Source organism: Pseudomonas sp. 22515, from assembly GCF_052044625.1.
GTDB classification, from domain to species: domain Bacteria; phylum Pseudomonadota; class Gammaproteobacteria; order Pseudomonadales; family Pseudomonadaceae; genus Aquipseudomonas; species Aquipseudomonas alloputida.
Window position 1 is genome coordinate 314,435 of record NZ_JBQENN010000001.1, and the last position, 56,439, is coordinate 370,873.

The following is a 56,439-nucleotide window of genomic DNA, read 5'->3' on the forward strand; positions in this document are numbered from 1 at the left end:
AGGAGAAGACTCGAACTTCCACGACCTTGCGGTCACTGATACCTGAAACCAGCGCGTCTACCAATTCCGCCACCTGGGCACACATTCGAGGTTACTTGATGCTTTACAGCGTCGTTCATCTCTACTACAACTTCGGGGTTGTCCGTCGTTGTGGTGCGCACTATACGGACGCTCCCCAAGGCTGTAAAGCCCCCAATCGAAAAAAAATTCAAAAAATTCAACTTGTTGATTCCACAAGCCTATTTCTGCTGTTTATGCACTGCAGCGGGGGCTGTCCAAGGCAGACATTTCCGGTTTCAATACGCCTATGCCAGAATTCATATCTATATACCCCAAGGTGAACCCCTTCTGATGGCCGATTGGCAATCCCTCGATCCCGAGGCCGCTCGCGAAGCGGAAAAATACGACAACCCCATTCCCAGCCGTGAGCTGATCCTGCAGCGTCTCGCCGACCGAGGCGAACCTGCTGCCCGCGAGGAGCTGGCAAAAGAGTTCGGTCTGTATGAAGAAGACCAGATCGAAGCCCTGCGCCGCCGCCTGCGTGCCATGGAGCGCGATGGCCAGCTTATCTATACCCGGCGCGGCACTTATGCCCCGGTAGACAAGCTGGACCTGATCTGCGGTCGCGTCTCCGGCCACCGCGACGGCTTCGGCTTCCTTATTCCCGATGACGGCAGCGAAGACCTGTTCCTCAGCCCGTCGCAGATGCGACTGGTGTTCGACGGCGACCGTGGCCTGGCCCGCGTCTCCGGTGTCGACCGCCGTGGCCGCCGTGAAGGCGTGCTGGTCGAAGTCATCTCCCGTGCCCACGAAAGCGTGGTCGGCCGCTATTTCGAAGAAGGCGGCATCGGTTACGTAACCCCGGACAACCCGAAGATCCAGCAGGAAGTGCTGGTGACTGCCGGGCGTAACGGCGGTGCCAAGATCGGCCAGTTCGTCGAGATCAAGATCACCCACTGGCCAACGCCGCGCTTCCAGCCGCAAGGCGATGTGGTCGAAGTCATCGGCAACTACATGGCACCAGGCATGGAAATCGACGTTGCCCTGCGCAGCTACGACATTCCGCACGTCTGGCCCAACGATGTGGTCAAGGAGGCACGCAAGTTCCGCTCCGAAGTCGAGGAGAAGGACAAAGAGAAGCGTGTCGACCTGCGCCATCTGCCGTTCGTCACCATCGACGGTGAAGACGCCCGCGACTTCGACGATGCCGTTTATTGCGAACCGCTGGGCAAGCTGCGTCTGTTCTCCGGTGGCTGGCGCCTGTACGTGGCCATCGCTGACGTGTCCAGCTACGTGCGTCTGGGCTCTGCCCTGGATGTCGAAGCCCAGCAGCGCGGCAACTCGGTTTACTTCCCCGAGCGCGTGGTGCCGATGCTCCCCGAAGAGCTGTCCAACGGCCTGTGCTCGCTGAACCCGCATGTCGACCGGTTGGCCATGGTCTGTGAAATGACCATGAACAAAGCCGGCCAGATGGTCGACTACCAGTTCTACGAAGGCGTAATCCACTCCCATGCCCGCCTGACCTACAACAAGGTCAGCAGCATGCTCGAGCACTCGCGTACCCGTGAGGGCAAGGCGCTGCGCGAGGAATACAAGGAAGTCGTGCCCGACCTGAAGAACCTGTACAACCTGTACAAGGTGCTGGTGGAGGCGCGTCACACACGTGGCGCCATCGACTTCGAAACCCAGGAAACCCGCATCATCTTCGGCGACGAGCGCAAGATCGCCGAAATTCGCCCGACCGTGCGCAACGATGCTCACAAGCTGATCGAGGAATGCATGCTGGCGGCCAACGTGGCCACGGCCGAGTTCCTGCAGAAGCACGGCGTACCGGCCCTGTACCGCGTGCACGATGGCCCGCCGCCGGAGCGCCTGGAAAAACTGCGCGCCTTCCTCGGCGAGCTGGGCCTGAGCCTGCACAAGGGCAAGGACCCGTCACCGAAAGATTACCAGGCCCTGCTGGCGAGCATCGCCGGTCGCCCGGACTTCCATCTGATCCAGACGGTGATGCTGCGCTCGCTGAGCCAGGCCGTGTACAGCACCGAGAACAACGGCCACTTCGGCCTGAACTACGAGGCGTACACCCACTTCACCTCGCCGATCCGTCGTTACCCGGACCTGCTGGTGCATCGCGCCATCCGCAGCATCATCCGCTCCAAGGTCGATACCCCGCACGTCAAGCGTGCCGGCGCCATGAGCATCCCCAAGGCGCGTATCTACCCGTACGACGAAAACACCCTGGAGCAACTTGGCGAGCAGTGCTCGATGACCGAGCGCCGGGCCGACGAGGCCACCCGTGACGTGGTCAACTGGCTCAAGTGCGAGTTCATGAAAGATCGCGTGGGCGAGACCTTCCCGGGTGTGATCACGGCGGTGACCGGTTTCGGCCTGTTCGTCGAGCTGACCGATATCTATGTAGAGGGCCTGGTGCACGTCAGTGCGTTGCCAGGTGACTACTACCACTTCGACCCGGTACACCATCGCCTGGCTGGCGAGCGCACCGGTCGCAGCTTCCGCTTGGGCGACACCATCGAAGTCAAGGTCATGCGTGTTGATCTGGATGAGCGCAAGATCGACTTCGAAGTGTCGGAAAAGACCCTCGCCGCACCGATCGGCCGCAAGCAGCGTGGCGCCGCGCCGGTTGCCGAAAAAGCCGAGCAGCAGCCGGCAACCGAAGCGAAAGCCACGCCCAAACCGCGCAGCCGCAAAAGCGAAGCGTCCGAAGCGTACTTCCCCAAGGATGCTGTGCAGCGAAACGCTGAAGTGCGTAAAAGCCGCGAGATGAAAAAAGCGCTGATGACCGACGCGCGCAGCAGTGCTGGCAGCAAATCGGAGAAAGGTGGCAAGCCGTCCGGCAAACCGACCAAGCACCGTAAAGGCCCGCCGAAGTCCGGCGCACCACGCAAAAACAAGAGCAATTCATGAGTCAGCTGGAAAAAATCTACGGCGTACACGCCGTGCAGGCATTGCTGCAGCACCATCCAAAGCGGGTCAAGCAGATCTGGCTGTCGGAAGGGCGCAGTGAGCCACGCCTCGAAACCTTGCTGGCGCTGGCCGCGGAAAACCGCGTGCCGGTCGGCCAGGCCGAGCGCCGTGAGATGGATGCCTGGGTCGAAGGTGTGCACCAAGGCGTTGTAGCCGAGGTCAGTCCGAGCCAGGTGTGGGGCGAGCTGATGCTCGAAGAGCTGCTTGAGCGCACAGAAACGCCGCCGCTGATCCTGGTGCTGGACGGCGTGACCGACCCGCACAACCTCGGCGCTTGTCTGCGTACCGCGGATGCGGCCGGTGCCACGGCAGTGATCGTGCCCAAGGACAAATCCGCAACGTTGACGCCGGTTGTGCGAAAGGTGGCTTGTGGTGCAGCAGAAGTCATTCCGCTGGTGGCTGTGACCAACCTGGCGCGTACGCTTGAGAAGTTGCAGCAGCGTGGCCTGTGGGTAGTGGGTACCGCTGGCGAGGCCGAGCAGGAGATCTACCAGCAAGACCTGACCGGGCCACTGGTGATGATCATGGGGGCGGAAGGCAAGGGCATGCGCCGGCTCACCCGTGAGCATTGCGACTTCCTGGTGAAGTTGCCGATGGCAGGTAGCGTCAGCAGCCTTAACGTGTCGGTGGCGACCGGGGTTTGCCTGTTCGAGGCCGTGCGTCAGCGTCGGGCCAAGCGCTGATTCTCGGCCTGTTCCGGCCTCTTCGCGGGTGNGAAAGGGCCCGCAGCCTGTAAATATGTTTCAGGCTGTTCAAATATTCACCAATCACCTTGCTTGTGCGCCCCGGCTTCTCTACAATTGCGCCCCTTGCCGAGCTGGCAGGCGCTCATGTGCCTCCCCTCCGTGCAAGACATACAGTGTCATTCACTCCTTGTCTGACCAGATTCACTGGCAGACTACTAACCCGTAAGGAGCATTCATGCGTCATTACGAAATCATCTTCCTGGTTCACCCGGACCAGAGCGAACAAGTCGGCGGCATGGTTGAGCGTTACACCAAGCTGATCGAAGAAGATGGTGGCAAAATCCACCGCCTGGAAGACTGGGGCCGTCGTCAACTGGCCTACGCAATCAACAATGTTCACAAGGCTCACTACGTGATGCTGAACGTTGAGTGCACCGGCAAGGCCCTGGCCGAGCTGGAAGACAACTTCCGCTACAACGATGCCGTTATCCGTAACCTGGTCATCCGTCGCGACGAAGCCGTTACCGGCCAGTCCGAGATGCTGAAGGCTGAAGAGAACCGCAGCGAGCGCCGTGAGCGTCGCGAGCGTCCTGAGCATGCTGACTCCGCCGAAGGCGACGACAGCAATGACAGCGACTCCAGCGATAACGCTGACGAGTAATCCACGGACCTTTAGAGGAGCCTATTAAATGGCACGTTTCTTCCGTCGTCGTAAATTCTGCCGCTTCACTGCTGAAGACGTGAAAGAGATCGACTTCAAAGATCTCAACACCCTGAAAGCTTACGTATCCGAAACCGGCAAGATCGTTCCAAGCCGTATCACCGGTACCAAAGCTCGTTATCAGCGTCAGCTGGCTACCGCTATCAAGCGCGCCCGCTTCCTGGCCCTGCTGCCCTACACCGACAGCCACGGCCGCTGAGACCGGGTCGTCGACAAGCAGTAAGGGATTAGCATGCGAGCGTTAGCAAGTTTCATCATGCGCGGTCGTGTGCAGGCCACCCTGGTGGTGGTCATCAGCGCGGTACTGCCGCTGCTGTTCTGGTTGAGTGCCGCTGCCGGCAGCCTTGTGCTGCTGCGGCGTGGGTTCAAGGATGCTACATCGGTCATCGCCGGCGGCTTGCTGGCCGGGCTGGCCGTGTGGGTCATGGGCGATCCCATCACCTTTCTGGTGATTGCGGGTGCCTTAGCCCTGGCCGCCATGTTGCGTGCTGAGCATCCCTGGAGCCGGGTGTTGCTCGCCAGTGCCGTGTTCGCCGTGGCTTTCAGCCTCGTGCTTGATCTGGCGCTGGCGCAAACCTTCGATGTGCTGGCCAAGGCGTTTGCCGAAGCCATGCCGCAAATCGAAGGGCAACCGGTGCTCTCCGGTGAGCTGATCCGCCCTGTGCTGGTCGCTTCCACAGCAGTGACGGTGCAATTGTTCAGTGTGCTGGCGTTGATGCTGGCGCGCTATTGGCAGGCAGCGTTGTACAACCCTGGAGGCTTCGGTCGCGAGTTTCGCGAACTGAAGTTGCCGAAACAGACCATGGCGGTCTTGGTGGCAGTGATGGTGGTGGCGCCGTTTATCGGCCCGCAGTTCATCATCCTGGCATCGGCTTCCAGCCTGGTACTGGTGCTGGCCGGCATCGCCTTGATGCACGGGCTGGTGGCACAGGGCCGACTGGCCGGTTTCTGGCTGGTGGGGATGTACGTGACGCTACCGCTGATCATGCAGCTGATTTATCCGTTGCTGATGGTTTTGGCCATTGTCGACAGCCTGATTGATTTTCGCGGTCGCAAGTCCCCTCCGGGGAAAGACTCCGCGAACGGTGAAGGTTAAAAGTTAAGAGGTTTTACCAAATGGAACTGATCCTGCTGGAAAAAGTCGCTAACCTGGGCAACCTGGGCGACAAAGTAAAAGTTAAGGCTGGTTACGGCCGTAACTTCCTGCTGCCATTCGGCAAGGCCACCGTTGCCAACGCCGCCAACCTGGCTGCGTTCGAAGAGCGTCGTGCCGAGCTGGAAAAAGCAGCCGCTGACAAGAAAGCTTCGGCTGAAAGCCGCGCTGCCCAACTGGCCGAGCTGGAAGTGACCATCACTGCCACCGCTGGCGACGAAGGCAAGCTGTTCGGTTCGATCGGCACCCACGACATCGCTGACGCCCTGACCGCCTCCGGCGTTGAAGTGGCCAAGGCTGAAGTTCGTCTGCCGAACGGCACCATCCGTCAGGTTGGCGAATACGACGTAGCCGTGCACCTGCACAGCGACGTTGAAGCCACCGTACGCGTGGTCGTCGTAGCTGCCTAAGCTGCGCTAACTGGCTGGCTCCTTGCGAGTCAGGCGGTTAACATCGGGCACGGTCCTGTTTTCGACAGGCCGTGCCCTTTGTCTTTTTCATCCTCCAGAATTCTTTCGTGGCCATGAACGAGATCACCACCTCCGAACAGCTTGACCTGCAAACCGCAGCCCTGAAGGTACCGCCGCATTCCATCGAGGCCGAACAGGCCGTGCTCGGTGGCCTGATGCTGGACAACAATGCCTGGGAGCGGGTGCTGGACCAGGTGTCGGACGGCGATTTCTACCGGCATGACCACCGGCTGATCTTCCGCGCTGTGCACAAGTTGGCCGACGCCAACCAGCCATTCGACGTGGTGACCCTGCACGAGCAGTTGGACAAGGAAGGCCTGTCCTCGCAGATCGGCGGTTTGGCTTACCTGGCCGAGCTGGCCAAGAACACCCCTTCGGTGGCCAACATCAAGGCCTACGCCGCGATCATTCGCGAGCGGGCCACGTTGCGCCAGCTGATCAGCATCAGTACCGACATCGCCGACAACGCGTTCAACCCGCAGGGGCGCAACGCTGCCGAGATTCTCGACGATGCCGAGCGGCAGATCTTCCAGATTGCCGAGGCGCGGCCAAAAACCGGCGGCCCGGTGGGCGTCAACGAACTGTTGACCATGGCCATCGATCGCATCGATACGCTGTTCAACTCCGACAGCGACATCACCGGTATTTCCACCGGGTACACCGATCTCGACGAAAAGACCAGCGGGCTGCAGGCGGCGGACTTGATCATCGTCGCCGGCCGTCCGTCGATGGGTAAGACCACCTTCGCCATGAACCTGGTGGAAAACGCCGTACTGCGGACCGACAAGGCGGTGCTGGTGTTCTCCCTCGAGATGCCAGGGGAGTCGCTGATCATGCGTATGCTTTCGTCTCTGGGTCGTATCGACCAGACCAAGGTCCGTTCCGGTCAGCTGGATGACGACGACTGGCCGCGCCTGACCTCGGCAGTGAACCTGCTCAACGACCGAAAATTGTTCATCGACGATACGGCGGGTATCAGCCCCTCGGAAATGCGCGCGCGTACCCGCCGCCTGGCCCGTGAGCATGGTGAAATCGCCATGATCATGGTCGACTACCTGCAGCTGATGCAGATTCCGGGGTCGGCCGGTGACAACCGTACCAACGAAATTTCCGAAATTTCCCGCTCGCTCAAGGCCCTGGCCAAGGAGTTCAACTGCCCGGTCATTGCCCTTTCGCAGCTGAACCGCTCGCTGGAACAGCGCCCGAACAAACGCCCGGTGAACTCCGACTTGCGTGAATCCGGTGCAATCGAGCAGGACGCCGACGTGATCATGTTCGTGTACCGCGACGAGGTGTACCACCCCGAGACCGAGCACAAGGGCGTGGCGGAAATCATCATCGGCAAACAGCGTAACGGCCCCATCGGCTTCGTGCGTTTGGCGTTTATCGGCAAGTACACCCGGTTCGAGAACTTGGCGCCGGGGATGTACAACTTTGATGAAGATGAATAACCCATTGAGCTAGCAAGGCCGCTCCTACAAGGTTTGTGGTGCGCCTGCTAGCTCTGAAATCTGAGCGATGTTCGTTTGCCCTTGGCTGATGATCCGCCCCTCGCTCAGGGTGATCACCCGGTCAAACCGCGACAGTGCGCTCTGATCATGCGTCACGCAAATCAGCCCTCGCCCTTTAAATGCTTCGAACAACAGGTCCCAGGTTCGCTCTGCCGACGCGGCATCGAGCCCGGCTGTGGGTTCGTCAAAGAAATTGAATTCCCCAGGCTGATTAAGAAGGCGTAGCAGCGTCAGCCTGCGTGCTTCGCCGCCCGATATCGATTCTGCGCGTGCATCCAGATCAAGTTCGTACCAGTCTTTGCTCAGGCCCAACCGTTCAAGCCATCGTTCGATTTGAGCGCGATCATGAGCTTGCTCGAACAGCACCGCGCGGGGCAGGGGGCCGGGAATGAAATGCGCATCCTGAGGGCAGAGTCGTAATCGACTGAATTGTTCACTAGCGTCGAGCGACGCCAGGCACCTGCCGTGCAGGTGCACATCCTTGCGCAACGGGAATATCGTTCCCGCCAGCGTATGCAGAAGTGTCGATTTACCACATCCGCTGGGCCCGATCAGTGCGACCCGTTCTCCTTTGTGCAGTACCAAGGGTTCTTCGATGTGAAGTTGTACAGTATCTCGAGCGCTCAACTGGCACGGGGCGATGCTTAGGCCAGCGTCCTTGTCTTGGGACTTCGCCTCAGTAGTGCATGCTGGGCCGAACGAGGGGAGCTGGAGCCAGTGTTCGAGTTTGCGTTTGTCTAGCTGAAACTGGTCTAGCAATCGCCAGGCCTCAGCAAGTTGCGCAACCCCTGCCAGCAATCCGCTCACCAAGGTGAAGAGAGCAACCAGCTCGCCCAGGCTCAATTGCGGTGTTGCCAGAGCCTGATCATGGATACCCCACATGAGCAAACCGCCACTGCCCAGGCCTATGAACAAGGTGCGCAGGCTCTGAATCCAACCCCCACTGTGAGCTACCTGCACTGCTGAGTCGGCATAGTGCGAAAGTGTCTGGTTGACCGGGAGCATTGCGGCATCCTCGGCCTTTTCCAGTTTGACCGTTGCCGCGCTGGCGAAGGTATCGACCCATTGTTCCGCCAGTTCATCCTCGCGCGCGTTCACTGCCTCGATATGTGGCCGGCGCCAGCGCACCAGGCGATCGTTGGCCCACAGGTAGGCCAGGCTCAAAGGGATGAGGCCGATCAATACCGAAGTAGCCCCCAGGTAAGCGAAGAGCGTTATCAGCACTGCAGCTTCGGCTAGCACCGGCCATGCCGAGCCAATCAGAAAGCCTAACCACCGCTCCTGTGCGGTAATGCCCCTATCCAGTACTTTTACCAGTGTTCCGCCATGGAGTTGTCCATAGGCCTCGAAGCGCTTGTCCAGCAATTCGCGGCACCAGCGGATGGAAAGTTGCTTCACGCGTTCCTGGCAAAGCCGCGCCAGGCACCAGGCTTGTAGAGGGGTCATTGAGGCTTGTAATGCGACAAGGCATATGAAGGCTCCTAGCAGAAGCTGGGAAGACGCGGCTGAGGTGGCCAGGTTGTCAATGATGTCGGCCAAGACTAGAGCAGGTACGACGGTCGCGATTTTCAGGAGCAGTGTCGCGCCGAGGGCGGCGAGAATTCCTCTATAGATTTGCATGTCATTGCCTTATGCCTTTGAGTGCACTCTGTGGCGCGACTGGAATACCTGATCTGATCAGGTGGAAGCGTTCAAGTCCGGGTATGAACACCTGAACAACCGTAGCGAGATTCGGGTGCTCATAAAGTGTGCGATAGAATGCGACCTTATTATGTTTTTCCAAGTTGATCAGTGTTCGCTTGACTTGCCCGCGCACGCTGAGGTCGGTATGCGGAGGGTGAAAAGCGGGTACAGCATATGTGGGGCATGGGTGTATAAGTGCTGAAAGGCGGGTTGAATGAGTAAGCATTTTTTCAGCAGAGAGATCCTCTTGTTTTTCTGTGGCCCCAGAAAGCTGCTCGCACTGAATCTGTTCCGTTACGGCGCGGTACATTGCAATGGAGGGGTTGATGGAGCTGCCGGAGCCAATGCTGCTGAGTGAGCCTTCTTTTTTACTACGAGAAACAGCAATGCAAAATGAAACTTCGTAGAAGTCGTGCGTCAAGTATATTTCTAGTTTTTTGGCTCGACGGAGAAGCTCGGTATCATGGGCAAATGTTTCTTCCAGAAAAGAAATCGAAGGTTGGTAAAGTTTGGGTGGGGAAGTCAGGCCACAAAGTGATAGGTAGTACATAGAAAGTGCGTGACGTTCGATAGCTTCATTGATGGCGTGGAGCAGAGCCTCGTTCTCCGTGCAGCCAAGTGCTGTACCAGAGTTGGTCGAATATTTGGAAAGAAAGCCCGCTGCAGTTTTTTCGATTTCATCAATGTTTCTGGAGGAAGGTGCTATCAATATCGCGGGAATGGCTATTTCGTCGTAGCTGTTCAATGCCTGAAGACTGAAATAAGGTATTCGGCAATCCGGGGGAATGGATTTTAGAAGCCAATCGTCAAATGGGGCTATCGATTGCAAAATTTGGTCGCTTTCGATGAGTGGTGGAGTGCTCTTGTCGACGAAGTAATGCTCTAGGCTCTCGGCAAGGGCTCCTAGTTCGCAATGCTCCCCTTTTCCTGCTCCGCAAGAAACTTCTTTGTAGGCGCTGTCGTATAAGTGGCATGTGGCGACCAGGCTATTCTTTTTTGATAGTTCTGTTTTCGATTGAAGCCCTAAGTGATGATGCATTCTTGTCAAGCGGTTGTAGGCCTCTTCTATGTTCAGCTCGCGTTCGGTGATCATGTTCTGCTCCTTGGTAAAGCCAGAAGGGGCTAAGCCCCTTCTGGTTTGTCACTTACAGAAGGTTGAGAAATTCAACCTCGGACTCGGTGAATGTGTAGTTCATCACGCGTGGGATCTGCAGAGTGTGGATTTCAGAACGACGACGTCCCATGGCTAATGCTCCTATAGAGTTGGTTTGAGTGCGCCTTTCAGCGCGTCACTGTTGTAGCACTTGTTTTTTTTGGGGTTCAAGATCTTCTCGGGATTTGTTGAGGAAAGTTAATGTAGGATTTTTTACTAAGACTAGAAGGTTGATTCCTACAATTCTTAAGAGATAAAGAAAAAAGCACCAATAATTAGCTGGTTAGCACTTTCTCAGGGTTGGATAGGCTAAACATTCAGTAAAAATCTGAAGGAATTGCGATCGCTCAGCAGGGGGCGCGATCGCCATCGGTCTAAGCAGGCTCAGGTTTTCCTGTGAGTAATCGCCTTGCCCCGATCCACCCCACTATCCCCCTTTTCTTGAAGACAACCCGATGCAGGGGCAGGGGCCTGCTGTAAGGCTTCGTTGATTGCCTGGGCTGGCCCTTTCGCGGGTGAACCCGCTCCTACAGGTTCACCATAGGCTTCAAGAGTTGCACCGTACCTGTGGGAGCGGGTTTACCCCACCCGTTGTTCCGCATCGAGCCCGGGATCCAGTGTAGAGACGCCCGCGAGCAGTCTTCGGAGTTGATGGGCTATGTGCGCGAACTGACCATCACCGGGTTGATGGATGAGAAGCCGATGATGATCTGGGCTGCCCATTACCTGAGTGCGATGGCCAAGGCGCTGATGGATGATGCTGAGCTGTGGATGAGGCAGTGAGGGGTTGGCTTCAGGTTGCATGAAGGCCGCCAGGAGTTCGCCGCAACAGTTTCAGCGCCTATGAGATCGAGCGCCGCCCGCGCGGCGCTTGATCTCACAGGCGCTGCAAGGATTCTGTCGAACACCTGGCAACCCCACTACACCCCTCAAGCCAACCACCTGCCACGTCCATCCCCCAACCGTCGCCCCGCCCACCAATCCCCACGAAGACAGTCGGATTTGGTCAAAATTTGTGCTATATTCCGCGCCCGCGATTTCCCTGCACACCAGAACCGGTCACTGACATGCAAGCAGCCAAACCACTCTACGACTATCCCAAGTACTGGGCCGAATGCTTCGGGCCAGCACCTTTCCTGCCAATGAGCAGGGAGGAGATGGATCTGCTCGGCTGGGATTCCTGCGACATCATCATCGTGACCGGTGATGCCTACGTTGACCATCCGTCGTTCGGCATGGCCATCATTGGCCGTCTGCTGGAGGCCCAGGGCTTCCGCGTGGGCATCATCGCCCAGCCGAACTGGCAGTCGAAAGACGACTTCATGAAGCTCGGCGAACCGAACCTGTTCTTCGGCGTGGCCGCCGGTAACATGGACTCGATGATCAACCGCTACACCGCGGACAAGAAGATCCGTTCCGACGATGCCTACACCCCGGGTGGTCTGGCCGGCAGCCGTCCGGACCGTGCCAGCCTGGTGTACAGCCAGCGCTGCAAGGAAGCCTACAAGCATGTGCCGATCGTGCTCGGCGGCATCGAGGCTTCGCTGCGCCGCATCGCCCACTACGACTACTGGCAGGACAAGGTTCGTCACTCGATCCTGATCGACGCCAGCGCCGACATCCTGCTGTTCGGCAACGCCGAGCGTGCGGTGGTCGAGGTGGCGCAGCGCCTGTCCAGCGGCGAGAAGATCGAAACCATCACCGACGTGCGCGGCACTGCCTTCGTGCGCCGCGATACCCCGCAGGGCTGGTACGAGATCGACTCCACCCGTATCGACCGCCCAGGTCGCGTCGACAAGATCATCAACCCGTACGTGAACACCCAGGACACCCAGGCCTGCGCCATCGAGCAGGCCAAGGGCGACCAGGAAGACCCGAACGAAGCCAAGGTGGTGCAAATTCTCGACAGCCCGGCCGTGACCCGGGAAAAGTCGGTGATCCGCCTGCCATCGTTCGAAAAGGTGCGTAACGACCCGGTGCTCTATGCCCACGCCAACCGCGTGCTGCACCTGGAGACCAACCCGGGCAACGCCCGTGCCCTGGTACAGAAGCACGGCGAAGTGGATGTGTGGTTCAACCCACCACCCATCCCGATGAGCACCGAGGAAATGGACTACGTGTTCGGCATGCCGTACGCCCGTGTGCCGCACCCCGCCTACGGTAAGGAGCGCATCCCGGCCTACGAAATGATCCGCTTCTCGGTGAACATCATGCGTGGCTGCTTCGGTGGCTGTACCTTCTGCTCGATCACCGAGCATGAAGGCCGCATCATCCAGAACCGCTCGCACGAGTCGATCCTGCACGAAATCGAAGAGATGCGTGACAAGGTGCCGGGCTTCACCGGCGTGGTCTCCGACCTTGGCGGGCCGACCGCCAACATGTATCGCATCGCCTGCAAGAGCCACGAGATCGAGAAGCACTGCCGCAAGCCATCGTGCGTGTTCCCGGGCATCTGCGAAAACCTCAACACCGACCACAGCTCCCTGATCGAGCTGTACCGCAAGGCCCGTGCCTTGCCGGGTGTGAAAAAGATCCTGATTGCTTCCGGCCTGCGCTACGACCTGGCGGTGGAATCGCCGGAGTACGTCAAGGAACTGGTCACCCACCACGTTGGCGGCTACCTGAAGATTGCCCCGGAGCACACCGAGCGCGGCCCGCTGGACAAGATGATGAAGCCGGGTATCGGCACCTACGACCGCTTCAAGCGCATGTTCGAGAAGTTCTCGAAAGAAGCGGGCAAGGAGCAGTACCTGATCCCGTACTTCATTGCCGCGCACCCCGGTACCACCGACGAAGACATGATGAACCTGGCCCTGTGGCTGAAGGGCAACGGCTTCCGCGCCGACCAGGTACAGGCGTTCTACCCGTCGCCAATGGCCTCGGCCACGGCCATGTACCACTCAGGCAAGAACCCGCTGCGCAAGGTGACCTACAAGAGCGAAGGGGTGGAGATCGTCAAGAGCGACGAGCAACGCCGTCTGCACAAGGCGTTCTTGCGCTACCACGACCCGAAGGGCTGGCCGATGCTGCGTGAAGCGCTGCAGCGTATGGGGCGCGCCGACCTGATCGGGCCGGGCAAGCACCAGCTGATTCCGGCGCACCAGCCGCAGACCGACAGCTACCAGAGCGCGCGCCGGAAGAACTCGACCCCGGCAGGTAGCCACAAGGTGGGCAAGGACCAGAAGATCCTGACCCAGCACACCGGTCTGCCGCCGCGTGGCAGCGATGGCAGCAAGCCGTGGGACAAGCGCGAAAAGGCCAAGGCCGAGGCGTTTGCGCGTAACCAGCAGGCGGCCAAGGAGCGCAAAGAGGCGAGCAAGGGCGGCAAGGGCAACAAGAAGCCGCGTCAGCCTGTCATTCCGCGTTAACTGATCGACTATTGGGGCTGCTTTGCAGCCCATCGCGATACAAGGCCGCTCCCCCATTGCCTTTGTGGGAGCGGCCTTGTGTCGCGAAAGGACCGCGAAGCGGTCCCAAAAGTCTCAGCTTCAATCAGGCTGCTTGTCGACCCACTTAGGCGCGACCGGCGCCACAAAGCTGTCCATCCCGTCCAGCAGCTCGTCCGGCTGCTGCCCCAGCAGTAACATCGCCCGGTGTTGCGGGCGCACGAAGCCTTCTTCGACGATATGGTCGAGGAACCCGCCCAGCTTGTCGTAGAAACCGTTCACATCCAGTAGCCCGAGTGGCTTGGCGTGATAGCCCAGCTGCCCCCAGGTCCACACTTCGAACAGTTCCTCCAGCGTACCCAGCCCTCCCGGCAAGGCAATGAAGGCATCGCTCAGCTCGGCCATGCGGGCCTTGCGCGCATGCATGCCATCCACCACTTCCAGGCGGGTCAGGCCTTTGTGGCCGACTTCAGCGTCCAGCAGGCTCTGTGGAATGATCCCGACCACTTCGCCGCCGGCCGCCATGGCCGCGTCGGCCACCACGCCCATCAAGCCGACCGCGCCACCGCCATACACCAGGGTCAAGCCACGGCGGGCAATGGCCTGGCCTAGCGCGACGGCTGCTTCACGGTAGGCAGGGTTGGCGCCCATGCTGGCGCCGCAGAACACACAAACGGAACGTACGGGCATTGCTCATCTCCTGTCACTCAGGCGCACAGGGTACGGCGCATGCCCGTCGCTTCCAAGGCCGGGTTCATTCTGGTCGGGAGAATTCGCAGATGGCTCCTGTGGTGCCGTGGGCGTAGGCAGCGAGCAGGCTATTGAGGAAGTTGGAGATGGGCATTTGGTATTGCTCCTAAATGAGAGGTTGTCCCATCGTCTAATAAAAGGGCATGATGTGCCCTTAGATTGGTTGTATACAATCCATTGAACAATTCTACTGGCTGACCGCTTGACACCCCCTTGACCCATATCAGCAAGGGGCTGAACGGTTTCAGGCAGTCTCGCAATTGATAAAACCCTGCCAAGGAGATTCATGATGTTTGCGAAAGCTGTAGCGGTATCCCTGCTGACCCTCGCCAGCGCTTCTGTCTTCGCCGCCGAGTGCTCGGTCACTGTCGACTCGACTGACCAGATGTCCTACACCAGCAAGGAATTCACTGTCGACAAGAGCTGCAAGGAATTCACCGTCAAACTGACCCACTCTGGCAACCTGCCGAAGAACGTCATGGGCCACAACCTGGTGATCAGCAAGACTGCCGACATGCAGGCCATTGCCACCGAAGGCATGAGCCAGGGTCTGGATAAGGACTACCTGAAGGCTGACAACGCCGCGATCATCGCCCACACCAAGATGATCGGCGCGCCTGAGAAAGAAACCGAAGTGAAGTTCGACACTTCCAAGCTGGAAGCCGGTGGTGACTACAGCTTCTTCTGCACCTTCCCGGGCCACATCTCGATGATGAAAGGCAAGGTCATCGTCAAGTAATCAAAGGCTGACGGCGAACCCTGTAGGAGCGGGTTCACCCGCGAATGCGTCNNCCCGCTCCTACAGGTCTTTCTATCGCCTATCAAGGAGCGAACGGCAGTTCGCGCTTGTGCTGGGTCTTGCGGTAGGTGGCGACGATGATGTCGAACGCTGCCTGGTCAACCGGCTGCCCATGCAGGAAGGCATCGATCTGCGCGTAGGTCACGCCATGTGACGCCTCGTCCGGCTTGCCCGGCTCCAGGTCTTCGAGGTCGGCCGTTGGCACCTTTTCCACCAGTGACTCCGGCGCACCGAAGCTGCGCGCAATCGCCCGCACCTGATTCTTCACCAGCCCACTCAACGGCGCCAGGTCGCAGGCACCATCACCAAACTTGGTAAAGAAGCCCATTACCCTCTGCCCCCCTATAAAGTGCACAATCCACATCTCTGTAAGGCTTATATATAGGGTAGGCAGCTGTGCAAAAACCACAACTGCACAACCCCAAAAAAAGTGTAAATTTTTTTGACCTGCCCACTCCCGGCCTAGAAATGGGGCGATGAGGATAGGGCATAATGGGGAGGTATATCGCAAGATGCCGCTCCTGCCTCAGAGTAAATGGCCACCATGAGCTTCACCCTGAAGCCCAAACCCCCACCAGGTCGCCACCCCTCCCATCCGGCCCAGCACTGCATCTTGCATCCCGCTCAAGGCATAGGAGGAACCATGCAGAATTTGAGAGTGGTAATGGCTCAGCTGAATATCCGAGTAGGGGATATTCAAGGTAACGTTGAAAAGGTCATCGAAGCGGCGAAGCGAGCCCGTGATGAGCTCCATGCCCAAATTATCGTTTTCCCCGAATTAACTCTCTGTGGCTATCCTCCAGAAGACTTGCTCTTGCGAACCAGCATGCAGCATCGGATTGAAAAAGCTTTAGAGCAAGTTAAAAGCGCTGCTCAAGGTATTGCGATCGTAGTGGGCTTCCCATGGGTTGACGAAGGATCTGGCCACGAAGAACTTCAGAGTCATCGCTATAACAGCTGCGGGATATTCGCGGATGGTATGGAAGTTGCTCGCTACTACAAACAGCAGCTTCCAAATTATCGAGTGTTCGATGAGAAGCGCTACTTCGTGCCTGGTAATGAGCCCTGCGTAGTTGAGCTTTTCGGTGTTAAGGTTGCGCTGGGTATTTGTGAAGATATCTGGTTCCCAGAACCTCTTTGTCAAGCTTGCAGTGCCGGCGCGCAGCTTATGCTGACTCTGAATGCCTCGCCGTTTCATAGAGGAAAACAGGTTGAGCGTGAAGAGCTATTGGCTGAAAGAGCAAGTGAGTGCTCGATTCCAATGGTTTACGTTAACCAAGTCGGCGGCCAAGACGAGCTTGTGTTCGATGGGAACAGCTTTGTAGTTGACGGAGGCGGTAAGGTTGTTCAGCGTGCTCCAGCCTTTGAAGAAGGCCTACATGTTGTTGACTTTGAAGTCGATGGTAAGAAAGTTACACCGATCTCAGCTGAGAAGTCGGAGTTGCTGAGCATTGAGGCCAGTGTTTATCAGGCACTGGTAACTGGTGTTAGGGACTATGTGCAACGCAACGGTTTTAAAGGTGTCGTACTTGGTCTGTCTGGCGGTATCGATTCGGCTTTGAGTTTGGCTGTCGCAGTTGATGCTCTTGGTGCTGAAAATGTTGAAGCGGTGATGATGCCGTATCACTACACAGCACAAATGAGTCAGGATGACGCGAAAGAAGAAGCTGATTTGCTAGGCGTGAAATATAGCGTGATGCCAATTCAGCCTATGGTTGAAGCGTTCCTCGCTACTCTTGCTTCTGAGTTTGAAGGGTTGGCTAAAGATACCACCGAAGAGAACTTACAGGCGCGTTGCCGTGGTGTGATTCTTATGGCGATTTCCAACAAGAAGCGCTACTTAGTGCTGACTACCGGTAACAAGAGCGAGATGGCAGTTGGATATGCGACGCTATATGGTGATATGGCTGGTGGCTTCGACGTCTTGAAAGATGTTCCGAAGACGCTTGTATTTAAGTTGAGCGAGTATAGGAACACGCTTGGATACGTAATTCCACAGCGGGTGATTGATCGTCCGCCATCAGCAGAGCTTGCGCCTGATCAAAAAGACGAAGACTCGCTCCCACCGTATCCTGTTTTGGATGAAATCTTGCGCCTTTATGTTGAACATGACTACTCAGCGGATGCCATCATTGACGAAGGCTTCGACAAAGAAGTCGTGTACAAGGTTATTAGGCTCGTTGACCTCAATGAGTATAAGCGACGTCAAGCTGCAGTTGGCCCGCGTGTAACTGAGAGAGGGTTTGGTAGGGATCGTCGTTACCCAATTACGTCGAAGTGGAGTATTGGCGAATAACTGCGAGGTCTTCGTAAGTAAGTCCCAGTAAGACCTAGTAAGTCAGCAAGAATGTAAGTCAGTAAGAAAAGTAAGTCAGTAAGCCAGCCCCATCCGAGATGGGGCCAGGCGAAGAGTCTCAATTCTCCCGATTTCTCTCCGAGCCGGCCTCAGAGGCTGCATTGGCCCTCCACGGGTCGAACGACACCAAGCCATCTCAATTCTCGCCTCCAGTCAAACCATCGCAATCCAGGTGATTTCCTAGCATCATTTGCGCGTTCGTTTTCTGCTACCTTGGGGAAGTGCATGAGCAAGCCAAAATCAGAAAAGCAGCCGCGCGTGGCGCGAATTCGCGACGACTTCACTGGCACCACGGTTCAGCGCCTGCGGGATAGCGCTGGGAACGTATGCGCTTTTCCTGGCTGCTTCGTGCACACCCACGGTGCCAACGCCTCGGGTGATGGAGTTGTGAACCTAGGGGTTGCGTGTCATATCAAGGCTGCAGCACCGCTAGGCCCCCGGTATGACCCTGAGCAGACCTCAGATGAGCGTAAGCACTTCGACAATGGAATCTGGATGTGCCAGACACACTCCAGGCTCATCGATGCAGACCAAAGCAATTACAGCGTCGAGGAACTCCAGGAATGGAAGCGCGCAGCTGAGATCAGAGCGAATGCGCAGCTCAACCAGAAAAGCTTCACGGAGAAGGAAGTCAGGGTTGCGGTGGACGAAGGCTCAATTGCCTTACTACAGCGCTTTTCGAATATGTCCGCCGATCCTGTGAACGCACCTGTCGCCGAGTTGATGAGAGGACACGAGCTGAGTCTTGCGAACTTGGATCCGCGCTTCAGCGTCGAAGTGAACAAGCATGGCGATCGCTTCGAGTACTTCATTCAGCCTGTAGCGGAAGAGGTCAGTCTCCAGCTGATCATCGAAGGTACGGACAAGATCGAAGGCTACCTGGCAGGGGAAAAAGCGCTCTTGGAGGAAGGCCGGGAGCTTGTGATTCCGAGTGACCACTTCAGGTTGGAGGGATCCAGGCTGATTGAGGCACTGCATGGCAAGGTTCTGGGAGGCCAAAAAGGCACGCTAACAATGGGGGCGCCTAAGCGCGAATTGCCCGGTACCTTGTATGTTCGAACCGAGGATGGAAGTGAGACGCTCGTAGATACCTTCACGTTCTACTACACCTCCGGCACGTTGCGCACGGTTTTCGAGGGGGCTGCGTTAGAGGGCCTCGTGGATATCAGGGCACACTGTTCCCATGATGGCCAAGACACCAAATTTGATATCTCGATCTCCCTCGATGCATGGCGCGGAAAGGACATCTTGGAGTTCCCGCGCTTCTCGCGGTTGGTCAAGGCGGCTAAACACCTGTCGACAGGTCGGTTGGTTTTTGAGCTCGAGATGAACAATCAGCTTGTACCCTACGACTCTCGCTCTGCTGAGGGCAGTGAGGAGTTCCATTCGCAGATTGACTGGATGATTCACTACCTTGAGTTAGCGCGGAAGGTTGCTGCGAACTGCGATGCACCTATTGTGATGGTCGATACAGAGATGAGCCCTGATATTTACCAGATTCTGAGAAAGTACAATAAGCTGCTCGACGGGCCGGTGATTAGTCCTCGAGAGCCAAAAATGCTCTGCAAGGGAGAATTTGATTACACCCCTAGGTGTACGTTTGAATCTCTCGAAAAGCAGGGCATTTTTGCGATGATCCGAATTTCAGAGCCTGATGGGACGAAGTTCAATCTGTTTGGTCAGGGAGTTCAAGCACCACGCCTATCGAGGATTTTTACGAATGTAGAATATATTTTCTATACGGATCTAGAGTTTAAGGATAAGCCAAAATTTGAGGTGCACACCACGGTAGATACAGCGGTTACCACGCTCCTTCACCCTGATGACAATTGGAGCGTAGGCGAGGCGCTCGCCGACGTTTCCGAGGCCTCTCATCAAGATGACTGAGGGCTAGAGCGAGAGCCGGCTGCGCCGGATAGGGGATGTATCCATTATGAGCACGGTGGAGTCGAGTTGGTCTCATAGGAGGGTATGGATGAATTTGCCTAGGCCGATTCAGTATCGTCTATCCGTGGCTGCCCAAAGCCAGGTCGCGAGCAGTGGATGTAGGCTGTGAAATGCTGGACGGCCTTTCATCCACTCCCTCAACTGAAGATCTCAATCCTATCGATCAGCATCCTTCCGATGCCAAATCTTGTGCACCGTCGAGGGCGGAATGCCTAACTTCACCGAGGTCTCTTTCTGTGTCAGTCCCTCAGCTTTGCAATCCAGCACGGCTCTGATCTTGCCGGCGGAGGTAGCTGGCTTACCCCCTTTGGCCGGGATCAGTACGCCGTCAGAGAACTGCGCTGGCACATTCTCCATGACCCTCATATCACGCAGCTTATGGAGCTCGCTCCACAGGTAGGCCATGAACTCTTCAAAAGTCTCCTGACGGTCGAAACTCGATGCTGCTGCTAGCAGTGCTAAAGGGTCGACGTCCAGATGGCCGCTGATACCTTCAAGCATCTTCAACGTCATGTTCGTAGAGCCGTGCTCCACGTTGTGCAAGTGTCGGGCGTCTAGCGTTTTCACCAGCTGCTCTTGAGAGAGGCCACGAGCAGCACGCACGGTGCGCAAGACCGCTGCTAAGGAGTTGGGCGATGGCATCAAGACTTCCGCGTAAAGGGAAGGATAAGGCCACATCGCGAAATTCACATCTATGAAATATAGTCAGGGAATGTGAATCGGTGCTATTGTGCCTCACCTATCCCGGAACGCAGGAAATTCAGCGTTTTTGCAGTTAATGTCCGGGAAAAGTGTCAATTTATATCAATTGTTGAAGGGCTTAACACTAGCTTGCAGCCCGAGAAATATGCGGAGTATGAGTAGTGTTAGTGACTAAGCGAGCCGACTTGCAAGGGCAGTTTTTGGCGCCGGATCATCTGCGTTTGCTCTGGGACTCGGCGAGCCTGAACGCAGATTCCTACTATTTCCTCGTAGAAGGGAGTGGCTTCGTCGACGGATGCCTTGGGCCCTCTATGCGCATCGTCTCGAGCGTCGAGGCTGTCGATTCGTTGTGTAAGGGCGATTCAGTCGATTTTCTGAGCGTCAACAAAGTTCAGCTGCTCGCTCCACCCGCGATGACCAATCAGACTGAGTTCTCGATGAGGCTCCTCTCAGAGATCCGCATCAAAGACGGTACGGAGGCGACCCCGATCTACGAGTTCGTCACTCATGACGGGCAAGTTATTTCGAGCGCCAGGGGGTAAGAGATGTCCGTGTCCCTTGATGACGCTATGGAGTTTCTTTTCGGCGCCGGCGAGGTTGTCCATGGGTGGACTGGCGATAGAGCAGAGCTGGTTAAAGCTGCAGATCAGCGGTTTCCTGGAAAAGCGTTCTGCCTTGTAAAGCGTTGGCTCATTGTTGAAATCCCACCGAATGAGGTTGAGCCGTTGCCGGGCGCAATCGCACCGATGGTCGTGCTCGCTCATGAAGTCATCCACGACAGTCGAGTGCGTTTTGTACCCGGCAGTTGGGTTCGATCAACCTATGCGGTCTCGCATGAGCATCCATGGATGTTCGAGACTCGCAACACAATCTATCTGCTTGTCGGGGACGGATACAGGAAGCAAGCATCACTCGAGTTGGTGTTGTCATTTCGTCCTTGAGCATTTGCAGATTTTGCAGCCCGGTCGTCCTTCGGACTGGCCCGGGAGTAGCGACGCTACCCTATGGAGCGCTGTATGAAGATTGCGGTCTACTCCGATCTACACAACGAGTTCTCCGAGTTCGAGCCACCTAAGCTAGACGTCGACCTGGTCGTGCTCGCCGGAGACATCTCTGTGCGTGGGAGGGGAGTGACATGGGCGAACGCCACCTTTGATTGTCCAGTGATCTACGTCTGCGGGAACCACGAGTACTTCCGGGGCCATCTCGACCGCTCGCTGATTAAGATGAAGCAGGCTGCAGCCGAGCACGTGCATGTCCTAGAAAATCAGTGCGTGGTCATTGGCGATGTCCGTTTCCTCGCCACGACGGCGTGGACAGATTTCACGTCGACCGGGAATTACAAGCTTGCGATGTACCAGTGCTGGGAGAGGATGAACGACTTCCAGTGCATTCGGTTTGGGGATGGATTCAGGAAGCTCCGGCCCGTCGATTTAATCGCCCGAAATATCTCAGCGAAGAAGTTTTTGGAGGAAGAACTCGCTAAGGATTTTGACGGGAAAACGGTAGTGGTCACCCATCACTGTCCGATCCAAGAGGTCGCGGGTGATGGGCACGAAGGACACCTTGGAGCAGCGTATTTCAACGAGTGGTTTCAGCTGGTGGCGAAGGCAGACGTTTGGATTTTTGGCCACACTCATCACGCTGTAGACACCGTCGTTTCCGGGTGCCGGTTGATATCGAATCCGCGCGGGTATCCAGGCGAATACACGGGCTTTTCGGCAGATTTCATCTGCGACATTTAATAGCGTCAGTGGCAGAGCGGAGTAAAAGGGATGTTGTGGTTTTACGGGCAGGAGCGGTTAGTACGAGTGTCAGATGAAACAGCCGAGTACAACTCGAACGGGCTTTCGGCTTTTCAGCTGAAGAGAGTCATTCGAGCCATGGCTCAGACGTACGATGTGCCGATCAGTGCTTACCTCGGCAATGTGTTCATCTCGTCGGAGTGCGCTGTTGGTGTGGTGTTTGGCCAAGGCAATCCGGGCGCGGCTGAGCTGCACGTTACTGGCTACATCTTACAGACGATGCCGATCTTCGAGCTGCGGAAAGTGGGTCGGTTTTGGGTCGCTTCAACGAATTGTGGTGAGTACGTACTTTCGTCTTTCGAGCGTACGAGTGGAAGGGCAGAGCTCAGGGCTATGCTCGCAACTGCCGACGCTCGTGAAGCGCTTCCGGCGTCTTAGCCAGGCGCCTTTGCGGGCGCCTGAAAAAGCGAACGGTTTTATCAACTGAGGGTCGAGAGCAGTGTCCGCAGGAAACCTTTTCGGCGCTGGATGCTGCTCAGTATGACGTAGTCCCTTTCGCTGTCTGGGCGGAGGTGACCTGCTTCGACCAGACCGAAGATGAAACCGTCTGCCTTGGCTCTCGCCACGCAGAGGTCATGCTCCGTTGTGGAGCCGTGAATGTCATCGACGAGGCGCTCCCAACACTCGCTTTGACGCTTGCCGGTGGCATCGTCGGCGAAAGCGGGTGCATGGACAAGGGAGGCGTAATAGCCGGTATGCGAGGTAGTGCTCAAGGAGGGTTCTCCTAGGGAATGGGCGATGGCAAGGCTATCACGCGTTCATTCATTCGCCTGCTAACAGCCCGGCCATGGATCACTCAGGTCAACGGTGGTAACGGTCAGACAAGGAGATTGATATGGTCAAAAGCCGTGTACCGCTCTCTAGCTGTCCAGTCGAGGAAACACCAGCGATCACCATCCCAAGCAGCGTGGCAAAGGCAAAGCAGCGTTCCTTTGGGGTCGAGATAACGGGGTTCTTGTCGAGTGTGCGATATGGAGCCGGTGAGCTATCCCTCAAAGGGATCGTTTTCGGCGATCGAGAGCGTCGCTTCGAGGATGGATCGTCGATCATCACATCAATCGTCCTCGACTCCCAAGAGCTTCATGGCTTTCTGGTAGTTCAAACGCTCCGAAGCGTCTATGTCGTGTGTGATTGGGCTGGTGACTGTGCTCGTGAGAATTCGAATGCCAAGCACTGAGCGTATGGAATGAAACCTGATTAGGCGGCTTAGGCGTGGGGGTACAAATTGAAGGTGTCGCACCCAGGTGAACCCAACGACATTATCGACGTAACGTGTGACGGATGTGGGTGTTCCACACGGGGGCGCGATGGCGATCTTCAATTCGGAACCCTGCAGGCGGCTTGGGGTAACGGGACAGCTCATAGCGGTGAAGAGTACGAACTGCATCTCTGCGAAAACTGCTTTTTCGCTCACGTATCAGGTATAAAGCGAGCTCGGTGGCTCGGCCTGATGTTCGAAGTAGAGGGAGAAGCCCTCCTTGCTGATGAAGCGTTTGGGAGGGTAGAGAATTCCACGATGGAAGTGTCCGAAATGAAGCGTGCTAGGTGGCTTGGTGTCATGCTCGAGTCGGATGGCGAGTTGATCCTGGATAACAAGGGCTGCGGACAGGTTGGTGAAGTCCGTATTTCAGATGATGAAGCTGGAACCAGCTGAATCTGGTTCAGATAAAAAACACGTGATGCCAGAGCTACACGGATGCGGAGCTCTGGGCAGGACACTATTCCTCAAATACCAGATCAGTTGGTTGATCTGAACGAGGTAAGGGAGCGTTGCTGCTTACCATCCTGGTCAAAATTATCCGCGCTTAACCAAGCATTAAAGGCCTCTTTGATTTCAGGCCATTCTTCCTTAATGATCGAGTACCAGGCGGTGTCTCGGTTGCGGCCTTTGTAAACCACAGCTCGACGGAAAGTGCCCTCGTACTTGAAGCCGAGTCGATCTGCTGCCTTGCGGGAAGGTAGGTTCAGATCATCACACTTCCATTCGTAACGGCGGTAACCAAGCTCGTCAAAGGCGTAGGCCATCAGTAGGTATTGTGCCTCGGTCGAAAGCGCTGATTGCTTGAGCAGCGGCGAGAAGGTAACGCTCCCAACCTCGATCACCCCCTGTGCTGGATCAATGCGCATCAGAGCGAGTGTTCCGACAGGTTTACCGGTAGCCAAGTCGATCACGGTGAAGTGGCGAGGGTCAGTGCTTTTAGCTGCGACCTCAGCGTACTCGCGGTATTGCTCTGCGCTTTGGAAGGGGCCAACAAAGAGGTAAGTCCAGTCACTGGCATCTGGTGCAGTGTTATAGGCCTCAAACAGATCAGTAGCGTGAGCTTCCGCGTTCAGGGGCTCCAATCGGCAGCGGCGCCCGGTCAAAGTCACCGATGTTGGGTGAGGCCTCGGCGTCCAATCTTCAACCGGAAAACTCCTCTAGCTGTTGTGTCGCAGAGTAGAGCCTTGTAGCAGGCGCGAGGGTGAGGCGCTCCGTTAGAGGAGAGTAGCGCCTCACAATGAGCTACCTCTAGCCTCCCCACGAGATGGGATCTTCCTAGAGCTGCTCAGCAGCCTTTTGCGTGCTTGGATGCCTTTTTAGCGTAATGCTAACCAGGCCTGTCACGGAGCCCTAACTGCCTAGCTTCAAAGGTTTAAAATCGTTTAAGAACTCACCGAATGCAGCTTTGAATTCAGATACGAATTCGTTCGTGATAGTGGAAGCCTTGATGTGAGTGGGGAGGATGATACTCCAGTTGATAGAAATTGCGGGTTGGAGAGGTTTTATTACAAGGGATGAGGAATATCTGTCTGCCGTGAATGGATCGACAATCGACACTCCAAAACCTGCTGAGACCATGCCGCAAGCTATCATCGATAAAGGAGTTTCTGCCTTTATACGGCGGATGATGCCTCGATCTCTCATTATGCTATCCACCATGACATGCATGACTGATGGTTTGATGAGTGATATGAAATCTTCGGAGTCGAAGTTTTCTGGGGTTAGGTAATCCCGATCAGCCAATATATGATTAATTGGTAGAACTGCAACCATTTCGCATGGGGGTAAATCCTCCACTTTCACACCTGGCATTTGGGTGTTCTCGACAATGCCTAGATCGCACTGACCGCTATTGACCCACTCAAGCACAAAGTGTGAGTTCATCCCATGCAGAGACATGTTGAGGTTTGGGCGCGACCCCAGAAAGCGCGCAGCGAAGGAAGGTAAGAAGCCATTTGCCAACCCTGGCAATGCGGCTACACGTAACGAACCACCACGCCTTTCACGTAAATCACGTGCAAGATCGAGTATGCGTTCGAGGCCTTGGAAGGATCTGTCGACCTCTCGGTAAAGGGCCATTGCATCGCCTGTGGCGATGAGGCGCCCACCAGTACGCTCGAACAGGTTCAGTCGGGTCTCATGCTCAAGATCCCTAATAAGCCGACTGATTGCAGGCTGGGTGATGCCCATTATACCTGCCGCCGTGGACATGGATCCTCCAATGATGATTGCCCGGAACGCCTCAATTTGTCGATGCTTGAGCATGAATCTCTCCGTAAAGGCCATAACATTACGTTATAGAGTAGGCGCGATAATGCATTTGACGAGCATCATCGCACCGCATTTATTATAGGGCAAGGACGACAGAGAAGTGTCAAGGAGAGGTCTGGTAGCAGGCCGGGCGGTTTTACAGAAATTTGATTTAGGAACGTGGTAAATACGAAAAATAAAACAATTCCAATATCAGAATATTGAGGAAACCTATAATGCTAAAGAAAGCGGTCAACCTCGCCTTGCTCCTTGCGGTTGCTTCAACAGCAGTATCCGCTGAAGAATTGACTGGTACCCTAAAGAAAATTAAAGATACCGGTGTGGTTACGATTGGGTTCCGTGACTCGTCGTTACCGTTTTCATATCTTGATGAAAACCAAAAGCCGGTTGGATATGCAGTTGATATTTGTCTTAAGGTCGTTGAGGAGTTGAAGGAAAAACTGCAGGTTCAAAATCTGCAGACGAAATTTAATCCTGTTACTTCAGCGTCTCGAATTCCTCTTATCGCAAATGGCACTGTGGACATGGAATGCGGGTCGACATTCAATACGGTTGAACGTCAAAATCAGGTTGCATTCGCAAATACTTACTTCCTGACAGCAAATAGATTTGTGTCAAAAAAATCTAGCAATTTAAATACAATTGCGGATCTGGCTGGTCAAACCGTAGTGTCTACATCTGGAACTGCGAATATCCAGGAGCTGAGTAGGACGAACGTCGCACAAAAGCTCGGTATAAAAATCGTCGCAGCGAACGATCATGCTGAAGCGTTTTTGATGCTAGATACTGGTCGTGCTTCAGCATTTGTAATGGATGATATTCTGCTGGCATCGCTCGTGGCGGGTTCACGAAATCCATCAGACTACTCCATCTCTTCTGAAGCGTTCTCAGCTCCTCAACCATACGCAATCATGATCCGTCGAGGTGATCAGCAGTTTAAGGGCTTTGTGAACGAAGCCACAGCAAAGCTTTATCAAAGCACTCAGATGCAAGAAATTTATAATAAGTGGTTTAACCAACCTATACCTCCGCGTGGATTGAATTTGGGCGTACAGCTTAGCCCTGCACTTGCAAAAGCGTTCAAGACACCTTCCGATTCTGCCGATTCGGCATCCTATCTGCCATAACACTGATTGGTCGTGACTAAATAGTCATTAAAACTGTCCTTAAAGGAGGATTAGTTTGTGAACTACATGTGGAATTGGTCTGTATTTCTTCAAGAGTCGCTAGATGGGTCGGGGACGTATCTAAATCTGCTTCTGATGGGGCTTAGAGTTACGATCACTACCGCTCTCGCCGCCTGGTGCCTCGCGCTTGTATTAGGCTTGGTGGTTGGAGTTTTGAGGACATTACCATCTAAAGTAGGGCAAGCATTTGCAAGTGGTTATGTGGAGTTGTTTCGAAACATCCCTTTCTTAGTGCAAATATTTCTTTGGTACTTTGTCCTTCCGGAATTAGTGCCACAAGAAATGGGGCTCTGGTTGAAAAATCTTCCTGATGCTCCATTCTGGACGACCGTGTTTGCTCTAGGCTTCTACATGTCAGCTCGTGTAGCTGAGCAGCTGCGCGCGGGCTTAGGATCTTTACCGCGAGGACAGAAGTTTGCAGGTACTGCGATAGGGCTAACTACCGCACAGGTTTATCGATACGTATTGTTGCCGATGGCATTCCGAATTATATTGCCGCCGCTAACCTCTGAGTTTTTAAATACCGTAAAAAATACTTCCGTTGCTCTAACTATTGGTCTGTTGGAGCTCACCGCAAGAACACGTGCGATGCAGGAGTTCACTTTTCAGGTATTCGAGGCTTTCACATTGGCTACGGTTTTGTACTTGGTTACGAACATTCTGGTTGCATTTGGAATGCGCGCGATTGAACGAAAGCTGGCCATACCAGGCTTTAGAGTGGGGAGGTGACCATGTTTCACAATTTTGATTTCGATGTCATCGCCCGCTCTTTGTCGTATCTGTTCTTGGAGGGCATGCAATTCACGTTGTTGCTAACGGTGCTAGCGACCGTTGGTGGCTTGGCTCTGGGGACGCTGCTTGCGTTGATGCGCTTGAGTTCCCACAGCACTTTGTCGGCCGTCGCTGGGGCGTACGTTAACTTGATGCGCTCACTTCCGCTAATTTTGGTGATTTTCTGGTTCTACTTTCTTGTGCCATATCTAGGCGCATGGTTGATCGGATCATCACAACCAATCGCAGTCGGTGCGTTTGCATCTGCTTTAATTACGTTTACGCTGTTTGAAGCTGCATATTTTTCGGAAATCATGAGGGCTGGTATACAGTCTGTATCACATGGCCAGACGGCAGCTGGCTATGCAGTGGGGCTGAGTTATACGCAAGTAATGACAAATGTTGTACTGCCTCAGGCGCTTAGGAATATGGTTCCACTGATCCTAACTCAAACGATTGTTCTCTTTCAGGACACATCGCTAGTGTATGTGATCTCTTTAACCGATTTTCTCGGCGCGGCATCTAAGGTTGCGCAGCGCGATGTACGCTTAGTGGAGATGTATGTTTTCGCTGCAGTTGTATATTTCCTCATTTCATACGTGGCCTCACGCTTGGTCAAGCGTCTGGAAGCTCGCACAGCGATTATACGGTGATTAAAATGCCAGCTACTTCTAAACTCCAAGTTGTAAACGAAGTGTTGCAGCAGCCAGTTGGCCCGGCAATGATTCAAATTAATGGCATCAGTAAATGGTATGGCCCGAGCTTCAAGGTTTTAACTGATTGTACAACCAGCGTCCGTAAGGGTGAGGTCGTGGTGGTTTGCGGGCCCTCCGGATCGGGCAAGTCGACGCTTATCAAATGTGTTAATGCGTTAGAGCCGGTGCAAGCAGGGTCTATAATCCTGGACGGGATACAGGTTACCGATAAAAAAACTAACCTGGCCAAGCTGCGTTCGCGGGTGGGAATGGTCTTCCAGCACTTCGAGCTTTTCCCCCATCTTCGGATTTCAGAGAACCTCTGCTTGGGGCAAGTGAAGGTTCTCGGCAGATCCCGTGATGAGGCAATGGCTAAAGCTCTAAAGCTTCTTGAACGCGTCGGATTAAAAGACCATGCCCATAAGTTCCCTGGTCAGCTATCGGGTGGACAGCAGCAGCGAGTGGCAATCGCCCGCGCGTTGGTCATGGATCCGATATGCATGTTGTTTGACGAGCCTACGTCTGCTCTTGATCCCGAGATGATCAACGAAGTGCTAGATGTTATGGTCGAGCTCGCCCAAGAGGGCATGACAATGATGGTTGTTACCCATGAGATGGGATTTGCGCGAAAAGTCGCTGATCGAGTTATATTCATGGATAAAGGCCAAATTGTGGAAGATGCAAAAAAGGACGAGTTTTTCGGTACGCCTCGAAGTGAGCGTGCGCAACTCTTCTTGTCGAAAATTCTGTCGCATTAATTAGAGGTGGCTGAGCCTCAGTCTCGGGCCCTTCTTCTATAGAAGGAGGGTTAACCTTGCGCAGTTTTTCTGTGGATGCCTGGGGCTATCCTTTAGCCGGCTAGGCCGGCCTAATGCATAAGCTCAAGTCTTCCGATTGTCGGGGTATAACATTCTGTAATCGCAGGGGCTCATATTGGCATTTGACTGCCGGGATAATATGTCCAAATATTATGTTCGTGAGCTGAAAGCCGTTGCGATATAGGGTTGGTTTCAATTGTAAGTCTGGCGCGGGCGTGTAAATAAATTTACCGCAGCAGGCGCCCTCAATATAAGTTGGATTAGTGACTATGATTACACGTCGTGATAAAGCACCGATTATGCATCGCTCAGTCGAGTTTAATGGTGTTGTTTACCTGGGTGGAGTGATTGCAGATGCCGTAGATGGCGTCGGCATGAGAGAGCAGATGCTGCAGGTCTGTAGCAAGCTGGATAAATTGCTGTCAGCTGCCGGCAGCGACAAAACTCGACTGTTGTCGGCGAATCTCTTTATCACAGACATGAAAAATAAATCTGAAATGAATGAAGTGTGGACGTCCTGGCTGAGTCCTGATTGCTTGCCAGCACGAGCTACTATCGGTGTTTCGGATTTGGGCGCGGGTGTACTCGTTGAAGTGGTAGTAACTGCAGCTAAGTACTAATACATCAATTCCTAGCGGCATGGTTTCGCACTGCCGTCGTGAGAGCGAATTATGAGTTCGAGCGATAAACATGTTGGAGTCATAGGCGCGGGAGTCGTTGGCGTATGTACAGCGCTGATGCTTCAGCGTCGTGGATTCAAAGTCACGATCATAGATCCTAACCCTCCTGGTGAAGGAGCATCGTTTGGCAACGCTGGCTGCTTCAACGGATCATCCGTTGTACCAATGTCTATGCCAGGGATGATCAAAAACGTCCCCAACTGGTTGCTGGATCCAATGGGGCCGCTTGCCGTTAGGTTTAATTACCTGCCTAACATAACGCCTTGGCTAGTCCGATTTCTGCTAGCAGGAAAGCGTGCCAAGGTTTGGGAGCAGGCTCAAGCACTCCGAAGCCTCATTGGCTCGACTGTGCCTTTGATCAAATCATTGGCGGAGGAGGCCGGTGCTGAGCATCTGCTGCGCCATGAGGGGCACCTGTATGTTTATCGTTCGGATGCAGCGCTCGCAAAAGATCGCGGTGGGTGGGAGCTTCGGAGCGCTAATGGGGTCTCCACGCAGGTGCTGAGTGCCGACGAATTGCATGAGTTTGATCCCAATATTTCTCGTGCCTTCACCAAAGGCATGTTGATCGCTGAGAACTCTCATACGACCAATCCTCACGAGCTTGTAAACGCTATTTTCCGGAAGGTTTTGGAAAATGGTGGGACGTTCGTTTCGGCACGGGCTACAGGCTTCATCGTCAATGGCGCTGCCTTGAGTGGCGTCGAAACAACCTCAGGTACGGTGACCGTTGATGCTGCAGTCGTGGCCGCCGGCGCTTATTCCAAGCCGCTTGCTGAGGCGCTGGGAGACAACATCCCCCTTGATACCGAGCGCGGGTATCACATTCTCATTCGTGATCCACATGTAGTCCCTCGAATTCCAACTACGGATGCTGAGGGCAAATTCATCGCTACGCCGATGGATACTGGTCTTCGAATCGGGGGAACTGTTGAGTTTGCAGGTCTTCAAGCACCTCCAAACTGGAAGCGAGCAGACGTGCTGTATACACATGCGAGAAATCTTTTTCCTGGTCTTTCCTCGACGAGGCCAGAGAAGAATATTACGAAGTGGATGGGGTTCCGTCCTAGCATTCCCGACTCGCTACCGGTGATAGGACGCTCCCGCCGTTGCCAGCATGTGGTGTATGCGTTTGGCCACGGCCATTTAGGCATGACAGGCGCTCCAATGACGGCAATGTTGGTCTCTGATCTTGTGTCAGGCGATACGCCCACGGTTGATATTGCGCCGTTTTCTCCAACCCGCTTCGCATTGTTTGGTGGGATTCAGTCCCATCAGATGTATTGAAGAGACAGCCAATCGCACACTTTTAATCCCGAACTGTTTTAGAGTAAATGAGGCTTCTAATGAGCGATATCGAGATTGTTTCTACCAATGATGCCCCTCAACCATTAGGGCATTACAGTCAGGCGGTGAAAGGCGGTGGTTTGATTCATATCTCCGGTCAGCTCCCAATTAAAATTGGAACACCGGCCGTCAATGAGGTCGCGCCCTTCGCTGAGCAGGTCGGCCAGGTTCTGCAGAATTTTTTGGCAATTCTCGGCGCAGCCGGCGCTACTCCGTCTGACGTGCTCAAAGTCACGGCCTACATCGTTGGTGTTGACCAGTGGGGTGTTTTCAACGCTGCGTTTGCTAAGGCGTTCGGGGATTCACGGCCTGCTCGTTCAGTAGTTCCAGTTCCAGAGCTACACCATGGCTTCCTCATCGAGTTGGACGCCGTTGCAGTTGATCCATCCATCCGAAAATAGTCCAAGTAGCGGTGCGATATATGATCATTCCAACAATTGAAGACATGCTCGAAGCACGGGAAAGGATCGCCCCTTATATCCATAAGACCCCTGTTCTCACCTCAAAATTCATCAATGGATTGGTGGGGGCTGAACTCTTTTTCAAGTGCGAGAACCTGCAGAAAGCGGGAGCGTTTAAAGCTCGTGGCGCTTCGAACGCTGTATTTGGACTGTCCGATGAGCAAGCCTCTAAAGGGGTTGCTACTCACTCCAGCGGCAATCACGGTACATGCCTCTCTTATGCAGCTGGTCGACGCGGTATCCCTTGTACTGTGGTTATGCCCCGCACCGCGCCCGAGGCGAAAAAGGACGCAGTCAAAGGGTATGGGGGCGTTGTGGTCGAATGTGAGCCCTCAACGTCTTCTCGCGAGTCGGTCTTTTCGCAAGTAGTCGCTGAAAGCGGTGCAGAGTTTGTACACCCCTACAACGACTGGCGGGTGATCGCTGGCCAGGCAACTTGTTCGGCGGAGCTGATTGAGCAGGTAGAAGGCCTAGACGCGGTAATCGCACCAATCGGGGGCGGAGGTATGGTCTCTGGTGCGTGTCTTACGCTTTCTCACCTGGCACCACAGATCAAGATATACGCGGCTGAACCGCTCAATGCCGACGATGCTGCTCGTAGCTTTCGAGCCGGGGAGATCATTGCTGACGATGCACCTGTGACTGTTGCTGATGGTTTAAAGGTTCCATTGAAAGATTTGACATGGCATTTCGTCCGCAATCATGTAACCGACATTTTTACCGCTACCGAAGAAGAAATCATTGATGCGATGAAACTGATTTGGAAGCGAATGAAAATTGTAGTTGAGCCTAGTAGTGCGGTGCCGCTCGCTGTGATTTTGAAAAACAAAGAATTATTCGCTGGTCAACGCGTAGGTATTATCGTTACTGGCGGAAACGTCGATATCGATAAGCTTCCCTGGAACTGAGGAGAAATGTAATGAATGCCCCTGCAAATATGAACGAATTGCAAGTTGGTTACGATGTTCCTGCTCTCCCAGGGATGGATGAAAGCGAAATCCAAACACCATGCCTTATTTTGGATTTGGATGCACTCGAGCGTAACATCAAGAAGATGGGCGACTATGCAAAGGCACATGGTATGCGCCACCGTGCTCATGGAAAGATGCATAAGTCTGTAGATGTGCTGCGCTTACAGATCGAACTCGGCGGTGCTGTTGGAGTGTGCTGCCAGAAGGTGTCCGAAGCCGAGGTTTTTGCACGCGGCGGTATCATCGATATCTTGGTCACAAATGAAGTGCGAGATCCGCTGAAAATTGACCGATTGGCCCGCCTGCCGAAATTCGGATCAACCGTGACTGTCTGTGTAGACGACGTAGAAAACGTCGCTGATCTCTCTGCGGCAGCAAAAAAATATGGGACGCAGCTCGGGGTGTTGGTAGAGATCGACTGTGGGGCCGGGCGGTGCGGTGTAACCACTACCAGCGCCGTGGTAGAGATCGCGAGGGCTGTAGCCGCAGCTCAAAACCTGGAATTCAAGGGCGTCCAAGCGTACCAAGGTGCGATGCAGCACATGGATAGCTACGAGGATCGCAAAGCGAAGCTTGCTACTGCCATTGCGCAAGTAACTGAAGCTGTTGAGGCCTTGAAAGTTGAAGGCCTGACTCCTGAGTTGGTCTCCGGAGGAGGGACTGGATCCTATTACTTCGAAAGTAACTCCGGGGTTTACAACGAGCTTCAATGTGGCAGTTACGCTTTCATGGACGCGGATTATGGCCGAATTCGCGACATCGAAGGCAAGCGCATTGACCAAGGCGAATGGGAAAATGCTTTGTTCATTTTGACCAGCGTCATGTCTCACGCCAAACCTCACCTTGCAGTCGTAGACGCAGGCCTGAAGGCTCAGTCTGTCGACAGTGGACTGCCCTTTGTCCATGGCCGTGACGATGTGAAGTACATCAAATGCAGCGATGAGCACGGAGTGGTAGAGGATCCAGGTCAAGTTTTGAAGGTAAATGAAAAACTGAAGCTTGTGAGCGGTCACTGTGATCCGACCTGCAATGTGCATGACTGGTACGTAGGTGTGCGAAACGGAAAGGTCGAGACGCTTTGGCCGGTTTCGGCTCGTGGTAAAGCCTATTGAGCTAGCTCCAGTCGGTTGGATTGGTTGTGCATGGCCCACCTATCAAGGTGGGCTTTTTATTTGGTGCGCCAGGGATGGCGCGTTAGCGCAACCGGCTTGCTGTGGTGGTCACTGGCAATAACAAGGCGAGCATCGACACTGGCGGATCCGGTGTATATGTGCGCTGTCGATGCTTTGAACAAGTACCTTGCTCAAGCAGTGAGGGGCGCCTTACCCTGGCTTTGAAGGGTGAAGCCCTCGCCGTTCAGGTGGGATTTCAAGGCCCTCTGATATTAAGAAGGCCTTGCTAGATCTCACTCAAATCTTGGACGAACCACTACCTCAGTTACCTGAGAATCATCCGTCGCATCTACAACCACGCGCACGCCTGCTGCAATCGACTCCGGGGTGCTGAAAGATTCATAGAGTTCCTGGGTTTGAGGATCATCACGCAGTGATACCGTTTTCGGCGTTTGGGTTGGCCCAGGAGCGACCGTGGCAACACGCACCCGATGTTTCGCTTCATCAATTCGCAAGCCATCGGCTAGGGCTCGTAGTGCATGCTTGCTGGCGGAATAGACCGTGTGGCCGGGAATTGAACGAATTCCGGCGCCTGAGCTGATGAAGATCACTTGGCCCTCCGCTCGGCGCAACGCGGGCAGGGAAAGGCGGCTCAGCTCGGCGGGTGCAATTAGATTGATCTCCATGTGTCTTCGCCAATCATTGGGTGATGCTTCTGCCGTGGTGAATTTCTCTGAAATTGCTGCACAGTGTACGAGGACACTGATTTTTTCCAGTGGGGCTACGAGCTGAGCCAATGACTCGTGATCGACGAGATCAACAGCCACGGGCGTGATGTTTTTCAGACCGGTGATTTGAGCGATGCGTTGTGGATCCCGACCCAAAGCCAGGACATGATGATCTCGGGCGAGGTCTTTGACGATGGCGAGGCCTATACCGCTGGTACCCCCGGTCACAATGGCCAAGGGTAGACTGCTTTGAGGCAGAGTCATAAATTTCTCCATTAGTTACTGCTCTGATTACGCAGGCTCGGGGGGAGGGCAGGTATCCATTCGTCCCCAAAGAGCTCTGGCTCTTCGTAGTCGAGAATCTTCTGGAAATGTTGGGCTTCGTCTTCCTGGTACAGTTTGCCGGCAATGATTTCGGCGAGTTGCTTGGCGCCCAAACCCGTGTTTGGGATCGCGCCAATCACGTGTCCCATACTGAGGGTTGAGGCCAAGCAGAAGCAGTGGATGCGATCCAGCCCGGGAACTGCGTCGGGCGCACGCGACTGAAATTCGAAGCCCGACCCGAGATACGGATGTTCGCCCAGCGCATCATTGGCTTCGTCTGACGATGGCGTGAATCGATGACGCCAAAGCAGAAGCTCGTTCGCGAACGATGCATAAGCTGTGTGTTTGGCCCAATCGAGGCGGAAGCCTGTGGCGAGGATGAGGTGATCCACCACAAACTCGCCTTTAGGGGTCGTAAGCGTCACTGCATTGGCTTCTTCACGTACGGCTGTGACCGGACATCCCGTATTGATGAATACGTTTTGATGCCTTGTGACTCTAAGCGTACTGCCGCGCGGCGGGGCGATCTGTGCCTTTGCAATGGTGTAGGACAGGCGCCATTTCCATGCGTCTGGAAGTTGCCTGTAGGCATGCGTGAGCCCTGCGCTGCCGGCTCCTTTTGCCCGGTTAAGGTGAGGGATGGTTGGGCGACGAATCAGCAACTCCACGGCTTCTGCATCGGACTCTAGCGCTGTTGCCGCGCAATCCATGGCAGCTGCGCTTGCACCCACGACGGCGACTCGCTTTCCTCGTAGTGTTGAATAGTCCAGGGCTTCAATCGAATGCGTCCACAGATTTCGTGGAAGGTCATCGACCCAAGAGGGAATGTCCGGACGACCAAAGCCTTCGAGGCCAAGGGCCAAAATCACTCGGCGAGTGAGGTATCGCCGGGTATTTCCCGCGTGGAAGATGATCAGCTCAACGGTCTTATCATCGCGCGGTAGTACCTCCAGCACTTCATGTTCGCTGCGGACTTCGATGTCCATCACGTCGCGGTACCAGTGAAGATATCGAGCCCACTCTTGACGTGAGATTTTGTCGAGGTCGTCCCAGGCCTCAATCCCGTATTGCGCCTGGTACCAGGCGGCAAACGTGAGTGATGGTAGATCCAAAGCCGGGCCGACAACGTTTTTAGGCGAGCGCAGTGTTTCCATGAGCGCTGTAGTCAGCCATGGCCCCTCCAAGCCTGCAGGTGCCTTATCAAAGACAGTTGGTTGCAGTCCTTTGAGCTTGAGCGCCGCCGCCACCGCCAGGCCGCTCATGCCGGCACCTATGATTGCGACATCCAGAACTTCACCCTCGGGGTGGAAGAGGGGAAAGCTCCATTGGGGCGCCGGTAATCCAAGCCAGGTCATCTCTTGCTTCAGCCGTTGCTCCAGCTGCTTGAGACCTGCCGAATGGAGGTTGGTCATTGCTCCTCCTTGTAGGGTTCGCCCAGCGACAGCATCAGCCGGTTACAGCTTGCGTAACGTTATCGATATTCTGGATCCTCAGGCCAAAAGCCGTGCTGCTGCTCCGGCCGTCGCTGAAAAAGCTCCGCGCCGCCCTCGTCAAGTGAAGCAGTACCGCAACCCTCACACCGATGAAGTAATTGAAACCAAGGGCGGCAACCATAGTGGGCTGAAAGCGTGGAAAGCTCAGTACGGTTCGGATGAAGTAGAGACCTGGCTCGCCAAGTAAGGCCGCATATCCGGAGAGGCCTCCGTTCGCGGAGGTTTCTTCGTTGCGCCTGAGGGCGAGCTCTAGCCGCAGGCCCGATGCGCTGAGACCCTGTCTGGTGGAGCGACGCAGCCCGGTCTACAACTGCCAGAGGGCAATCAATTCGCCTACGCTGACTGGTGCTCCGCTCTGTGGGTGGGCCTCCGCGATGCTCAATCAAATCGTCAATCCCCGCAGGGGCTACGTGCCGATGTAAAATCCAGTAGGGTGATGTAGCAATCAGATCTGTCGCCGGCGAACGACGCATTTCAAGGAGCAACACCTGGTGTTCAGGACGTTGATGGAGTTGATCTATGTGGTGAGCGTGGCTTTCACTGTGCTGGCGCTCGTTTTCATACCGTGCGCGATCCTGAGCCTCGGAATGCTGCTCGTACTCGGCATCGACGACAGGTTTGTGAACCCCATTGTGGCTTACATCGCATTCCCAGAGGCAGTTGTCATCAGCGGTTATTTGCTGCTCCGCTACTGGAGGCAAATCACCGAAATCATCCAGTCGATTTCACCGTGGTGACTCTTGCTAAACCATCAGTTGCTTTCGCCGGAGCTGTCTGAACATCAGGTTTCAGCGATGGTGATTGTACTGGTAGCAATCTAGGTATCTCAGCGATGTCAGAGCTGAAGCGAACGCTTTTAGGGATTCTCCGATCAAGTCAGCACAGGCCATCTGACCTGTGCTGAAATAGCCCTCCGTCCAACTGCCTTCTACAAGTCCGCCATCCCATGAGTCAGATGAGCTTTTCCGATTTCGAGTACGCCGGCAAGCGCAAGCAAACCCGTCGCGAGCGTTTCCTGGCCGAGATGGAACAGGTGGTTCCGTGGAGTGGACTGGTGGCGTTGATCGAGCCTCACTACCCAAAGGCTGGCGGTGGCCGCAAGCCTTATCCTCTGGAAACCATGCTGCGCATTCACCTGCTGCAGAATTGGTTCTCTTTGAGCGATCCCGCCATGGAAGAGGCGCTGTACGAGATCACTTCGATGCGCCAGTTCGCTCGTCTGACGCTCAGCGCTCCGATCCCCGAAGACACGACGATCATGAACTTCCGGCACCTGCTGGAGAAGCATCAGTTGGCAGCCGGCATTCTGGAAACCATCAACAATTACCTGCAAGACAAGGGCCTGTCGTTGCGCCAGGGCACCATTGTCGACGCTACCATCATCCACGCGCCCAGTTCGACCAAGAACAAGGAAGGCAAGCGCGATCCTGAAATGCATCAAACGAAGAAGGGCAACCAGTACTATTTCGGCATGAAGACCCACATCGGCGCGGATGCTGAATCGGGTCTGGTGCATCACGTTCATGGCACCGCCGCGAACGTAGCTGACGTGACGGAGGTCGCTCAGCTATTGCATGGCGAAGAGAATGTCGTGTGTGCGGATGCGGGTTACACAGGCGTGGAAAAGCGGCCAGAACACGAGGGACGGCAGGTGATATGGCAGGTCGCTGCCCGCCGCAGCACCTACAAACACTTGAACAAACGCAGCGTGCTCTACCAAGCCAAGCGCAAGATCGAAAAGGCCAAGGCGCAAGTGCGTGCGAAGGTGGAGCACCCGTTCCGGGTGATCAAACGCCAGTTCGGCTATGTAAAGACTCGTTTTCGCGGCTTGGCCAAGAACACGGCGCAACTGACCACGCTGTTTGCCCTGTCGAATCTGTGGATGGTGCGCCGGCAATTATTGCCTGCTGCGGGAGAGGTGCGCCCGTGAGTCCAGATAACCAAGGCTTTGCCTTGGTTATCCAATAATCAGCGACTGAAAAGCGGGCTTTTCGGCATCCCTAAGCCGCCCATTTCCGACTGATGAGCAACTTGTTCGGAGTTTCCTTAGGGAAACTCTGAAAAAGACTGCCTGATTTGGCAGAATCTCCGGATACCAGTCGCCGAGCTTTTCGATGATGAAACAGATGTCCTTCGCTGACGCCGAGTACGCCGGCAAGCGCAAGCAGACCCGTAAGGAGTTATTCCTGATCGAGATGGATCAGGTGGTGCCCTGGAAGGGTTTGATTGCCCTGATCGAGCCGCATTATCCAAAGGGTGAAGGTGGTCGTCCGGCCTACCCATTGATGGCGATGCTGCGTGTACATCTGATGCAGAACTGGTTCGGCTACAGCGATCCGGCGATGGAAGAGGCTTTGTATGAGACGACCATTCTGCGTCAGTTTGCGGGGCTGGGTCTTGAGCGAATCCCGGACGAAACCACCATTCTCAATTTCCGTCGTCTGCTGGAAAAACACGACCTGGCGACAGGAATTCTCGGTGTCATCAATGACTATCTGGGCGACCGCGGCCTGTCGTTACGTCAGGGCACCATCGTCGATGCCACCCTGATTCATGCCCCCAGCTCGACCAAGAACAAGGAGGGCAAGCGCGATCCTGAGATGCACCAGACGAAGAAAGGCAATCAGTATTACTTCGGGGCCAAAGCCCATATCGGTGTCGATGATGAGTCGGGCCTCGTGCACAGCGTGGTAGTCACGGCGGCCAATGTCGCGGACGTCACGCAGGTCGACAAACTGCTGCACGGTGAGGAAAACGTGGTCTGCGCCGATGCGGGTTACACCGGGGCCGAGAAGCGCGAAGAGCACGCGGAACGCGAGGTCATCTGGCAGATTGCAGCCCGACGCAGCACTTACAAAAAGCATGGAAAACGCAGTGCCCTGTACAAAGCGACACGCAAGATCGAGAAGGCCAAGGCTCAGGTTCGAGCCAAGGTCGAACACCCGTTCCGAGTGATCAAGCGCCAGTTCGGTTATACGAAGGTGCGATTCCGTGGCCTGATCAAAAACACCGTACAGATGGTGACATTGTTCGCCCTGTCGAACCTATGGATGGCACGCCGTAACCGTCTGGCCAACTCACCCCTCAGCACACAGACCAGCTCGGACAAGAACGGGTGGAAAACAAAGCCTTGCCCGCAGGTATACCCATTGAATAAGCCTGTATCTGACGTAGGTCATGCAGAGCCTGCCAGCGGGTCGCAATCGACGATGGCTTCATTGTATACTTCGGCTCCGCATACCCCTTGAGCTACAGGAACATCAGCATGACTGTACTCCAAACGATCTACTGGCAGCCTACGCCGCCTTAGCGCTACGCCCCCTCGCAACAACCTGCTTCCGCTAGCCTCGCTCGCGGGTGCTCACTGCTGTACGCCTGGTTTTACACCTTAAGCACACAGCAAAAAATCCTCAAAATTTGAATTTGTATCGATTCGCTCGCCACTCCCTTGGCGTGCGCGATGCTTTGCCTTGGATATTTATATGCTGCAAAAACTTAGACAAACGTGGTTTTCCAACGTCCGTGCCGACGTGCTCGCGGGGCTGGTGGTCGCACTCGCGCTGATCCCGGAAGCCATCGCCTTTTCCATCATCGCCGGGGTAGATCCCAAAGTCGGTCTCTACGCCTCCTTCTGTATCTGCGCTGTCATCGCCTTTGTCGGCGGGCGCCCCGGAATGATCTCGGCGGCGACAGGCGCCATGGCACTGCTGATGGTTACGCTGGTAAAAGAGCATGGACTCCAGTACCTGCTGGCCGCGACGCTACTATGTGGCGTACTTCAAATCCTTGCCGGCTACCTGAAGCTCGGCTCGTTGATGCGCTTTGTTTCACGCTCGGTAGTCACCGGCTTCGTAAACGCATTAGCGATTCTGATTTTTATGGCGCAATTGCCTGAGCTGACCAATGTCACCTGGCATGTCTATGCCATGACCGCTGCGGGCCTGGGAATCATCTACCTGTTCCCGTATGTACCGAAAATCGGCAAGGTGATTCCCTCTCCATTGGTGTGCATTCTGACGCTGACTGCCATCGCCATTTACCTCGGTTTGGATATCCGCACCGTCGGTGACATGGGCCAACTGCCTGATACGCTCCCGATCTTCCTCTGGCCTGAAGTTCCGCTGAATTTTGAAACCCTGCGCATCATTTTCCCGTACTCGGCTGCGTTGGCAGTAGTGGGTCTACTCGAATCAATGATGACCGCGACCATCGTCGACGACCTTACCGACACCACCAGCAACAAAAACCGCGAGTGCAAAGGCCAGGGTGTGGCCAACATCGCTGCCGGCATGCTTGGCGGCATGGCAGGTTGCGCCATGATCGGCCAGTCGATCATCAACGTGAAATCTGGTGGCCGCACCCGTCTCTCGACATTGTGTGCCGGCGTTTTCCTGCTGCTGATGGTGGTATTTCTTGGCGAATGGCTCTCCAAAATCCCTATGGCGGCACTCGTGGCTGTGATGATCATGGTGTCCATCGGCACCTTTAGCTGGGATTCCTTGCGTAATCTGAAAGAGCATCCGCTGTCGACCAACCTCGTCATGGTGGCGACCGTCGTGGTCGTCGTGGCCACTCACAATCTGGCTTACGGCGTACTGGTAGGTGTGCTGCTGGCCTCCCTGTTCTTCGCAAACAAGGTCGGGCACTACCTGGATATCAAGAGCACTCTTGAAGAGACGAAATCGCATCGGACTTACCGCGTCGTGGGCCAGGTGTTCTTTAGCTCTGCGGACAAGTTCACTGAGGTTTTTGACTTCAAGGAGGCGCTCAACAAGGTCACCATCGATCTCACACAGGCGCATTTCTGGGATATCACCGCCGTCGCAGCGCTGGATAAGGTCGTGATCAAGTTCCGACGCGAAGGCGCTGAGGTTGAAGTGCTCGGTCTCAATGAAGCCAGCGCGACAATCGTTGACCGCTTCGGCGTGCATGACAAACCCGGTGCCATCGACAAGCTCATGAGCCACTAAGGAGAACGACAATGACCCGCGTAATGGCATGCATTGATAACTCACAATCCTCATTGGCGGTCTGCGATTACGCAGCATGGGCCTCGCAACGACTCAGCGCTCCCCTGACCTTGCTTCATGTGCTGGATAAGGAGAAATATCCTGCATCCGCTGACCTCAGCGGCAATATCGGTCTCGGTAGCAGAGAACATCTGCTGGAAGAGTTGGCCATGCTGGATGCGCAGCGGGCAAAACTGGCGTTGGAGCATGGGCAGCACATGCTTGAAAAAGCTCGCGAGCGAACAGTTCACTCTGGCGCCATGTCACCTGATATGAAGCAGCGCCATGGCCATCTCGTCGAGAGCCTGAGCGATCTCCAAGACGATATTCGGTTACTGGTGATTGGAAGAGTCGGTGAGGACAGCACGCGCAGTGCCCAAAGTCTTGGCAGCCAGATTGAAGCGATAGTCCGAACTATCCACCGCCCCACCCTGATTACAACCAGCCATTTCAGGAAACCTGAAACGGTCATGGTGGCATTTGACGGCAGCGCAACAGGCCACAAGACCTTACAGATGCTTGCTTCAAGCCCGCTGTGCGAAGGCCTGCCAATTCATATCGTCATGGTTGGAACGGATTCTGAAGACAACCAGAACGCGCTGGAGAAGGCACGAACCACGCTTGCGTCTTCCGGCTCGCTGGTGCATTCCGAGATCCGCCCAGGCGAAGTAGAGTCCACACTGCATGCGTATCAGGCAGAGCACGGCATTGACCTCTTGGTCATGGGGGCGTACGGGCACTCACGCATCAGGCAGTTTCTGATAGGCAGCACGACCACGACGATGCTGCGTACATCCACTGTACCCTTATTGCTGCTTCGCTGAGCCAGTTCCACTGGCCACAGTATTTCCAGAACTGAGGAAATACCGTGGCCACCCTGGACGATGACTAACTGATCTTGCCGCTACGAGACCACATGCAACTCATAACTGAAATTGTTCACCCCGAGCTGAAATCCAAGCAGGGCAGAGTATTCCGTCGACATGCAGCTCGCGGCATCGTGATGCGGGGTGAACAGATCCTGTTGCTGTTCACCGAGCGCTATAACGATTTCAGCTTTCCTGGAGGCGGCCTTGATGGTGACGAGGACATTGTCGCAGGCCTGAAGCGTGAGCTTGAGGAAGAGACTGGTGCTCGTGAAATACAGGTGCTCCAGCACTACGGTTACATCGAGGAGTACCGGCCCTACCAAAAGCCACAGTACGATCTGATGCACATGACCTCGCATTTTTATCAATGCGAAGTAGCGCCCCAGCTAGAGCCGGTGAGAATGGAAAGCCACGAAATCGCTAATGGTATGCGGCCTGTCTGGATCAACCTGCATGAAGCCATCGCACACAATGAAGCCGTCATGCAGCGTCACGAGTCTTCGATGGGGCAGTCAATTCTGCGCGAAACCTACATGCTGAGAAAAGTCGCTTCCGAATTGTTGATGCCAATCAGCCTTTGAGCTGACTATTTGGCGAAGTCCACTTAGCCTGCCTCAGGCAAGCATCCAATGCTGCGGGAGTAATTGCGTGATTTCGCTCGCCCGCTGTGTCGGAAGCCGCATCAGTACATCCTTGAGATAGGCATACGGATCGTGCCCATTCATACGCGCCGACTGGATCAGGCTCATGATTGCCGCCGCCCTTTTTCCACTGCGCAGCGACCCGGCAAATAACCAGTTCGAGCGCCCAAGCGCCCACGGCCGGATCAAATTCTCGATCTGGTTATTGTCGATGGGCACAGCACCATCTTCCAGGTAGCGCGTCAGCGCTACCCAGCGTTTAAGGCTGTAATCCAGGGCCTTGGCCGTGGCCGAACCCTCGGGCACAAGTTCGCGTTGGGCCAACATCCACTCATGCAGTTTTTCAGCGATGGGCACCGCTGTTTCCTGACGTAATCGCCAGCGGGCTTCGTCGCTCATTTCCTTGGCGTGTCGCTCGACTTCATACAACCCGCCAATCGAGTGAAGCGCCTGCTCCGCCAACTGGCTTTTATTGGCTGCATGCAGGTCGAAGAATTTGCGGCGTGCATGGGCCATGCAGCCGATTTCGGTGATGCCCAGCTCGAAGCTGGCCTTGTAGCCGGCGAAGTCATCGCAGACCAGCTTACCGTTCCACGTGCCCAGGAAGTTACGCGCATGTTCGCCGGCACGGCTGGGGCTGAAGTCGTAGACCACGGCCTTTAGGGCCGAGAAAGGCGTGGTGCTATAGGCCCACACGTAAGCGCGGTGGGTTTTCTTTTCGCCTGGTGCGAGCATCTGAACCGGGGTCTCATCGGCGTGGATCACGCCCTGGGCCAACACATGCTCACGCAGCGCATCGACCAGAGGCTGGAGCTGCACACCGGTCTGTCCGATCCATTGCGCCAGTGTCGAACGGGCGATGGGCAGTCCGGCCCGACCAAAAATCTTCTCCTGCCGGTACAGCGGTAAATGGTCGGCGAACTTCGCCACCATCACGTGGGCCAAAAGGCCTGCGGTCGGGATGCCCTTGTCGATCACTTGGGCCGGTACAGGCGCCTGGATCAGTGTTTCACACTGACGGCACGTCCATTTTCCACGCACATGCCGCTCAACTGTGAACACGCCCGGAGTGTAATCGAGCTTCTCGCTGACGTCTTCGCCGATTCGCTGAAGCTGGCAGCCGCACACGCACTGAGTATTCTCTGGTTCGTGACGGATCACGGTTCGCGGAAACTGCGGCGGCAGTGGTGCACGCTTGGGCTTATGACGTGGCTCGGCCGGTGCGGCCGGCGGATTGGCTGCCTTCAGCTCGGCTTCGATAGCTGCGATATCGGTATCGAGCAGATCATCAAGCAGACTGCCTTGGTCGGGGCTCAGTTGCTCGCTGCGCTTGGCGAACTTGTGTCGCTTGAGGATGGCGATTTCATGAGCCAGTTGCTCGTTGACCGTTTCGAGGCGTTGGATTTTCTGGCTCATGGAGTCGACCTGGGACAGCAACTGCATAGCCTGTTCGGCCAAGCCGCGCAGCTGTTCCGGTGTCATCTGGTCGAGATTGGGCGAGGAAGTCATGCCGCTGATTGTGTCAGAGCAGGTCGTCAACAGCGATAAACCGATGGGCTAATGGCAGGGGCTAAAGCACTGTGATCGCGCTGCCTGCGCCGACCCGCTGCCACGGCAAACCCAGTACCAAGGCTTGAAGTTGCTCGTTATCGAGTTCGACTTCCGATCCGTGACGGATGCCGGGCCAATGAAACTTGCCTTGGTTCAATCGTCGCGCTGCCAGCCAAATGCCCACACCGTCATGCACCAAGACTTTCATTCGGTTGGCACGGCGATTAGCGAAGAGGTATGCGCAGTGCGGCTTCGCCACACCGAACACCGCGATCACCCTGGCCAGCGCGGTCTCGGTACCGGCGCGCATGTCCATAGGCTCGGTGGCAAGCCAGATGGCATCGATCCGAATCATTCCAACAGGTCTCGCAGAAAGGTGGCACAGGCGACAGCGCTTTCGGTCGGCCAGTTCACTTTGACGGTGCCACGCGGGTGCTGGATTTCAATGCAGATACTTGATGAAGCTGCCTGCGAATGTCCTCCGGCTAGCGGCAAGGGCACTGGAATGAAAGCAGGTTGCAGCGCCATAGTTTTGTTCGTGAGTACCCTAATCCATTTATGTACGAGGTTCGCGTTAAGGCTGTGCTTCTGCGCGACGCTGGCAATCGATGCGCCGGGCTGGGCGCACTCTTGGACAACTTGGGCCTTGAAGGATTTTGAATAGGAACGGCGTTGTGACTGCATGGAAAGACCCGCTTAAAAGGCTAGAAATGGTGTCCACTTAAATTAGGTGGACACCATCGCCTTTGGCGTCGGGGTCAGGAAGGTGAGTTGGCCGGACGGTTACGGCACGCCGACATTTGCTGTCGAACGCAGGAGAGGTTCGCGTGTAATACAGGAAATGGCTGCTGCGCAGTGGTTTGCAGTAGCCGATGAGCTTGAAAAATCGAAGAGGATTGATCAAATCCTGACGTGGGTCGTTTTTTGAACTGCTTACCGCTCGATAGCCGGAAAATATCCGGCTATTTCAGACCATCCTTAGGTGTGGCGGAAGCAGGTGAGGTGTCACTGCAGTCGTCTAGAGTCATAAGGCTTTGACAGGCCTGCACCTGTGAAAAAGGCCGGGAGGTTTCCGGCCAGATGCCAACGGGGTTAGTCTTCGAGTTCACAGCTATAAGCATGCGGAAAGTATCCGGAACTTAGCGGTGCTGTGGGCTGAAGAAGTGGTCTGAGAGGAATCTTGGATTTATCTTGGGTCAGGCAAGAACGGAAGCAGCTATGCGCGATAATTTCAAGCGGCTCCGTCCATTGATCCTTATGTCCTTTGGATAGGTGATAGTCTGCAATCCATAACATCTGCCGCGCAGCACCCCAACGGTAATGGGCGTAAATCCCATTAGAGTCCACGAGTTCGAAAACTGCCGTCTGACCTTTGCCAGGCTCAATTGTGCCCATGGTCGGCAGCCAGCTAAACCAAGGCGACCTCAGCGCGTTGAGTGCTTCGCCGCTTGAATAGGCAAGCCAAGTCTTTTTCTTCATGGACTCGCTGGCAGCTAGTTTCGAGTAAATTTTAGGACTCGGGTTGATTGCCCACACCTCACTGATGAAAGGCTCCAGCCCGGAAACCTTGAGAACGTGCACAGCGAGCGCCCCACCTAGAGATATGCCAGTTAGCACAACTCTCTTCCCTTTGACTCGAGGATCACTCAATTGCTTTTTTGTGTACTCGATTGCTAGGTCATACTGTCGGGTAGCAAATGGGTCAAAATTCGTTGCCCAATCTCGATAGTCGTTCGAGCCAGTAAAAGCGATGATGATTTCTTCAGGCTTGCTGGAATCACGCGGCCTGTGCACAAACGTCGCAGCTTCAAACCCTGACCAGTCTCGTTTCCCAGGAGGTTCAAGCGGCATGAGATTTGAAGGTTGAGTGAACCAGTGGGCCCGAGATACCTTGTCAGAGCGGTCACCCTGAAGGACAAGCGCAGCCGCTAGGCCGTAGATATAGCCTTTTGTTGCGGCATTCTCGGTTGCTTCATCCCAGTTACGATGCTTTAGATATCGATCGTTACACCAGACGTAGCCACGTTCTCCCCAAGTATCGTAAGGATTAATAAGTGAGCACCCGTTAAGCAAACACACTGTCGCTACAATCAAAGCTACTAGTTTCATGAGCGGCTATCCCTGCATTCTTTTTTGTTTATATGGCTTAACGCCATCGCAAATGCAAGTGGCCAGGCGGAAAAATCTAGTAAAGGCTATCTGCTTACTGGTCTGATCTATGGAGAGTTGGCGACACGTTGATTCTAGGGTCAATTCTCCATTTTTCGCGGGCTCGTAGTAGCTACACTCGATTGCGTAGATGAATCATTTCAGCCTAGGGCGATTGGAGTCATCTGGGAGGGTAGGCAGCCGGAGTCATCAGCTGAGGCTGCGTGTCTGAGCGGTGTTGCAAGCTGCTTGAGCATGACACTCGACGTCTCCGGCTCGAAGCAAGCCCGGTCTCAGTGCCGGGCTTCTCGTTTTCATTCTGGTGATACGGTTGGCGCTTCTGGCCATGAGCCCTATCACTTCTTCGGAATGTCTATTGCCACAGTATACCGTCGAGCAATCCAGCCCTCGAGGATTTCGCCTGAGACATCAACGGAAACACGTATCTGAATCGCCCCTGGTTTCCTAGACACTCTCCAAGCTCAGGAAATAGCGTTTCTCATACTCTACTGGAGACAGCTGCATAGCACTGCTGTGTCGACGTTTTGGGTTATAGAACATCTCGATGTAATCGAAAATATCACTCCGGGCTTCGTCACGTGTCGCGTAGGTCTTTCGTCGAACCCGTTCCCGCTTCAAAAGCTGGAAAAAGCTCTCGGCTACGGCATTGTCGTGGCAGTTTCCCCGTCGGCTCATGCTGCTGACCACATTGTTGGCCTTAAGGAAGCTTTGCCAATCTGAGCTACTGAACTGACTGCCTTGGTCTGAGTGAATCATCACTTGCTGCTGTGGCTTGCGTCGCCAAACGGCCATCAGCATCGCGTCGATAGCAAGGTCGCTGCTCATCCTTGGCTTCATTGACCAACCAATTACTTGGCGTGAGAAGAGATCCAGCACTACCGCCAGATAAAGCCATCCTTCATAGGTGCGGATGTAAGTGATATCGGTCACCCAGACCTTGTTCGGCTCGCTGACCTTGAACTGCCGGGCAAGGTGGTTGGGCGAGGCCACGGTTGGTTTTCCGCCATAAAACCCAGGACGACGGCGATAACCCGTTTGCGAACGCAACCCCTCTGCTTGCATCAAACGACCGACTCGATTTCGCCCGCATGTCTCTCCCAGCTCACGCAGGTCACCATGAATTTTGCGATAGCCGTACACACCTCCGCTTTCGAGCCAAGCATGTTTGATCAAACCAAGCAGACGATGATCTTCTTTTGCTCGGGCAGATTGAGGCTCCGCCAACCAAGCGTAGTAGCCGCTGGGATGCACCTTGAGGGTTTGGCAAAGGCGCCGCACCGGGTAATCCGTCGAGTGCTTCTTGATGAAGGCGTACTTCAGCCGCACTCCTTGGCAAAGTACGCGGCGGCCTTCTTTAAGATGTCTCGCTCTTCCGTCACGCGCTTGAGTTCAGCGCGCAGCTTGCGCAGTTCAGCCTGCTGATCATTGTCTTGCTGACGCTGCTCTTGGGGCTTGCTGTAGACCTTGATCCAGGCGTAAAGGCTGTGCACGGACATGCCCAGGCGCTGGGCGACCTCAGCGACAGGCTTGCCTTTCTCGGTCACTTGCTTGACCGCTTCGATCTTGAATTCTTCAGGGTAACGCTGACGACTCATGGCACCTCCTATTTGGGCCTCATTATGAGGCTTGGAGGTGTCTACGAAACCAGGGGCGATTCAGCCCATTTTTCCTCGCCATCGAGCGACCAATGGAGGTAGGGCGAAAGGAAGGTCTTTTGGGGGCCTAAGAAATTGTCTTGATGGATGTGTTCCACCAGCTCGTTATCTCCGAACAGCTGGATGACCTGCCCCGTTGATTGCTCTTCCATGCCCATGCGCTCCAGGTATAAAATGAATGATTGCTTAATGCCATCACTCGATAATGCTAACACGCGATGTGATAGAGCAGTATCCACTTGCTGCAGCCTTAGCCGCGACTGCGTTACTGGATAGGCAGTGGTGCTAGAGGTGTACCGGACGTCCTCACGAGGTCGAGGTGGGCAAGCGTGCATCGTCTCTGTCGGTCATCCCCGAAGGGGCTAGGGTTTGTGCCATGGTGTTACGGTCAGTCCGGTCTCAGATAAGGTGATACGGCATTGAGCGCTACCCTCAGCGCACGAAGTGGCACATTAGCATCACCCCGGAGTATGCTCCGTGTTCCCCACACGGAGAGACCACCATGGATGCAGTCAGTCGGGTTGAACGGGCAAGGATCAAAGCGTTCTATAAGCTACTCGTGGATAGGCTTGGAGCCGAAGCTTGGGGGCAGCGCAGAGCTGCCTACGTGAAGCGCATCCGAGAGAAGGATTCGAGTTTCGATGTCAGGCTACCGATTGAGCCCCAACTCTTCATGCCGGCAGAGAACGACATCGATTGGTACATTCTGGCTTCCTACCTGTCGCACGATTTTCCTCTCAGCGACTCTGCTTATAGCAGCAGACGTATCTACCCGTACGCCATGGCAATCGGTGCCGTTGCAGATCAGCTTCGCAAAGTGCCGAATGTTGAGCACGTTCTCGACAACATGCTGGCGAACAATAACAACCCTGAAACCCGGCTGTTTGAGCTGCTGACGGCCTCTTTCTACATCAAGAACGGATACGAGGTTTCCTTTATCCCCGAGAACAGCATCACATGGCCCGACGGGAAGAAAAAATCTCCAGACCTCCTGGTTAAGTCCGGAGACCTAGAATTCTATGTAGAGTGCAAGCGCTCGATTAAGCAAACCAAGTATTCCCAAGCGGAAGAGCAAGCTTGGGCTGACATCTGGTCAAAGCTGAGCCATCACATGCTCAAAGCTGCCCCATGGAGCATTGCCGACCTGACATTCCATGAGCAGGTGTCTGTGGTGACAGCTGACGATGTGATCAAGGTGGTCAGCCTTGCAATCAAGGCAGGTGGGTCGAGGGTTAGAGAAGGCTCGATAACCGCCCAAATCCGCGCTATCGATAAAATGCGTCTCAAGCAACACTACAAGGATTTCTCTGTCCGCCCCCACAGCCCGCAGCAAGAGAAGCTGGTGTTCGGCTTTATCGATAGTAACGAGAAGCGAAGTATTGCGACCGTTGCTAGCCGTGTCATCCGGCCGGGTACCAATCACGACATTCTGAACATGTTCGTCAAGGATGTGGCCAGCTGCGTAGCCGCCCAATGGCGCTGCGACCATGAGGATTCGCTCTCCACCCGTTCCAAGCACTTCAAGAGCCTGGTCAACGATGGCGTCAGTCAGATCCCGCATGACCGTGCCGGTGTAGTGCATGTCTGGTACGAGACACGTGACGGTATCCAGATTGAAGAGCTGCGCCGGGGGAAAAATATCGACAACATTTCAGCATACGATGCGTCTGAAACCACGGTGCTTGGGGTATTCGTGCACGCGGTCAATTACTACCCATTCGAGGAAAACTACGAGTGGGCTGAGACCGTGCAGGATTTCGCTCGGATACCGAACCTCATGGACTTGTTCCCCCGCCAGACCTTGATGCTTGGGTCTGACGGCGTTGACGAGATTCCAGATATCACCCATTGGGAACAGGATAAGGCGGCGAGAACGCAGCTTTAGTGAGAGTCCATACAGATGACGTGATTGCGCATCACGCTTCTATGGATTGATTGGAGCCGCCGGTTGATACGGGTGCACTCTTGAGCACCCGTTCAGAAGTCTTCCGCTCGCTCATCCAGCGCGTCGTTGATCCGGCGCTGCAGGTCATCTGCAAAGCTGCGAATGGTGCTGATTGCTTCGGTTACCTGCTTTTGCTCGAGCTCTATCGGTTCGTCACGAACGGTCTTTCCATTGCGATGAACGATATCGTGGCGGGTGTTGCAAATACGCCCGATTGAAGCCAGGTCTAGACCAGTCATGTGTCGGCCGAACATGGCGTCCAGAACTTGCTTTACTGTCGCGACGTTGTGGAATGTCAGCTCGGACAAGGTCTGTTGAGCCATACTCTCAAGTGCCTTAGGTTGCTCGGCGATCTCCTTGAGCGTAATGGTCTTGCTACTCAATTTTCCATAGCCAGCGAGGAGGTTGGTCAGAAGCTGCGTGTCTTTCACGATCAGGTGACGCACAACCGAGCTGATCAAAGCTTCTAAAAGTGTGACTGTGTGGGCGTAGACGAGTTTGTTGAGTGTGTCGGCATGGCTACGGTTGGTAGCAATCATCATCAGCCCCGATGCTGTGCCTAGCTCCTGCGAGAACTGACAGAAGAACTCGCTGGGTGTATGGCGATTCAACCATTCGTATTCATCCTCTTGGGCATCAAGCATTGATGAGTATTCTCCCGCTAGCTGCTCCCAGGTGTCTGGGTCTTCATCTGGATCGATTTCGATCCCGTACTGCTCCCGAATCCAAGCGATGCAATTGTCCTGCTGAACCTCGAAAAAGTGATCCTTGACCGAGCTCATGGTGTGCCTTGTCCTTTTGACGTTCGCCAGTTATTTGCGGTTCTGTACGGCAGGCGTGCAAGCGGAAGGCCGATCTGCCATTGGAGACGCCTGATGCATCAGCGATCATGCACCTTTTTCACGGGTGGTGGTACTTAGCTATCATCCGCAGAGCAGAGGTCGCAATGGCTGATCAGAATATTTGCTTCAAATGCGCAACGGATTTGTTCCTGGGCGGGGTAATCCGGCGCAAGGGGATTTCCACCTGCTGCAGTCTGTGCGCTGTGAAGCGCAAGTGCTTTCCGATTGATCAAATCGTATCTCGCGTGGAGGCCATCCTTCACGATTACATCTGTGTACCCGATCTTCACCGCACGGTGATGAAAGACGGTAGCGTCGAAACCACGCTAGGCAAACGCATTGAGTTTTGGGCCAGCCACATTTTCCGAACCACCGAAGAGGCGCCGATAGTGGCAGCGGTGTGCGCTAACCTAAAGGCCTTCAGCAATGATAGGGTTACTTTAGAAAGGAGCTTCCGCGTCATCACCTCGGCCAGAAATGGGGAGAGTTTCAGGAGGGGATTCGTCACAAAAGCCGCTTCTTCAACGAGGACGCGAAACAGTTTTTGGACTGGCTTTTCGAAGGCGTACACGGCTACTCGGTGGGATCTGATGAGCGTGCTGTGGTACGGGTTTTCACACCAGACAACTCGCCTGCAATTTTCCGCGCGCGCTCCTGTATGACGTTCGAAAGCCAAGAGGAAATTACGCGTAATCCATCGCGCAATCTAGCCGCTCCACCAAAGCAGAAAGCGAGCGGGGGCAGAATGAACGCGGCCGGGGTGCCCGTGTTTTATGGGGCTTTGGATCGTGAGACCTGTATATCTGAGCTGCGTCCACCGGTGGGATGCACTGTTGTCAGCGGCGAGTTCCGGTTGAATGATGAGATCAGGGTGCTGGATTTCAAACGTATTGAAAAAGCTGACTTAGGGCCTGAGCCCAGCTTCTTCGACCAGGGGTACTACGTCAAATCGGGACGTAGGGAGCTTCTGAGATATCTCCATAATGAGATTACGATCCCTGTGCTCCCGGGAGCGGAGGCAGAATATCTGACCTCTCAAATCATTGCTGAATACCTGGCAACCTGCTGCAAACCACGCATCGACGGTGTCATTTTCAAATCCGTTCAGAATCCTCCTGGTAGCAACATCGTGCTCTTTTCTCATGTGGCCTGTGCCGAGACAGCATTGCTCTGGAAGCTCAACGGGGCTCAAGGAATCAGCGGAGGGAAGGCGTCCGACAAGCCCCGCATCGATTATGTGGCCGATAGCTTGGTGGCGCACCCGATTCGAAGAGTGAAGTACCTGGATAACGAGCCAGATCAGGATGAAGGGTGAAGCACCATCGTTTTTATTGGGGGAGTACGTCGATTCGCTCCTTTCTAGCTACCCGCGAGCCTATTCAGAAGCTGGGTAACCCTGCGAAAAATCCTAGGCTGAGAAATTTCTAGTCTGACAAGGATAGGCAGGTGTTGTGAACTTCATGCAACCCTGCCTGGCAGCTAGCTATAACTCTCGAAAAGTATGCAGTGAGCGCTCGCTCACATGGACGAAGTTAAATCCCGGTCGGATTATTCCCAAATGGATATCACTCTATCCAATTGAGTGGCTATCTTGCCCTACGATCTATTCGCCGGGCTCGGCTCGCGGGAGTGCGAGCGTAATTAGCACCGTTTGCAGCCACTTTTACTCTGATATAATCCCCGAGCGCTCGGCATGTGTCGGCGCCGCTGGAATTCCAGCGTCCTTTTCGTAAGCAACCTTTAAATGGTGATCTTATGACGGTACTTTTCAATAACGAGGTGATTAATGGTTACAGGCGACGACGATACTAAACAAATCCAGCAACTGGTTCAAAAGCTGTACTCTGAGGGTAAGCTGAACGTCAAACTGCTTCCGAGCGGTTCGATTTCCTACAGAGTTCAGGGCTCCGGGCATAAGAATGCCGAGTACTACGGATGCCCTAAAATGCCTGAAGAACTGGGTAGGTTTAACGATCTCATGGAAGAAATCGGGATCTGGTATGGGGCTGAACACCCCTGCGGGGCGCTGGCCGAGACGTTTGGAAGGCTTCGGGCCAAACAAGGGAAAGGACTGGGATTCTTTTTCAATACCACAGATCTTGAAAAAAGAGATATGTGTGTGGTTGAGACGACCAGAGATCTAAAGCTGCTGAATCTGAAGCTTTGTCTGTCCAAGTTGAACCGGACGGTGGACGAAGTGACGGGCCCTGACTATGAGCTTACGCAAGCAATTGCCGCAGCGGTGGCCAGGTTGCCAGGCAGTCCTTTCGATGGGATCGCTTACGAGTCACGGCATCACCCGGACGGCCGCAGCTGCTATGCACTGTGGACGGCTCCAGGTGAGGCCACAACGGTAAACACCGTTGAGATGACGAAGCTTTCGGAGTTCGAGTACCAAGGAGAACTTCCGGAAGGCTTTGAAGATGACTGCATTGACGCTGAGGAAATCATGACGGAAATCCTCGGTTACCAGGTGCGCTCTTAAGCTCCGCTACCATTCACGCAGCGCCCCACCTTTGGGTGCGCTGTTTTTTAAGCCGGTGTTGAGCTCATGAATAGAGCTGCTTCACGCCTGATAGCCTTCAACTGTTCCTCATTAGCTCCATCTCTCAGTACCACATATGGTAATTCTATCTGTCCATTGCTAAAGGCAATCGGGTTTAGAAAGAATGTGCATTGAGCTTCTGCGCTGACATCTTTCATGAGGCCTAAAATCTCTTCTAGATGTGGAAGCTTCTCGTCCCCAACAAACTGGAATGCGGGATAGAGGTAATCGTTTCCTTCCTGAATCGCTATCAGCGTGCCTTTCTTCACGTGGTTGTTGATAGTTTGTCTTGTTGTTCCCAAGGCGCTGGCCACTGCCTGACTTTTCAGCACTCCACCGAAATCCTTGAGTCGATCAAAGAACTCGATCTTTGCAGCTACGCGCCTAGCTTGTTTCCGGGTTTCTCTAGTGCTCAAAGCCCCGGCTACAGATCCGCTGGCCGCAAGCTTTTGCAGAAGCTCGGCATCAGTCAAGGATCCAAGGTTTTCCTTGGTTTTTTCCTCAGACCACTGCTGGAACACATTCGTTAGAAGCTTCAGCACGCGCACCGATCCACCCGCTACATCTGGAACCTTTTCTAGCGTGGCGGCCAGGGTATCGACTAATGCGTGGATTGATCTTTGCGAGTCCATAAAGCACCTCTGTGTTTCTGATTGACGATTTACCTTAACAATCATGACGGTGAATCGTCAAACGTATTTTGCTTTTTGGGCGACGAACGGAGGCGGTGAGGGTAGCAAGCAGACCACCTCTGAACCGACGGAATCAGCAGTCGTATTGAGCTCATCCAGGGTGAGGGCTCTCAACCACGTTGCACATAATGGGGGCGCGCTTTGATTGCCTATGTCACTTCCAGTTGTTGCGGAGTCGCCAATGGATGAGCTCATCAGCCAGCCGCCGCATCTCCCTAGCGGCATGCGAGCGCGGAGCGAAATCCACGAATGCACTGAAATATCCATACTCGTGTCCGCTAGGCACAGCATCTTCCAGCATCTCGATTGCGATTCGGTAAGCTCCGGTCAGTTCAGTACTCAGAGGAGGAAACGCTAGTGAATCGACCATCTCGAGCACGCGTTCTCGGCGCTGAAGGGTTGAGTATTTTGACTCAAGGATCTCGTCGTACTGCTCGTCACTTAGCTTTATGAAATCGCCGACGAACTCTTCAAGCTCTGTGCTGACGCCACCCACATCACAATTCGTGAGCAAGCCAAAATAGCTCGGCGTCGTTTCCCGACATTTGATGTTCTGCAGTGCTGTGACGAATTTTCCGGCACTGTGTACAGCCATGGAACAGTTGGTATCCACGACCACGGCGACAAGATCTGCGAACCGACGTATGAGCTCGAGTTCAGCATTCACGTCAAACAACACGTAATCGTGCCGCGCGATCAGGTCTCTCAGTTTTTCGGTCGATCGTTGTTTCCGATCCAAAGCCTCAAGCTCGTCAGCGTGAAACATCTGGTATCGCGCTTGTTCATCCGGGGGCAAGGCCGCCAAATGATCGCGTATGCGCTTACGCCGCAGTCTGACCGCCGATGGAAAGGTGATGAGGTCGCGCTCATCATAGAATCCGACCCGGCTAACCCAGCTGTCTGCAGCCGGTTCCTCGCCGTCGTCACAGGCATAACGGTGATTAAAGTCATTCGTCACGACCGCTACCCGGAAACCTAGCTCAGCTATGGCTGCTGCCAGATTCACGGTGATGGATGATTTGCCAACGCCACCCTTATAGCAGGCGACAGCGAGTGCGAGTCGGCGTGGTTTTGCATCTATCGCTAGGCCCAATTTCCGTATGTTGATTCCCGATCGAGCTAGGAAGCTCCACAGGGCAGCGGGGGAGGGTAGGCGTGAGGTGACTTTGCCGCTATCGGTTTCCCACGATCTCCAGGTTCTCTCGGCAACGTTGGCCCACATCGCGGCCAGATTGACGCTGACATCGGCAGCTTCGCGGAGCTCTTTCGCGTGCTTACGTAGTTGGTTGTCCATGATTGCCCACCAAATTTGTCGGTGCCTGAAGACTAACCAAATCTGCGTTGGCGAAAAATTATGAGCAATGTGCCGGGCTTTTTCGTTAAGGGCATTGACTTGGGATAACCTAGGCATGACGGCGGTTTAGGCCGTAATCCAAGCGCCGCCGATAGCTCCACTAGGCCCATACGGTCTTTCAGTACCGGGCCAATCTTGTGTCTGCTTAGATCGTGCAAGGTGTTATCGCTGCCCGCTGAAGGGTTTTCATTTTAAGGGGGGAAAATGGACATTTCTGAGGCTCGACTCGACAGTTTGGTGAGCCGCCTTTCCGAAGGGTTGAGCGTTGAGATCAAAACGTGGATCGATCCCAAGGCTGCTGAAGGCATCGCCAAGATCACCAAAGCTGTCATAGCCTTGTACAACCGTGATGGTGGCTATCTGATAATAGGTTTCAACAACGATACCCTGCAGCCAGATCGGGAAGATGCCCCGGATGACGTGAAAGCAGCTTTTCACGTTGATGTAATTCAGGGCATCGTTTCAAGGTATTCATCAATCTCAATCGAAATCCAGGTAGCGTTCGTTGAGCGTAAGGGATCGCTACACCCAGTGATAGCTGTACCTCAAGGAGTGACGGTACCTGCAGCGGCAAAAAGAGATCTAAATGACAACGGTCGAATGTTAATACGCGAGGATACTGTCTATTTTCGCACCCTCGGTTCGAATGGCACACCCAGTACGTCCGCAATCAAGGCATCTGACTGGCCAGACCTTCTTAAGATCTGCTTCGATAATCGGGAGGCCGATATCGGGCGATTCCTGCGACGGCAGCTGGGTGTCGAGTGGGCGAATCTCTTCACTTCGGCGCTTAAAAGCCCAACGCTTGAGGAACGCACGCGCTCGATCCTCCAGCAGGGCGCAGATGCTCGCCAAATGGAGATTGAGGCACGCAAGCTGAGTCCTTCGGCTCAAATGCTTTTGCAAAAAGGGAGCTGGGAGGTCGCTTTGGTTTTCGATCC

The 56,439-nt window shown here is 54.8% G+C and carries 55 protein-coding genes and 3 pseudogenes (1 of these 58 running past the window's edge); 39 read left to right on the forward strand and 19 right to left on the reverse strand.

Annotation, left to right across the window (positions count from 1 at the left end):
- Positions 1-351 precede the first annotated feature (351 nt).
- The 7 genes from rnr to dnaB all read left to right on the forward strand — a co-directional run bounded on the left by rnr (position 352) and on the right by dnaB (position 7,466).
- The gene (gene rnr / locus ACTJJN_RS01345; protein WP_003249552.1) at positions 352-2,925 is read left to right on the forward strand and encodes a ribonuclease R; all 2,574 of its coding nucleotides are present in this window, start codon (positions 352-354) and stop codon (positions 2,923-2,925) included.
- Entirely contained in the window at positions 2,922-3,668 is a 747-nt protein-coding gene (rlmB, locus tag ACTJJN_RS01350; RefSeq protein ID WP_012053857.1) for a 23S rRNA (guanosine(2251)-2'-O)-methyltransferase RlmB, read from the forward strand. Before rnr ends, rlmB begins: the two co-directional genes overlap by 4 nt.
- A gap of 238 nt (positions 3,669-3,906) precedes the next feature.
- On the forward strand, positions 3,907-4,332 hold the full coding sequence (gene rpsF, locus ACTJJN_RS01355) for a 30S ribosomal protein S6 (protein ID WP_003249557.1): 426 nt from the start codon (positions 3,907-3,909) through the stop codon (positions 4,330-4,332).
- 28 nt (positions 4,333-4,360) lie between these two features.
- Positions 4,361-4,591 (forward strand): 30S ribosomal protein S18, encoded by a 231-nt coding sequence (gene rpsR / locus ACTJJN_RS01360; protein WP_003249563.1) that lies wholly within the window; start codon positions 4,361-4,363, stop codon positions 4,589-4,591.
- A 33-nt stretch (positions 4,592-4,624) separates the two neighbouring features.
- Positions 4,625-5,488 (forward strand): hypothetical protein, encoded by an 864-nt coding sequence (locus ACTJJN_RS01365; protein WP_012053856.1) that lies wholly within the window; start codon positions 4,625-4,627, stop codon positions 5,486-5,488.
- A 20-nt stretch (positions 5,489-5,508) separates the two neighbouring features.
- Positions 5,509-5,955, forward strand: a complete 447-nt coding sequence (gene rplI, locus ACTJJN_RS01370; protein WP_003249568.1) for a 50S ribosomal protein L9 — start codon at positions 5,509-5,511, stop codon at positions 5,953-5,955.
- A 113-nt stretch (positions 5,956-6,068) separates the two neighbouring features.
- Positions 6,069-7,466 carry a replicative DNA helicase gene (dnaB, locus tag ACTJJN_RS01375; protein ID WP_440780762.1) on the forward strand — a complete coding sequence of 466 codons (1,398 nt, stop codon included), beginning with the start codon at positions 6,069-6,071 and terminating at the stop codon, positions 7,464-7,466.
- Positions 7,467-7,490: 24 nt separating this feature from the next.
- Here the strand turns inward: dnaB and ACTJJN_RS01380 are convergent, their stop codons facing one another.
- Positions 7,491-9,146 (reverse strand): ATP-binding cassette domain-containing protein, encoded by a 1,656-nt coding sequence (locus ACTJJN_RS01380; RefSeq protein ID WP_440780763.1) that lies wholly within the window; start codon positions 9,144-9,146, stop codon positions 7,491-7,493.
- Between the two features lies 1 nt (position 9,147).
- Positions 9,148-10,302: a YcaO-like family protein gene (locus tag ACTJJN_RS01385; RefSeq protein ID WP_012053854.1), complete on the reverse strand. Its 1,155-nt coding sequence runs from the start codon at positions 10,300-10,302 to the stop codon at positions 9,148-9,150.
- Between the two features lie 627 nt (positions 10,303-10,929).
- On the opposite strand from ACTJJN_RS01385, the gene ACTJJN_RS01390 reads away from it, so the two are divergent.
- Together ACTJJN_RS01390 and ACTJJN_RS01395 are read left to right on the forward strand one after the other, a co-directional pair.
- A complete protein-coding gene (locus ACTJJN_RS01390) occupies positions 10,930-11,145 on the forward strand; it encodes a DUF3077 domain-containing protein (protein ID WP_019438726.1) in 216 nt (71 codons plus the stop codon).
- A 284-nt stretch (positions 11,146-11,429) separates the two neighbouring features.
- Positions 11,430-13,730 carry a YgiQ family radical SAM protein gene (locus tag ACTJJN_RS01395; protein WP_088513281.1) on the forward strand — a complete coding sequence of 767 codons (2,301 nt, stop codon included), beginning with the start codon at positions 11,430-11,432 and terminating at the stop codon, positions 13,728-13,730.
- Between the two features lie 120 nt (positions 13,731-13,850).
- On the opposite strand, the gene ACTJJN_RS01400 is transcribed toward ACTJJN_RS01395, so the two are convergent.
- Positions 13,851-14,438: a TIGR00730 family Rossman fold protein gene (locus ACTJJN_RS01400; RefSeq protein WP_003249578.1), complete on the reverse strand. Its 588-nt coding sequence runs from the start codon at positions 14,436-14,438 to the stop codon at positions 13,851-13,853.
- 349 nt (positions 14,439-14,787) lie between these two features.
- Between ACTJJN_RS01400 and azu the strand changes: the two genes are divergently transcribed.
- Positions 14,788-15,237 carry an azurin gene (gene azu / locus ACTJJN_RS01405; protein WP_003249580.1) on the forward strand — a complete coding sequence of 150 codons (450 nt, stop codon included), beginning with the start codon at positions 14,788-14,790 and terminating at the stop codon, positions 15,235-15,237.
- Between the two features lie 82 nt (positions 15,238-15,319).
- On the opposite strand, the pseudogene nadE reads toward azu, so the two are convergent.
- Positions 15,320-15,634, reverse strand: a pseudogene (gene nadE / locus ACTJJN_RS01410) (NAD(+) synthase); the annotation flags it as partial.
- 306 nt (positions 15,635-15,940) lie between these two features.
- Here nadE and ACTJJN_RS01415 point away from each other — a divergent pair.
- Both ACTJJN_RS01415 and ACTJJN_RS01420 read left to right on the forward strand, forming a co-directional pair.
- Positions 15,941-17,593 carry an NAD+ synthase gene (locus ACTJJN_RS01415; protein ID WP_440780894.1) on the forward strand — a complete coding sequence of 551 codons (1,653 nt, stop codon included), beginning with the start codon at positions 15,941-15,943 and terminating at the stop codon, positions 17,591-17,593.
- Positions 17,594-17,878: 285 nt separating this feature from the next.
- Positions 17,879-19,540 carry a hypothetical protein gene (locus tag ACTJJN_RS01420; RefSeq protein WP_440780764.1) on the forward strand — a complete coding sequence of 554 codons (1,662 nt, stop codon included), beginning with the start codon at positions 17,879-17,881 and terminating at the stop codon, positions 19,538-19,540.
- Positions 19,541-19,756: 216 nt separating this feature from the next.
- Here ACTJJN_RS01420 and ACTJJN_RS01425 read toward each other — a convergent pair whose 3' ends face one another.
- Positions 19,757-20,242, reverse strand: coding sequence for an XRE family transcriptional regulator (locus ACTJJN_RS01425; protein WP_440780765.1), 486 nt, complete (start codon positions 20,240-20,242; stop codon positions 19,757-19,759).
- Positions 20,243-20,469: 227 nt separating this feature from the next.
- On the opposite strand from ACTJJN_RS01425, the gene ACTJJN_RS01430 reads away from it, so the two are divergent.
- The 3 genes from ACTJJN_RS01430 to ACTJJN_RS01440 all read left to right on the forward strand — a co-directional run bounded on the left by ACTJJN_RS01430 (position 20,470) and on the right by ACTJJN_RS01440 (position 22,047).
- Entirely contained in the window at positions 20,470-20,844 is a 375-nt protein-coding gene (locus ACTJJN_RS01430; RefSeq protein ID WP_440780766.1) for a hypothetical protein, read from the forward strand.
- 3 nt (positions 20,845-20,847) lie between these two features.
- Positions 20,848-21,243 (forward strand): DUF6957 family protein, encoded by a 396-nt coding sequence (locus ACTJJN_RS01435; RefSeq protein WP_440780767.1) that lies wholly within the window; start codon positions 20,848-20,850, stop codon positions 21,241-21,243.
- 75 nt (positions 21,244-21,318) lie between these two features.
- Positions 21,319-22,047, forward strand: coding sequence for a metallophosphoesterase (locus ACTJJN_RS01440; protein WP_440780768.1), 729 nt, complete (start codon positions 21,319-21,321; stop codon positions 22,045-22,047).
- A gap of 479 nt (positions 22,048-22,526) precedes the next feature.
- On the opposite strand, the gene ACTJJN_RS01445 is transcribed toward ACTJJN_RS01440, so the two are convergent.
- On the reverse strand, positions 22,527-22,820 hold the full coding sequence (locus ACTJJN_RS01445; RefSeq protein ID WP_440780769.1) for a hypothetical protein: 294 nt from the start codon (positions 22,818-22,820) through the stop codon (positions 22,527-22,529).
- 122 nt (positions 22,821-22,942) lie between these two features.
- Here ACTJJN_RS01445 and ACTJJN_RS01450 point away from each other — a divergent pair, with 122 nt between their 5' ends.
- Positions 22,943-23,284 (forward strand): hypothetical protein, encoded by a 342-nt coding sequence (locus tag ACTJJN_RS01450; RefSeq protein WP_440780771.1) that lies wholly within the window; start codon positions 22,943-22,945, stop codon positions 23,282-23,284.
- 273 nt (positions 23,285-23,557) lie between these two features.
- Entirely contained in the window at positions 23,558-23,761 is a 204-nt protein-coding gene (locus ACTJJN_RS01455) for a hypothetical protein (protein WP_440780772.1), read from the forward strand.
- Positions 23,762-23,844: 83 nt separating this feature from the next.
- On the opposite strand, the gene ACTJJN_RS01460 is transcribed toward ACTJJN_RS01455, so the two are convergent.
- Together ACTJJN_RS01460 and ACTJJN_RS01465 are read right to left on the reverse strand one after the other, a co-directional pair.
- Positions 23,845-24,450: a GNAT family N-acetyltransferase gene (locus ACTJJN_RS01460; RefSeq protein WP_440780774.1), complete on the reverse strand. Its 606-nt coding sequence runs from the start codon at positions 24,448-24,450 to the stop codon at positions 23,845-23,847.
- A gap of 268 nt (positions 24,451-24,718) precedes the next feature.
- Positions 24,719-25,633 carry a LysR substrate-binding domain-containing protein gene (locus ACTJJN_RS01465; RefSeq protein ID WP_440780776.1) on the reverse strand — a complete coding sequence of 305 codons (915 nt, stop codon included), beginning with the start codon at positions 25,631-25,633 and terminating at the stop codon, positions 24,719-24,721.
- A 221-nt stretch (positions 25,634-25,854) separates the two neighbouring features.
- Here ACTJJN_RS01465 and ACTJJN_RS01470 point away from each other — a divergent pair, with 221 nt between their 5' ends.
- The 9 genes from ACTJJN_RS01470 (at position 25,855) to bhcC (ending at position 33,681) form a co-directional block, all read left to right on the forward strand.
- On the forward strand, positions 25,855-26,766 hold the full coding sequence (locus ACTJJN_RS01470) for an amino acid ABC transporter substrate-binding protein (protein ID WP_440780778.1): 912 nt from the start codon (positions 25,855-25,857) through the stop codon (positions 26,764-26,766).
- 66 nt (positions 26,767-26,832) lie between these two features.
- Positions 26,833-27,555, forward strand: a complete 723-nt coding sequence (locus ACTJJN_RS01475) for an amino acid ABC transporter permease (RefSeq protein WP_440780895.1) — start codon at positions 26,833-26,835, stop codon at positions 27,553-27,555.
- 2 nt (positions 27,556-27,557) lie between these two features.
- A complete protein-coding gene (locus tag ACTJJN_RS01480) occupies positions 27,558-28,250 on the forward strand; it encodes an amino acid ABC transporter permease (protein ID WP_440780780.1) in 693 nt (230 codons plus the stop codon).
- 68 nt (positions 28,251-28,318) lie between these two features.
- Positions 28,319-29,050 carry an amino acid ABC transporter ATP-binding protein gene (locus ACTJJN_RS01485; RefSeq protein ID WP_440780896.1) on the forward strand — a complete coding sequence of 244 codons (732 nt, stop codon included), beginning with the start codon at positions 28,319-28,321 and terminating at the stop codon, positions 29,048-29,050.
- A gap of 329 nt (positions 29,051-29,379) precedes the next feature.
- Positions 29,380-29,730 carry a RidA family protein gene (locus tag ACTJJN_RS01490; RefSeq protein ID WP_440780782.1) on the forward strand — a complete coding sequence of 117 codons (351 nt, stop codon included), beginning with the start codon at positions 29,380-29,382 and terminating at the stop codon, positions 29,728-29,730.
- Positions 29,731-29,781: 51 nt separating this feature from the next.
- Positions 29,782-31,077 (forward strand): NAD(P)/FAD-dependent oxidoreductase, encoded by a 1,296-nt coding sequence (locus ACTJJN_RS01495; RefSeq protein WP_440780784.1) that lies wholly within the window; start codon positions 29,782-29,784, stop codon positions 31,075-31,077.
- Positions 31,078-31,136: 59 nt separating this feature from the next.
- Positions 31,137-31,538 carry a RidA family protein gene (locus ACTJJN_RS01500; protein WP_440780786.1) on the forward strand — a complete coding sequence of 134 codons (402 nt, stop codon included), beginning with the start codon at positions 31,137-31,139 and terminating at the stop codon, positions 31,536-31,538.
- A 20-nt stretch (positions 31,539-31,558) separates the two neighbouring features.
- Positions 31,559-32,506, forward strand: a complete 948-nt coding sequence (bhcB, locus tag ACTJJN_RS01505; protein ID WP_440780788.1) for a beta-hydroxyaspartate dehydratase BhcB — start codon at positions 31,559-31,561, stop codon at positions 32,504-32,506.
- A gap of 11 nt (positions 32,507-32,517) precedes the next feature.
- Entirely contained in the window at positions 32,518-33,681 is a 1,164-nt protein-coding gene (gene bhcC / locus ACTJJN_RS01510) for a 3-hydroxy-D-aspartate aldolase BhcC (RefSeq protein ID WP_440780789.1), read from the forward strand.
- Positions 33,682-33,974: 293 nt separating this feature from the next.
- On the opposite strand, the gene ACTJJN_RS01515 is transcribed toward bhcC, so the two are convergent.
- Together ACTJJN_RS01515 and ACTJJN_RS01520 are read right to left on the reverse strand one after the other, a co-directional pair.
- Positions 33,975-34,673, reverse strand: coding sequence for an SDR family oxidoreductase (locus tag ACTJJN_RS01515; protein ID WP_440780790.1), 699 nt, complete (start codon positions 34,671-34,673; stop codon positions 33,975-33,977).
- 11 nt (positions 34,674-34,684) lie between these two features.
- On the reverse strand, positions 34,685-36,145 hold the full coding sequence (locus ACTJJN_RS01520) for an FAD-dependent oxidoreductase (RefSeq protein WP_440780791.1): 1,461 nt from the start codon (positions 36,143-36,145) through the stop codon (positions 34,685-34,687).
- 37 nt (positions 36,146-36,182) lie between these two features.
- Here ACTJJN_RS01520 and ACTJJN_RS01525 point away from each other — a divergent pair.
- The 7 genes and pseudogenes from ACTJJN_RS01525 to ACTJJN_RS01555 form a co-directional block, all read left to right on the forward strand.
- Positions 36,183-36,413: pseudogene (locus ACTJJN_RS01525) on the forward strand (histone-like nucleoid-structuring protein, MvaT/MvaU family); the annotation flags it as partial.
- 319 nt (positions 36,414-36,732) lie between these two features.
- Complete coding sequence (locus ACTJJN_RS01530) at positions 36,733-36,963, forward strand: hypothetical protein (protein ID WP_440780793.1); 231 nt, start codon at positions 36,733-36,735, stop codon at positions 36,961-36,963.
- 209 nt (positions 36,964-37,172) lie between these two features.
- Positions 37,173-38,156 carry an IS5-like element IS2000 family transposase gene (locus ACTJJN_RS01535; protein ID WP_440780795.1) on the forward strand — a complete coding sequence of 328 codons (984 nt, stop codon included), beginning with the start codon at positions 37,173-37,175 and terminating at the stop codon, positions 38,154-38,156.
- 187 nt (positions 38,157-38,343) lie between these two features.
- Positions 38,344-39,306 (forward strand): annotated as a pseudogene (locus ACTJJN_RS01540) (IS5 family transposase); the annotation flags it as partial.
- 402 nt (positions 39,307-39,708) lie between these two features.
- Complete coding sequence (locus tag ACTJJN_RS01545; protein WP_009684101.1) at positions 39,709-41,196, forward strand: SulP family inorganic anion transporter; 1,488 nt, start codon at positions 39,709-39,711, stop codon at positions 41,194-41,196.
- Positions 41,197-41,207: 11 nt separating this feature from the next.
- Positions 41,208-42,059, forward strand: a complete 852-nt coding sequence (locus ACTJJN_RS01550) for a universal stress protein (RefSeq protein ID WP_012316922.1) — start codon at positions 41,208-41,210, stop codon at positions 42,057-42,059.
- 92 nt (positions 42,060-42,151) lie between these two features.
- Positions 42,152-42,685, forward strand: coding sequence for an NUDIX hydrolase (locus tag ACTJJN_RS01555; RefSeq protein WP_009684099.1), 534 nt, complete (start codon positions 42,152-42,154; stop codon positions 42,683-42,685).
- 33 nt (positions 42,686-42,718) lie between these two features.
- On the opposite strand, the gene tnpC is transcribed toward ACTJJN_RS01555, so the two are convergent.
- The 3 genes from tnpC to tnpA form a co-directional block, all read right to left on the reverse strand.
- Positions 42,719-44,254, reverse strand: coding sequence for an IS66 family transposase (gene tnpC / locus ACTJJN_RS01560; RefSeq protein WP_009684098.1), 1,536 nt, complete (start codon positions 44,252-44,254; stop codon positions 42,719-42,721).
- Between the two features lie 61 nt (positions 44,255-44,315).
- On the reverse strand, positions 44,316-44,651 hold the full coding sequence (gene tnpB / locus ACTJJN_RS01565; protein ID WP_009684097.1) for an IS66 family insertion sequence element accessory protein TnpB: 336 nt from the start codon (positions 44,649-44,651) through the stop codon (positions 44,316-44,318).
- Positions 44,648-44,980, reverse strand: coding sequence for an IS66-like element accessory protein TnpA (gene tnpA / locus ACTJJN_RS01570; RefSeq protein WP_009684096.1), 333 nt, complete (start codon positions 44,978-44,980; stop codon positions 44,648-44,650). The genes tnpB and tnpA overlap by 4 nt, the downstream gene beginning before the upstream one ends.
- Positions 44,981-45,026: 46 nt before the next feature.
- On the opposite strand from tnpA, the gene ACTJJN_RS01575 reads away from it, so the two are divergent.
- Complete coding sequence (locus ACTJJN_RS01575) at positions 45,027-45,224, forward strand: hypothetical protein (protein ID WP_440780797.1); 198 nt, start codon at positions 45,027-45,029, stop codon at positions 45,222-45,224.
- 164 nt (positions 45,225-45,388) lie between these two features.
- On the opposite strand, the gene ACTJJN_RS01580 is transcribed toward ACTJJN_RS01575, so the two are convergent.
- From ACTJJN_RS01580 to ACTJJN_RS01590, 3 genes are all read right to left on the reverse strand, one after another.
- Positions 45,389-46,405 (reverse strand): hypothetical protein, encoded by a 1,017-nt coding sequence (locus ACTJJN_RS01580; protein WP_440780799.1) that lies wholly within the window; start codon positions 46,403-46,405, stop codon positions 45,389-45,391.
- 504 nt (positions 46,406-46,909) lie between these two features.
- Positions 46,910-48,060, reverse strand: a protein-coding gene (locus ACTJJN_RS01585) for an IS3 family transposase (RefSeq protein WP_143494549.1) whose coding sequence is annotated in 2 segments (ribosomal slippage) — positions 46,910-47,826 and positions 47,826-48,060 — 1,152 coding nt in all. Because the reading frame shifts where the segments join, the coding sequence is not laid out codon by codon here.
- 41 nt (positions 48,061-48,101) lie between these two features.
- On the reverse strand, positions 48,102-48,359 hold the full coding sequence (locus ACTJJN_RS01590; protein WP_440780801.1) for a hypothetical protein: 258 nt from the start codon (positions 48,357-48,359) through the stop codon (positions 48,102-48,104).
- A 263-nt stretch (positions 48,360-48,622) separates the two neighbouring features.
- On the opposite strand from ACTJJN_RS01590, the gene ACTJJN_RS01595 reads away from it, so the two are divergent.
- Positions 48,623-50,005 (forward strand): hypothetical protein, encoded by a 1,383-nt coding sequence (locus ACTJJN_RS01595; protein ID WP_440780802.1) that lies wholly within the window; start codon positions 48,623-48,625, stop codon positions 50,003-50,005.
- 92 nt (positions 50,006-50,097) lie between these two features.
- On the opposite strand, the gene ACTJJN_RS01600 is transcribed toward ACTJJN_RS01595, so the two are convergent.
- Positions 50,098-50,847 (reverse strand): hypothetical protein, encoded by a 750-nt coding sequence (locus ACTJJN_RS01600; RefSeq protein WP_440780803.1) that lies wholly within the window; start codon positions 50,845-50,847, stop codon positions 50,098-50,100.
- A gap of 164 nt (positions 50,848-51,011) precedes the next feature.
- Here ACTJJN_RS01600 and ACTJJN_RS01605 point away from each other — a divergent pair, with 164 nt between their 5' ends.
- From ACTJJN_RS01605 to ACTJJN_RS01615, 3 genes are all read left to right on the forward strand, one after another.
- Complete coding sequence (locus ACTJJN_RS01605; RefSeq protein WP_440780805.1) at positions 51,012-51,569, forward strand: hypothetical protein; 558 nt, start codon at positions 51,012-51,014, stop codon at positions 51,567-51,569.
- On the forward strand, positions 51,566-52,222 hold the full coding sequence (locus ACTJJN_RS01610; RefSeq protein ID WP_440780807.1) for an RES family NAD+ phosphorylase: 657 nt from the start codon (positions 51,566-51,568) through the stop codon (positions 52,220-52,222). Before ACTJJN_RS01605 ends, ACTJJN_RS01610 begins: the two co-directional genes overlap by 4 nt.
- A gap of 471 nt (positions 52,223-52,693) precedes the next feature.
- A complete protein-coding gene (locus ACTJJN_RS01615) occupies positions 52,694-53,392 on the forward strand; it encodes an RES family NAD+ phosphorylase (RefSeq protein WP_286100434.1) in 699 nt (232 codons plus the stop codon).
- A 47-nt stretch (positions 53,393-53,439) separates the two neighbouring features.
- Here the strand turns inward: ACTJJN_RS01615 and ACTJJN_RS01620 are convergent, their stop codons facing one another.
- The gene (locus tag ACTJJN_RS01620; protein WP_286100433.1) at positions 53,440-54,129 is read right to left on the reverse strand and encodes a hypothetical protein; all 690 of its coding nucleotides are present in this window, start codon (positions 54,127-54,129) and stop codon (positions 53,440-53,442) included.
- A 169-nt stretch (positions 54,130-54,298) separates the two neighbouring features.
- Entirely contained in the window at positions 54,299-55,438 is a 1,140-nt protein-coding gene (locus ACTJJN_RS01625; protein WP_440780809.1) for a ParA family protein, read from the reverse strand.
- 264 nt (positions 55,439-55,702) lie between these two features.
- Between ACTJJN_RS01625 and ACTJJN_RS01630 the strand changes: the two genes are divergently transcribed.
- Positions 55,703-56,439, forward strand: the 5' portion of a protein-coding gene (locus tag ACTJJN_RS01630; protein ID WP_440780811.1) for a hypothetical protein. 625 nt of this gene lie beyond the right edge of the window; 737 of the gene's 1,362 nt are visible here — the first part of the coding sequence; its start codon is at positions 55,703-55,705; its stop codon lies off the right edge, out of view.

Coding starts and splice junctions, on each gene's coding strand:
- ACTJJN_RS01480 (WP_440780780.1), top strand. CDS start 27,558: ATGTTTCACAATTTTGATTTCGATGTCATCGCCCGCTCTTTGTCGTAT.
- ACTJJN_RS01535 (WP_440780795.1), top strand. CDS start 37,173: ATGAGTCAGATGAGCTTTTCCGATTTCGAGTACGCCGGCAAGCGCAAG.
- ACTJJN_RS01435 (WP_440780767.1), top strand. CDS start 20,848: ATGTCCGTGTCCCTTGATGACGCTATGGAGTTTCTTTTCGGCGCCGGC.
- ACTJJN_RS01555 (WP_009684099.1), top strand. CDS start 42,152: ATGCAACTCATAACTGAAATTGTTCACCCCGAGCTGAAATCCAAGCAG.
- ACTJJN_RS01595 (WP_440780802.1), top strand. CDS start 48,623: ATGGATGCAGTCAGTCGGGTTGAACGGGCAAGGATCAAAGCGTTCTAT.
- ACTJJN_RS01485 (WP_440780896.1), top strand. CDS start 28,319: ATGATTCAAATTAATGGCATCAGTAAATGGTATGGCCCGAGCTTCAAG.
- bhcC (WP_440780789.1), top strand. CDS start 32,518: ATGAATGCCCCTGCAAATATGAACGAATTGCAAGTTGGTTACGATGTT.
- rplI (WP_003249568.1), top strand. CDS start 5,509: ATGGAACTGATCCTGCTGGAAAAAGTCGCTAACCTGGGCAACCTGGGC.
- ACTJJN_RS01400 (WP_003249578.1), bottom strand. CDS start 14,438: ATGCCCGTACGTTCCGTTTGTGTGTTCTGCGGCGCCAGCATGGGCGCC.
- bhcB (WP_440780788.1), top strand. CDS start 31,559: ATGATCATTCCAACAATTGAAGACATGCTCGAAGCACGGGAAAGGATC.
- ACTJJN_RS01610 (WP_440780807.1), top strand. CDS start 51,566: ATGACGTTCGAAAGCCAAGAGGAAATTACGCGTAATCCATCGCGCAAT.
- rpsF (WP_003249557.1), top strand. CDS start 3,907: ATGCGTCATTACGAAATCATCTTCCTGGTTCACCCGGACCAGAGCGAA.
- tnpB (WP_009684097.1), bottom strand. CDS start 44,651: ATGATTCGGATCGATGCCATCTGGCTTGCCACCGAGCCTATGGACATG.
- ACTJJN_RS01530 (WP_440780793.1), top strand. CDS start 36,733: ATGGAGTTGATCTATGTGGTGAGCGTGGCTTTCACTGTGCTGGCGCTC.
- ACTJJN_RS01475 (WP_440780895.1), top strand. CDS start 26,833: ATGTGGAATTGGTCTGTATTTCTTCAAGAGTCGCTAGATGGGTCGGGG.
- ACTJJN_RS01385 (WP_012053854.1), bottom strand. CDS start 10,302: ATGATCACCGAACGCGAGCTGAACATAGAAGAGGCCTACAACCGCTTG.
- ACTJJN_RS01415 (WP_440780894.1), top strand. CDS start 15,941: ATGCAGAATTTGAGAGTGGTAATGGCTCAGCTGAATATCCGAGTAGGG.
- ACTJJN_RS01550 (WP_012316922.1), top strand. CDS start 41,208: ATGACCCGCGTAATGGCATGCATTGATAACTCACAATCCTCATTGGCG.
- ACTJJN_RS01425 (WP_440780765.1), bottom strand. CDS start 20,242: ATGCCATCGCCCAACTCCTTAGCAGCGGTCTTGCGCACCGTGCGTGCT.
- ACTJJN_RS01440 (WP_440780768.1), top strand. CDS start 21,319: ATGAAGATTGCGGTCTACTCCGATCTACACAACGAGTTCTCCGAGTTC.
- ACTJJN_RS01455 (WP_440780772.1), top strand. CDS start 23,558: ATGTTCGAAGTAGAGGGAGAAGCCCTCCTTGCTGATGAAGCGTTTGGG.
- ACTJJN_RS01470 (WP_440780778.1), top strand. CDS start 25,855: ATGCTAAAGAAAGCGGTCAACCTCGCCTTGCTCCTTGCGGTTGCTTCA.
- tnpA (WP_009684096.1), bottom strand. CDS start 44,980: ATGCAGTCACAACGCCGTTCCTATTCAAAATCCTTCAAGGCCCAAGTT.
- ACTJJN_RS01600 (WP_440780803.1), bottom strand. CDS start 50,847: ATGAGCTCGGTCAAGGATCACTTTTTCGAGGTTCAGCAGGACAATTGC.
- ACTJJN_RS01380 (WP_440780763.1), bottom strand. CDS start 9,146: ATGCAAATCTATAGAGGAATTCTCGCCGCCCTCGGCGCGACACTGCTC.
- ACTJJN_RS01625 (WP_440780809.1), bottom strand. CDS start 55,438: ATGGACAACCAACTACGTAAGCACGCGAAAGAGCTCCGCGAAGCTGCC.
- rlmB (WP_012053857.1), top strand. CDS start 2,922: ATGAGTCAGCTGGAAAAAATCTACGGCGTACACGCCGTGCAGGCATTG.
- ACTJJN_RS01615 (WP_286100434.1), top strand. CDS start 52,694: ATGGTTACAGGCGACGACGATACTAAACAAATCCAGCAACTGGTTCAA.
- ACTJJN_RS01515 (WP_440780790.1), bottom strand. CDS start 34,673: ATGACTCTGCCTCAAAGCAGTCTACCCTTGGCCATTGTGACCGGGGGT.
- ACTJJN_RS01520 (WP_440780791.1), bottom strand. CDS start 36,145: ATGACCAACCTCCATTCGGCAGGTCTCAAGCAGCTGGAGCAACGGCTG.
- ACTJJN_RS01395 (WP_088513281.1), top strand. CDS start 11,430: ATGCAAGCAGCCAAACCACTCTACGACTATCCCAAGTACTGGGCCGAA.
- azu (WP_003249580.1), top strand. CDS start 14,788: ATGTTTGCGAAAGCTGTAGCGGTATCCCTGCTGACCCTCGCCAGCGCT.
- rpsR (WP_003249563.1), top strand. CDS start 4,361: ATGGCACGTTTCTTCCGTCGTCGTAAATTCTGCCGCTTCACTGCTGAA.
- ACTJJN_RS01620 (WP_286100433.1), bottom strand. CDS start 54,129: ATGATTGTTAAGGTAAATCGTCAATCAGAAACACAGAGGTGCTTTATG.
- dnaB (WP_440780762.1), top strand. CDS start 6,069: ATGAACGAGATCACCACCTCCGAACAGCTTGACCTGCAAACCGCAGCC.
- ACTJJN_RS01495 (WP_440780784.1), top strand. CDS start 29,782: ATGAGTTCGAGCGATAAACATGTTGGAGTCATAGGCGCGGGAGTCGTT.
- ACTJJN_RS01580 (WP_440780799.1), bottom strand. CDS start 46,405: ATGAAACTAGTAGCTTTGATTGTAGCGACAGTGTGTTTGCTTAACGGG.
- tnpC (WP_009684098.1), bottom strand. CDS start 44,254: ATGACTTCCTCGCCCAATCTCGACCAGATGACACCGGAACAGCTGCGC.
- ACTJJN_RS01545 (WP_009684101.1), top strand. CDS start 39,709: ATGCTGCAAAAACTTAGACAAACGTGGTTTTCCAACGTCCGTGCCGAC.
- ACTJJN_RS01500 (WP_440780786.1), top strand. CDS start 31,137: ATGAGCGATATCGAGATTGTTTCTACCAATGATGCCCCTCAACCATTA.
- ACTJJN_RS01450 (WP_440780771.1), top strand. CDS start 22,943: ATGGTCAAAAGCCGTGTACCGCTCTCTAGCTGTCCAGTCGAGGAAACA.
- ACTJJN_RS01605 (WP_440780805.1), top strand. CDS start 51,012: ATGGCTGATCAGAATATTTGCTTCAAATGCGCAACGGATTTGTTCCTG.
- ACTJJN_RS01465 (WP_440780776.1), bottom strand. CDS start 25,633: ATGCTCAAGCATCGACAAATTGAGGCGTTCCGGGCAATCATCATTGGA.
- ACTJJN_RS01490 (WP_440780782.1), top strand. CDS start 29,380: ATGATTACACGTCGTGATAAAGCACCGATTATGCATCGCTCAGTCGAG.
- ACTJJN_RS01365 (WP_012053856.1), top strand. CDS start 4,625: ATGCGAGCGTTAGCAAGTTTCATCATGCGCGGTCGTGTGCAGGCCACC.
- rnr (WP_003249552.1), top strand. CDS start 352: ATGGCCGATTGGCAATCCCTCGATCCCGAGGCCGCTCGCGAAGCGGAA.
- ACTJJN_RS01420 (WP_440780764.1), top strand. CDS start 17,879: ATGAGCAAGCCAAAATCAGAAAAGCAGCCGCGCGTGGCGCGAATTCGC.